Annotated in this window: 48 protein-coding genes and 1 other RNA gene (1 of these 49 cut by a window edge); 30 read left to right on the top strand and 19 right to left on the bottom strand. The window is 71.1% G+C overall.

The genetic code is table 11. The annotated features are described in order from the left end of the window. Positions 1-46: 46 nt before the first annotated feature. Together FOF48_RS08360 and FOF48_RS08355 are read right to left on the bottom strand one after the other, a co-directional pair. A complete protein-coding gene (locus tag FOF48_RS08360; RefSeq protein ID WP_143899685.1) occupies positions 47-811 on the bottom strand; it encodes a Stp1/IreP family PP2C-type Ser/Thr phosphatase in 765 nt (254 codons plus the stop codon). Between the two features lie 146 nt (positions 812-957). Further along, positions 958-1326, bottom strand: a complete 369-nt coding sequence (locus FOF48_RS08355) for a DUF192 domain-containing protein (protein ID WP_143899683.1) — start codon at positions 1324-1326, stop codon at positions 958-960. 17 nt (positions 1327-1343) lie between these two features. On the opposite strand from FOF48_RS08355, the gene FOF48_RS08350 reads away from it, so the two are divergent. From FOF48_RS08350 to rsmA, 5 genes are all read left to right on the top strand, one after another. Next, positions 1344-1847 carry a tRNA (cytidine(34)-2'-O)-methyltransferase gene (locus FOF48_RS08350; RefSeq protein ID WP_143899681.1) on the top strand — a complete coding sequence of 168 codons (504 nt, stop codon included), beginning with the start codon at positions 1344-1346 and terminating at the stop codon, positions 1845-1847. 34 nt (positions 1848-1881) lie between these two features. Then, a complete protein-coding gene (locus FOF48_RS36405) occupies positions 1882-7326 on the top strand; it encodes a J domain-containing protein (protein WP_186001834.1) in 5445 nt (1814 codons plus the stop codon). Between the two features lie 143 nt (positions 7327-7469). Then, positions 7470-10328 carry a response regulator gene (locus FOF48_RS08335; protein WP_143899679.1) on the top strand — a complete coding sequence of 953 codons (2859 nt, stop codon included), beginning with the start codon at positions 7470-7472 and terminating at the stop codon, positions 10326-10328. 41 nt (positions 10329-10369) lie between these two features. Continuing rightward, a complete protein-coding gene (gene tsaD / locus FOF48_RS08330) occupies positions 10370-11368 on the top strand; it encodes a tRNA (adenosine(37)-N6)-threonylcarbamoyltransferase complex transferase subunit TsaD (protein ID WP_143899677.1) in 999 nt (332 codons plus the stop codon). Positions 11369-11377: 9 nt separating this feature from the next. Next, positions 11378-12262 (top strand): 16S rRNA (adenine(1518)-N(6)/adenine(1519)-N(6))-dimethyltransferase RsmA, encoded by an 885-nt coding sequence (gene rsmA / locus FOF48_RS08325; protein ID WP_143899675.1) that lies wholly within the window; start codon positions 11378-11380, stop codon positions 12260-12262. A 6-nt stretch (positions 12263-12268) separates the two neighbouring features. Here the strand turns inward: rsmA and FOF48_RS08320 are convergent, their stop codons facing one another. Next, entirely contained in the window at positions 12269-12556 is a 288-nt protein-coding gene (locus tag FOF48_RS08320; RefSeq protein ID WP_143899673.1) for a hypothetical protein, read from the bottom strand. Positions 12557-12751: 195 nt separating this feature from the next. Between FOF48_RS08320 and FOF48_RS08315 the strand changes: the two genes are divergently transcribed. From FOF48_RS08315 to FOF48_RS08295, 5 genes are all read left to right on the top strand, one after another. Next, positions 12752-13396, top strand: coding sequence for a deoxynucleoside kinase (locus FOF48_RS08315; protein ID WP_143899671.1), 645 nt, complete (start codon positions 12752-12754; stop codon positions 13394-13396). A 171-nt stretch (positions 13397-13567) separates the two neighbouring features. Next, positions 13568-14476, top strand: a complete 909-nt coding sequence (gene panB, locus FOF48_RS08310; RefSeq protein WP_143899669.1) for a 3-methyl-2-oxobutanoate hydroxymethyltransferase — start codon at positions 13568-13570, stop codon at positions 14474-14476. A gap of 2 nt (positions 14477-14478) precedes the next feature. Beyond that, positions 14479-15333: a pantoate--beta-alanine ligase gene (panC, locus tag FOF48_RS08305; protein ID WP_143899667.1), complete on the top strand. Its 855-nt coding sequence runs from the start codon at positions 14479-14481 to the stop codon at positions 15331-15333. A gap of 17 nt (positions 15334-15350) precedes the next feature. Beyond that, positions 15351-15836: an SsrA-binding protein SmpB gene (gene smpB / locus FOF48_RS08300; protein WP_014398822.1), complete on the top strand. Its 486-nt coding sequence runs from the start codon at positions 15351-15353 to the stop codon at positions 15834-15836. Positions 15837-15871: 35 nt separating this feature from the next. After that, a complete protein-coding gene (locus FOF48_RS08295; protein ID WP_143899665.1) occupies positions 15872-16414 on the top strand; it encodes a ClpXP protease specificity-enhancing factor SspB in 543 nt (180 codons plus the stop codon). 34 nt (positions 16415-16448) lie between these two features. On the opposite strand, the gene FOF48_RS08290 is transcribed toward FOF48_RS08295, so the two are convergent. The 6 genes from FOF48_RS08290 to FOF48_RS08265 all read right to left on the bottom strand — a co-directional run bounded on the left by FOF48_RS08290 (position 16449) and on the right by FOF48_RS08265 (position 22788). Continuing rightward, positions 16449-18389 (bottom strand): serine/threonine-protein kinase, encoded by a 1941-nt coding sequence (locus tag FOF48_RS08290; protein WP_143899663.1) that lies wholly within the window; start codon positions 18387-18389, stop codon positions 16449-16451. A gap of 33 nt (positions 18390-18422) precedes the next feature. Then, complete coding sequence (locus FOF48_RS08285; protein ID WP_143899661.1) at positions 18423-18764, bottom strand: DUF971 domain-containing protein; 342 nt, start codon at positions 18762-18764, stop codon at positions 18423-18425. Between the two features lie 100 nt (positions 18765-18864). After that, positions 18865-20574 (bottom strand): HD domain-containing phosphohydrolase, encoded by a 1710-nt coding sequence (locus FOF48_RS08280; protein WP_143899660.1) that lies wholly within the window; start codon positions 20572-20574, stop codon positions 18865-18867. A gap of 26 nt (positions 20575-20600) precedes the next feature. Continuing rightward, a complete protein-coding gene (locus tag FOF48_RS36400) occupies positions 20601-21449 on the bottom strand; it encodes a peptidoglycan-binding protein LysM (protein WP_161664443.1) in 849 nt (282 codons plus the stop codon). Further along, a complete protein-coding gene (locus FOF48_RS08270; RefSeq protein WP_186001833.1) occupies positions 21446-21856 on the bottom strand; it encodes a FecR family protein in 411 nt (136 codons plus the stop codon). The genes FOF48_RS36400 and FOF48_RS08270 overlap by 4 nt, the downstream gene beginning before the upstream one ends. A 128-nt stretch (positions 21857-21984) precedes the next feature. After that, entirely contained in the window at positions 21985-22788 is an 804-nt protein-coding gene (locus FOF48_RS08265) for a carbon-nitrogen hydrolase family protein (RefSeq protein ID WP_143899655.1), read from the bottom strand. Between the two features lie 207 nt (positions 22789-22995). Between FOF48_RS08265 and rimP the strand changes: the two genes are divergently transcribed. From rimP to purB, 16 genes are all read left to right on the top strand, one after another. Further along, on the top strand, positions 22996-23481 hold the full coding sequence (gene rimP / locus FOF48_RS08260) for a ribosome maturation factor RimP (protein ID WP_143899653.1): 486 nt from the start codon (positions 22996-22998) through the stop codon (positions 23479-23481). A gap of 70 nt (positions 23482-23551) precedes the next feature. After that, positions 23552-25252 carry a transcription termination factor NusA gene (nusA, locus tag FOF48_RS08255; RefSeq protein WP_143899651.1) on the top strand — a complete coding sequence of 567 codons (1701 nt, stop codon included), beginning with the start codon at positions 23552-23554 and terminating at the stop codon, positions 25250-25252. Between the two features lie 18 nt (positions 25253-25270). Then, a complete protein-coding gene (locus FOF48_RS08250) occupies positions 25271-25567 on the top strand; it encodes a YlxR family RNase P modulator (RefSeq protein WP_143899649.1) in 297 nt (98 codons plus the stop codon). Positions 25568-25687: 120 nt separating this feature from the next. Then, positions 25688-28894 carry a translation initiation factor IF-2 gene (infB, locus tag FOF48_RS08245; RefSeq protein WP_143899647.1) on the top strand — a complete coding sequence of 1069 codons (3207 nt, stop codon included), beginning with the start codon at positions 25688-25690 and terminating at the stop codon, positions 28892-28894. A 122-nt stretch (positions 28895-29016) separates the two neighbouring features. Then, entirely contained in the window at positions 29017-29622 is a 606-nt protein-coding gene (locus FOF48_RS08240; RefSeq protein ID WP_143899645.1) for a DUF503 domain-containing protein, read from the top strand. Next, positions 29619-29978 carry a 30S ribosome-binding factor RbfA gene (gene rbfA / locus FOF48_RS08235; RefSeq protein ID WP_014398810.1) on the top strand — a complete coding sequence of 120 codons (360 nt, stop codon included), beginning with the start codon at positions 29619-29621 and terminating at the stop codon, positions 29976-29978. Before FOF48_RS08240 ends, rbfA begins: the two co-directional genes overlap by 4 nt. Before the next feature lie 10 nt (positions 29979-29988). Then, complete coding sequence (truB, locus tag FOF48_RS08230) at positions 29989-30852, top strand: tRNA pseudouridine(55) synthase TruB (protein ID WP_143899642.1); 864 nt, start codon at positions 29989-29991, stop codon at positions 30850-30852. Continuing rightward, on the top strand, positions 30853-31182 hold the full coding sequence (locus FOF48_RS08225; RefSeq protein WP_143899640.1) for a hypothetical protein: 330 nt from the start codon (positions 30853-30855) through the stop codon (positions 31180-31182). Positions 31183-31303: 121 nt separating this feature from the next. Then, complete coding sequence (gene rpsO, locus FOF48_RS08220; RefSeq protein WP_014398807.1) at positions 31304-31573, top strand: 30S ribosomal protein S15; 270 nt, start codon at positions 31304-31306, stop codon at positions 31571-31573. A 405-nt stretch (positions 31574-31978) separates the two neighbouring features. Next, on the top strand, positions 31979-34135 hold the full coding sequence (gene pnp / locus FOF48_RS08215; protein WP_143899638.1) for a polyribonucleotide nucleotidyltransferase: 2157 nt from the start codon (positions 31979-31981) through the stop codon (positions 34133-34135). A gap of 798 nt (positions 34136-34933) precedes the next feature. Next, positions 34934-35728, top strand: a complete 795-nt coding sequence (locus FOF48_RS08210) for a hypothetical protein (protein WP_143899636.1) — start codon at positions 34934-34936, stop codon at positions 35726-35728. Positions 35729-35739: 11 nt separating this feature from the next. Beyond that, complete coding sequence (locus FOF48_RS08205) at positions 35740-36750, top strand: M23 family metallopeptidase (RefSeq protein WP_143899635.1); 1011 nt, start codon at positions 35740-35742, stop codon at positions 36748-36750. 75 nt (positions 36751-36825) lie between these two features. Beyond that, the gene (gene dut / locus FOF48_RS08200) at positions 36826-37281 is read left to right on the top strand and encodes a dUTP diphosphatase (protein ID WP_143899633.1); all 456 of its coding nucleotides are present in this window, start codon (positions 36826-36828) and stop codon (positions 37279-37281) included. 110 nt (positions 37282-37391) lie between these two features. After that, positions 37392-40562 carry an SUMF1/EgtB/PvdO family nonheme iron enzyme gene (locus tag FOF48_RS08195; protein ID WP_143899631.1) on the top strand — a complete coding sequence of 1057 codons (3171 nt, stop codon included), beginning with the start codon at positions 37392-37394 and terminating at the stop codon, positions 40560-40562. Next, positions 40559-41518: an ABC transporter substrate-binding protein gene (locus FOF48_RS08190; RefSeq protein ID WP_143899629.1), complete on the top strand. Its 960-nt coding sequence runs from the start codon at positions 40559-40561 to the stop codon at positions 41516-41518. Before FOF48_RS08195 ends, FOF48_RS08190 begins: the two co-directional genes overlap by 4 nt. After that, positions 41515-42828, top strand: coding sequence for an adenylosuccinate lyase (purB, locus tag FOF48_RS08185; protein ID WP_143899627.1), 1314 nt, complete (start codon positions 41515-41517; stop codon positions 42826-42828). Before FOF48_RS08190 ends, purB begins: the two co-directional genes overlap by 4 nt. Before the next feature lie 30 nt (positions 42829-42858). On the opposite strand, the gene FOF48_RS08180 is transcribed toward purB, so the two are convergent. Further along, on the bottom strand, positions 42859-43815 hold the full coding sequence (locus tag FOF48_RS08180; protein WP_143899625.1) for a phosphoribosylaminoimidazolesuccinocarboxamide synthase: 957 nt from the start codon (positions 43813-43815) through the stop codon (positions 42859-42861). Between the two features lie 78 nt (positions 43816-43893). Beyond that, on the bottom strand, positions 43894-44484 hold the full coding sequence (locus tag FOF48_RS08175; protein ID WP_143899623.1) for a hypothetical protein: 591 nt from the start codon (positions 44482-44484) through the stop codon (positions 43894-43896). Positions 44485-44535: 51 nt separating this feature from the next. Between FOF48_RS08175 and FOF48_RS08170 the strand changes: the two genes are divergently transcribed. Then, on the top strand, positions 44536-45276 hold the full coding sequence (locus FOF48_RS08170) for an RNA methyltransferase (RefSeq protein WP_143899621.1): 741 nt from the start codon (positions 44536-44538) through the stop codon (positions 45274-45276). Positions 45277-45313: 37 nt separating this feature from the next. Here FOF48_RS08170 and FOF48_RS08165 read toward each other — a convergent pair whose 3' ends face one another. The 3 genes from FOF48_RS08165 to FOF48_RS08155 form a co-directional block, all read right to left on the bottom strand. Then, positions 45314-45583 carry a vegetative protein gene (locus FOF48_RS08165; protein WP_143899620.1) on the bottom strand — a complete coding sequence of 90 codons (270 nt, stop codon included), beginning with the start codon at positions 45581-45583 and terminating at the stop codon, positions 45314-45316. A gap of 150 nt (positions 45584-45733) precedes the next feature. Continuing rightward, the gene (locus FOF48_RS08160) at positions 45734-46969 is read right to left on the bottom strand and encodes a S1C family serine protease (RefSeq protein WP_143899618.1); all 1236 of its coding nucleotides are present in this window, start codon (positions 46967-46969) and stop codon (positions 45734-45736) included. A gap of 119 nt (positions 46970-47088) precedes the next feature. After that, on the bottom strand, positions 47089-47376 hold the full coding sequence (locus FOF48_RS08155) for a hypothetical protein (RefSeq protein ID WP_143899616.1): 288 nt from the start codon (positions 47374-47376) through the stop codon (positions 47089-47091). Positions 47377-47489: 113 nt separating this feature from the next. Here FOF48_RS08155 and FOF48_RS08150 point away from each other — a divergent pair, with 113 nt between their 5' ends. Then, positions 47490-48554, top strand: a complete 1065-nt coding sequence (locus tag FOF48_RS08150; protein WP_143899614.1) for a CFI-box-CTERM domain-containing protein — start codon at positions 47490-47492, stop codon at positions 48552-48554. Next, the gene (locus FOF48_RS08145) at positions 48551-49129 is read left to right on the top strand and encodes a TlpA disulfide reductase family protein (RefSeq protein WP_143899611.1); all 579 of its coding nucleotides are present in this window, start codon (positions 48551-48553) and stop codon (positions 49127-49129) included. Before FOF48_RS08150 ends, FOF48_RS08145 begins: the two co-directional genes overlap by 4 nt. Positions 49130-49237: 108 nt before the next feature. On the opposite strand, the gene FOF48_RS08140 is transcribed toward FOF48_RS08145, so the two are convergent. The 4 genes from FOF48_RS08140 to FOF48_RS08125 all read right to left on the bottom strand — a co-directional run bounded on the left by FOF48_RS08140 (position 49238) and on the right by FOF48_RS08125 (position 55652). Then, a complete protein-coding gene (locus tag FOF48_RS08140; RefSeq protein WP_143899609.1) occupies positions 49238-51259 on the bottom strand; it encodes an OmpA family protein in 2022 nt (673 codons plus the stop codon). Positions 51260-51545: 286 nt separating this feature from the next. Then, positions 51546-53141, bottom strand: a complete 1596-nt coding sequence (locus FOF48_RS08135; protein ID WP_143899818.1) for a pitrilysin family protein — start codon at positions 53139-53141, stop codon at positions 51546-51548. Beyond that, positions 53141-54502, bottom strand: a complete 1362-nt coding sequence (locus FOF48_RS08130) for a pitrilysin family protein (RefSeq protein WP_143899607.1) — start codon at positions 54500-54502, stop codon at positions 53141-53143. The genes FOF48_RS08135 and FOF48_RS08130 overlap by 1 nt, the downstream gene beginning before the upstream one ends. A gap of 142 nt (positions 54503-54644) precedes the next feature. Beyond that, the gene (locus FOF48_RS08125; RefSeq protein ID WP_143899605.1) at positions 54645-55652 is read right to left on the bottom strand and encodes an NAD(P)-dependent alcohol dehydrogenase; all 1008 of its coding nucleotides are present in this window, start codon (positions 55650-55652) and stop codon (positions 54645-54647) included. A gap of 171 nt (positions 55653-55823) precedes the next feature. Between FOF48_RS08125 and ssrA the strand changes: the two genes are divergently transcribed. Next, positions 55824-56187: a transfer-messenger RNA gene (gene ssrA / locus FOF48_RS08120) on the top strand. Positions 56188-56307: 120 nt separating this feature from the next. Here ssrA and FOF48_RS08115 read toward each other — a convergent pair. After that, positions 56308-57149, bottom strand: the final stretch of a protein-coding gene (locus tag FOF48_RS08115; protein WP_143899603.1) for an AAA family ATPase. 1423 nt of this gene lie beyond the right edge of the window; the window shows 842 of its 2265 coding nt (coding positions 1424-2265); its start codon lies beyond the right edge, outside the window; its stop codon occupies positions 56308-56310.

The raw sequence follows: 57149 nt of genomic DNA, 5'->3' as shown, positions 1-57149 counted from the left end.
CCTTGGCGGAGCACGGGCCTCGCGGGTCATGGGGGCCGAGGCGGCGTCAGGCGTTGTGCCAGCGCGCCAGCACGCAGGTGACGTTGTCGTTGCCACCCGCCGCGTTGGCCAGGTCGATGAGCTGGCCGCAGGCCTTCTCCAGCTCCGGCGTGCGCGAGAGGATGTCCTGCATCTGCGCGTCGGTGACCATGCCGCTCAGGCCGTCCGAGCACAGCAGGAAGACGTCGTTCTCCAGTGGATCCACGCGGGTGACGTCCACCTGCACCTGCTCCTTCATCCCCAGCGCGCGGACAATCACGTTCTTGTGGGGGAAGTTCTCGATCTCCTCCGGCGAGAGCTTCTTCGCCTTGAGGTAGTCGTTGAGCAGCGAGTGGTCCTCCGTCACCTGCTGGAGCAGGCCGCCGCGGAAGAAGTACACGCGGCTGTCACCGACGTGGCCCACGTAGACCGCGCTGTCGGCGAAGTGCGCGGACACGATGGTGGTGCCCATGCCCTTGTACTTGGAGTCGGCGGTGGCTCGCTCGAAGATGCGCGCGTTGGCCAGCTTGATGCCGGTGGCCAGGCGGTTCTCATCGTAGTTGCGCTGCTTGTCCATCTTGAAGGGCCAGGTGGCTTCCTGGTCCTTGGACGTGAGGCGGAAGAACTCACCCAGCTCATCCACCGCGATGCGGCTGGCGATCTCCCCGGACGAGTGACCGCCCATGCCATCCGCCACGCACACGAGGTTCTCCTCGGTGAGCACGAGGTAGTTGTCCTCGTTGTGGTTCCGCTTCATCCCGACGTGGGTGCTGCCGGCGACCTCGATGCGCATGCGAAGGGACTCTTCCGGGGGAGAGGCGTGAAAATCGGGCCGCGACGTTAACAAAGCGTTCCAAAAGGGGTCAAAAAGCTCGTGTCCGTCAAGATGTCCCCACCCTCCGGGTGCGGGTGGGCGGGGAAGCGCCGGGGGCCTGCCCCTCAGGCGCCGGGGTCCTCCGCGGGGGCGAAGACCAGGCGGTCGCCCTCCTGGGTGCCGCTGGCCAGGAGGACGCCCGCGGGCAGCTCCAGGACGGAGCGGGCCTTGCGGTAGAGCGCCGTGGCGCGCCAGGGCGGCAGGGCGGAAAGCTGCTTGACGATGTGCCCCTTCGCGTCCAGGAAGGCGACGTCGATGGGGATGCGCATGAAGAAGGTGTGGATGGAGTCACAGGGTTCGATGTGCATCCCGCCCCCCATGGGCAGCGAGGCGCGGCCCATGAGGCCCTGGAAGCGCTGGACGAAGGACTCGGCGCGTTCGGCCCGGTCCGCGAGCAGCCGCTGCCGCGTTTCGTTGGTCACCCTCCAGTGCATGTCCGGTGTTCTATCCCATGCTTGAGCCGCTGGCGTCCCCCCTGCATCTGGTCCTCGTGTCGCCCCAGATTCCGCCCAACACCGGCAATGTGGCCCGGCTGTGCGCGGTGACGGGGTGCCGGCTCATCCTGGTGGAGCCCCTGGGGTTCTCCATTGACGACCGGAACCTGAAGCGGGCGGGGCTGGACTACTGGGACAAGGTGTTCCTGAAGCTCTACCCGACCTATGGCGCGTACGTGGCGGACTATCCGGCGGCCCGGCGGTGGCTGTTCTCCGCCCGGGCGGAGACGTCGCTGTACGCGGCGCGGTTCGAGGCGGGGGACCACCTGGTGTTCGGCTCGGAGGTCACGGGGCTGTTGCCGGAGGTGATGGAGGGGGGGACGGGGACGGCGGTGACGATTCCGATGCTCCCGGAGCGCCGGAGCTTGAATCTTTCGACGTCGGTGGGGATTGGCGCCTACGAGGCGCTGCGTCAGGTGCAGTTGGGTGCGGCGGGCAGGCAGGCGCCGCCGTCGAATTGAGGGGCGGGCGGGACGGGCTAGACTCCGGGGCCGAATGTCCGCCTCGCAGGTCGCCGAAGCGCTGTACGCCGCCCACAAGTCCCGAGCCACCGGCCGGCTGACGCTGCACGCCGGAGGGCGGGAGTCCGCGCTGTGGCTGCGCGAGGGGGACCTCGTGGGCGCGCGGCTGGGCTTCGGGTACCAGAGTCCGGCGCAGGCGCTCTTCCAGACCGGGCTGTTGGGCGTGGATGCCCTGGACGCGCTGTGGGCGCGGGGGGGGGCGGCGGCGCCGGACGAGGAGCTGCTGGAGGACAGCGGGCTGAAGCCGGCGGTGGTGCACGAGCAGCAGGTGCTGGCGCAGGTGCGGCGGCTGAGCGTGCTGGCGGAGCGAGCGGACTTCGCGGTGGAGGCGGTGTCGCCCGCGGGAGGGTTCGCGCCGATCGCAGGTGTGCGGGTGGTGCGGGCGGCCCTGGAGCCGGCCCCGAGCGAGCCCGTGCCCGCGAGGGTGTACCGCTGTCCCGAGGTGGCCGCGTGCGAGCCGTGGCTGACGGACGCGTCCGAGCGGCAGCTCCTGGAGACGCTGGGGGCGTTCCGGCGGCCGGAGGCGCTGACGGGGGCGCAGCAGGCGCTGTTGCGTGTGCTGGAGCGCGAGGGCCGCATCGAAGCGCTGTCGGTGGAGGACTGGGAGGAGCGCGAGCGGCTGCGGCGCGAGGAGGAGCTGCGGCAGGCGGAGGAGGAGGCCTGGAGCATCGAGGAGGCGCGCCGGCGCGAGGAGGCGGAGCGGCGCGCGGAAGAGGCTCGGCTGGCGGAGCTGGCGCGCATCGAGGCGGAGCGGCTGGCGGAGGAGGCACGGCTGGCGGAAGTGGCTCGGCTGGCGGAGCTGGCGCGCATCGAGGCGGAGCGACTGGCGGAGGAGGCTCGGCTTCGGGCGATTGAAGAGGCACGACTGGCGGAGGAGGCACGGCTTCGCGCGATTGAAGAGGCTCGGCTGGCGGAAGAGGCCCGGTTGGCCGAAGAGGCTCGGCTGGCGGAGGAGGCTCGGCTCCGGGCGATTGAAGAGGCTCGGCTGGCGGAAGAGGCCCGGCTCGCGGAAGAGGCTCGGCAGGCCGAAGAGGCTCGGCTGGCGGAAGAGGCTCGGCAGGCCGAAGAGGCTCGGCTGGCCGAAGAGGCTCGGCTGGCTGAAGAGGCCCGGCAGGCCGAAGAGGCTCGGCTCGCGGAAGAGGCTCGGCTCGCGGAAGAGGCTCGGCTGGCTGAAGAGGCCCGGCAGGCCGAAGAGGCTCGGCTCGCGGAGGAGGCTCGGCTGGCTGAAGAGGCCCGGCAGGCCGAAGAGGCTCGGCTCGCGGAGGAGGCTCGGCTCGCGGAGGAGGCCCGGCTCGCGGAGGAGGCCCGGCAGGCCGAAGAGGCCCGGCAGGCCGAAGAGGCTCGGCAGGCCGAAGAGGCTCGGCTGGCTGAAGAGGCTCGACTCGCGGAAGAGGCTCGACTCGCAGAAGAGGCTCGGCAGGCCGAAGAGGCTCGGCAGGCCGAAGAGGCTCGACTCGCGGAAGAGGCTCGACTCGCAGAAGAGGCTCGGCAGGCCGAAGAGGCTCGGCTCGCGGAAGAGGCTCGGCTGGCTGAAGAGGCTCGGCTGGCTGAAGAGGCTCGACTCGCGGAAGAGGCTCGACTCGCGGAAGAGGCCCGGCTGGCTGAAGAGGCTCGGCTCGCGGAGGAGGCTCGACAGGCCGAAGAGGCTCGGCTCGCGGAGGAGGCTCGACAGGCCGAAGAGGCTCGGCTCGCGGAGGAGGCTCGGCTGGCTGAAGAGGCCCGGCTGGCTGAAGAGGCTCGGCTCGCGGAGGAGGCTCGGCAGGCTGAAGAGGCTCGGCAGGCCGAAGAGGCTCGGCTCGCGGAAGAGGCTCGGCTCGCGGAGGAGGCCCGGCTGGCTGAAGAGGCTCGGCTCGCGGAGGAGGCTCGGCAGGCTGAAGAGGCTCGGCAGGCTGAAGAGGCTCGGCTCGCGGAGGAGGCTCGGCAGGCCGAAGAGGCTCGGCTCGCGGAAGAGGCTCGACTGGCCGAAGAAGCCCGACTCCACGCGGAGGAGGAAGAGCGGATCGCAGAGGAGGCTCGTCTTCAGGAGGCGCTCGAAGAGGCTCGCTTGGCGGAGGAGGCCCGCCTCGCCGAAGAAGCCCGTCTCCGTGCGGAGGAGGCCGCGCGACTCGCCGAAGAAGCTCGACTGGCCGAGGAAGCACAGCTGAGGGCTATCGAGGAGGCCCGCCTCGCTGAAGAGGCGCGACTCGCCGAGGAGGCACGGCTCGCGGAAGAGGCGAGACTTGAGGCCATTGAAGCGGCGCGACTGGCCGAGGAGGCACGGCTCGCCGAAGTGGCCAGGCTGGCTGAAGAGGCCCGCCTTCGTGCTGAAGAAGACGCGCGCTTGGCCGAAGTGGCTCGGCTGGAAGAAGAAGCCCGTCTTCGTGAGATCGAGGAGGCGCGCCTCGCCGAGGAGGCCCGGCTGGCCGAAGTGGCCCGCCTTCTTGCGGAGGAAGAGGCTCGGCTGGCGGAGGAGGCCCGGCTTCGCGCGCTCGAAGAGGCTCGTCTCGCGGAAGAAGCCCGACTGCGTGCTGAAGAAGAGGCCCGGCTTCGCGCGCTCGAAGAGGCTCGTCTCGCGGAAGAAGCTCGACTGCGTGCTGAAGAAGAGGCCCGGCTCGCTGAACAGGCTCGGCTCGTAGAAGAGGCTCGGCTTGCGGAGGAGGCACGGCTTCGCGCGGAAGAAGAGGCCCGACTCGCCGAAGAGGCCCGTCTTGCTGAAGAAGCTCGTCTGGCCGAACAGGCTCGACTGCAAGCGGTCGAAGAAGCGCGGCTCGCGGAGGAGGCCCGGCTCGTTGAGGAAGCGCGACTCCGTGCCGAAGAGGAAGCCCGGCTCGCCGAGGAGGTTCGGGTTCGTGCGGAGGAAGAGGCCCGCCTCGCCGAAGTGTCTCGGCTCGCTGAGGAAGCACGGCTCCGTGAAGAAGAAGCCCGGCTCGCTGAGGAGGCTCGGGTTCGTGCAGAGGAAGAGGCCCGCCTCGTCGAAGAGGCCCGATTGGCTGAAGAGGCGCGGGTCGCTGAGGAATCCCGCCTTCGAGCGGAAGAAGAAGCTCGTCTCGCCGAGGAGGCCCGCCTTGCCGAAGAGGCTCGGCTGCGTGCGGAAGAAGCGGCTCGGATCGCAAAGGAACAGCGCCTTGCGGAGGAGATTCGGCTTCGTGCGGAAGAGAAGTCCCGCCTCGCTGAAGAGGCCCGGCTTCAGGCTGCCGAGGAGGCTCGGCTCGTAGAAGAGGCGCGGCTTGCTGAAGAGGCTCGTCTCGCTGAAGAGGCCCGGCTTGTTGAAGAGGCGCGTCTCGCTGAATCGGCGCGACTTCAGGCGCTCGAAGAGGCACGTCTCGCTGAAGAGGCCCGTCTCCGTGCAGAAGAAGAGGCCCGCCTTGCCGCGGAAGCCGCCGCTCGCATCGAAGCCGCCCGCCTCGCCGAGGAGGCTCGACAGGCCGAGGCCGCGCGCGCTCACGCCGAGGCAGCTGAAGCCCAACGCCAGGCCGAAGCCACCCGGCAGGCCGAACTCCACCGCCTCGCCGAAGAAGCCCGTCGCGCGGAGCAGGCCCGCGCCGCCGAAGCCGCCCGCCTCGCCGAAGAGGCCCGCGCCGCGGAGGCCCAGCGCCGGTCCGAACTGGGCAAGCCCGCCCATCCTCCCTCCCTGCCCCGGCGCACCCGTCCGGTCGTCCCCCCCACGCCGCCCCCCGTCCTCATCCCCGTCGCCGCCGCCACGGAAGAGCCCGAACCCCTGTCGCTCGGGCCCGAGGACATCATCCTCACCGCGGAGCCCGAACCTGCCGCCGTGGCGAACTCGTGGGCGGACTCCATCCCCACGTCCCCCCGTGACGCCCTGGAGCTGCCCACCGGCGACGACACCGCCGCCCTCGGCGACGCCCGCAAGCGCGCCCAGGCCGCCCTGCTCCAGGACATGGCCGAGGCCCTGCGCCGCTCGGCCTCCGTCCCCCTGGACCCTTGGCTCACCGAGGAGTCCTCGCGCTTCCCCGTCGCCCCGCCCCCGGAACCCGACCTGCCCCTCCTGGAGGTCGAGCCGGAGAGCTGGGGCGACATCGTCCCGGCCGCCGCGCCCCTCCCCGACACCCGCGCACCCGCCCCGGTCGCCCCGGTCGTCCCCGTCCAGGCTCCCCCCCAGCCCGACCTCTGGGCCGTCCAGCCCCCGAAGTTCCCCGCCGCCGCCTCCCCGCCCGTGCGCCCCGCCCGCGCCAGCGAGGACGACCTCTGGCGCATCGTCTCCTTCGACGAGTCCAACGACCCCGCCCAGAACCTCACCGCCTCCTTCGAGGCCGCCCTCCAACAGGTGGACGCCCACCTGGAAGCCCTCATCCGCTCGGACGTCCGGTCGGCGGGGGATGCCAACGAATTCCTCGTCGAAGCCATCGTCGAGGCGACATTCGAGCCGCTGCCTTCTCTGGGCTCCTCCGCCTTCCCCGGTGACAACGGGGGGGCTTCTGGCCAGACTGAGGACGGGTTGTCCGGCGATCTGGACGACTGGGATTTTGACGAGGACGACGTGGCGGCCGAAGACCCTTCCAACCCCGACGAAGCCTCCAAGCTCCGGCGCCAGCGCCTCCTGCGCCGCGCCATGGAGAACATGGGCACGCTCGGCGCCCGTCCGGTCCCGCCCACCCCCGCGGCCCCGCCGGCCTCGCCCGAGGGCGCCGCGCCCCCGCCCGCCGCCGTCGCCGCCCCGCCCGAACCCCCCAAGCCCGACGAGGGCCGGCTCGCGCAGCAGATCGAGCAGCGCTACGCGGACATCCAGGCGAAGAAGGACCACTTCGTCACCCTGGGCGTGCCGCACGACGCGTCGCGCGATCAGGTGAAGGCCGCCTTCCTGAGCCTCGCCAAGCTCTACCACCCGGACCGGCTGCCCCCGTCGCTGCCCCACCTGGCGCAGAAGATGACCTCCGTCTTCGAGTCCATCCGCGAGGCCTACGAGGTCCTCCACGACGACACGCGCCGCAAGAACTACGTCCTGGCGCAGCAGGGCGCGCAGGCCGCCCCCAAGCCCCCGCCCGCGCAGGCCCGCCCCGGGAGCCCGGGCACCGCCCGCCCCAACACCAACGCGGACGACCTCTTCCGCATGGGCGAGGTCTTCTTCCGCAAGCGCGACTTCGTCGCCGCCAGCGAGCACTACGAGCGCGCCAACGCCCTGGACCCCAGGCCCGTGTACCTGGCCGCGCACGCCTGGTCCGTCTACATGGATCCCGCGCGCAAGGCCGACATGCCCCGCGCCAAGCAGTGGATGGCGGACGCGGTGCGCACGGATCCCAACTGCGATCGCGCCCACTACCAGCTGGGGGTCATCGCCCGAGTGGAAGGGGACATGGATCGCGCCGAGCGCCACTTCCGGGAAGCGGTGCGCGCGAACCCCAAGCACCTGGAGGCGAACCAGGAGCTGCGGCTCATCGACATGCGCAAGAAGAACCCGCCCAAGAAGGGTCTCTTCCGCTGACCTGCCTGTCCTCCGGGGAGGGAACCGGTCGGTTTTCCGGACAGTCCCGCCCATTGACACACCTGGAAACCGGACCCGATGCTTGCCCCCACGGGGCGCGTCCGATGGATCCGCCGCCCCGCCCGTCTTGAAAGGCATGCCACGTGGCCAAGCAGCACCTGCTCCTCGTCGATGGTGACGCGAAGAGTCTGCGCGTGATGGAGGTCAGCCTGAAGAAGGCGGGCTTCTCCGTCACGACGGCGATTCATGGCAAGGATGCGCTGGAAAAGGTCCAGATCAGCCCGCCGGACCTCGTGCTCGCCGACACCAAGATGCCGGAGATGGACGGCTTCGAGCTCTGCAAGACGCTCAAGTCCGACGAGCGCTTCAAGTTCATCCCCTTCGTCTTCCTGACGAACCAGAAGTCGGTCGAGTTCAAGGTGCGCGGCCTGGAACTCGGGGGCGACGACTACCTGACGAAGCCCATCTACATCAAAGAGATCGTCACCCGCGTGAAGATGATCCTTCAGAAGGCCGAGAAGGAACGCATCGAGAAGCGGGAGACGACCAAGGGCGGCTTCGCGGGAAGCCTGGCCGACATGGGCGTCGTGGACCTGGTCCAGACCTTCGAGATCGGCCGCAAGACGGGCGTCATCTCCATCCAGGGCGAGCGCACCGGCACCGTCTACTTCAAGGAAGGCCGCGTCATCGACGCGGAGCTGGGGCGCCTCAAGGGCGAGAACGCCTTCTACCGCCTGTTGAACACGTTCGAAGGTCAGTTCGACGTGCAGTTCACCACGCTCGACCGGACCGAGCGCATCGAGGTCTCCACCCAGGGCCTGCTCATGGAGGGCATGCGCCGGCTGGACGAGTGGGGCCGGATGCTCGAGCAGCTTCCGCCGCTGGAGACGGTCTTCGAGATCGACTACCACCAGCTGGCGGACCGCCTGTCGGAGATCCCCGATGAGGTGAACGGCCTGCTGCGCCTGTTCGATGGCAAGCGGGCGCTGTCGCGCGTGGTGGAGGACTCGGACTTCGAGGACCTGGCCGCGCTGGGCATCATCAGCAAGCTGTACTTCGAAGGGCTCATCCGCGAGCTGGGCAACGCCCCGCTGGAGCCCGTGCAGAGCAGCAAGCCGGGCATCGAGCAGTGGCTGAACACCGCCCCGCCCATCCCGGTGGAGGTCGCGCCCGCGCCCGTGGTGGAGGCCCCGGCGCCCGTGGCGGAGGCCGCGCTCACCGAAGAGCCCGCGCACGCCGAAGAGCCCGCGCCGGTCGAGCCCGTGGAAGAGGTCACGCCCGTGGCGGAGGTGGCGCCCGCGCCGCTCTCCGCGCAGCCCGCGCAGGTGATCGTCTTCCCGCCGCGCCCCCGTCCTGGCGACGGGGGGCCTCCCGCGTTCGGGGAGGACTCCTCGGAGCCCGTCGTCCCGCCGCTGTCGCAGGAGGGCTCGGCGTTCCTGGTGGAGCCGCCCCCGGCGCACCGCGCGGTGGACCATGCGCGGCGCAGCCTGCTGCTCGACTGGAGCCGGGTGGACACGGAGGGCCTGAGCTCGTCCAGCACCTGGGGGCCCGGTTCCCCGTGGTCGTCCGGGTCCCGCGCCCCCGCGCCGAGCCCGTTCACCGCCGCGCCCGCGCCCGCGCCCGTGGAGCCGCTGCCGTCGCGCCCGCCCATCTTCGGGGGAGCCGCCATCGCGCCCAGTCCGCTGGCGCCGGTGCCGCCGCCGACGCCGGCCCCGCCCTCGTCCGAGGTGACGCTGGTCAGTGGCACGGAGCCCCACCAGGACGTGGAGCCGCAAGCCCTGGAGCCGATGGAGGAGTCCGCGCCGCAGCAGCTGGCGCTGCCGCCCTACCCGGGCCACGGCATCGTGCCGCCCCAGGTGGCCCCCGCGACCCTCAACGTCGAGTTCTCCGAGGCAGCGCGCTCGGCCTGGGCCTCGTCCTCTCCCGAACAGGAGCCTGCCGCCGCGCAGGAGCTGCCCGCGTCGGAGGCATACTTCACGGAGCCCGTGGTCGAGCCGCCCTCGTCCAGCGCGAACGCCTCGGTGGCGGGCGCGAACGGCCCGGCCCAAGGCTCGAATGCCTCGGTGTCCAGCGCGAACGGCCCGGCCCACGGCACCCCGGTTTCCGGCGCGAATGGTCCAGCCCATGGCACGAATGCCCCTGCTCATGGCGCGAGCACCGCGACCGCTGCCTCGGCGACCCCGAAGCCCACGCATGACGAGGACGACGCGGCGCTGATCGCCGCGATGAAGCCCAAGCGCACGGGCCTCTACGTCGCGGCCGGGCTGCTCCTCGTGGCGGCCGTGGCCGCGGTGGTCATCTCCCGGGGTTCGGGCACCACGGAAACGCCCCCGCCTCCGGAGCCGAAGGTGACGCAGCCCGCGCCGCCCGCGGAGGCGCGCAACCCTCCGGAGGTCCAGCCCCCGCCGGACGTCGCGCCGCCGCCGGTGAAGACCGTGGTGGAAGCCCCCCCGGCCGACGCGGGGGCTCCCCCGGTGAAGACGGCCACCCCCAGCGCCGTGGAGGACGCCGGCGCCGCGCCCGTGAAGACGGCCACGGCCGAGCCCGCGGCCATTCCCGACGCGGGAGTCGCGGTCGTCGCGCCCCCGACGGCCCCCGAGACCGCTCCGCCCGCCCAGCCAAAGGCGACCACCTACGCGGACTTCATCAAGGATGCCCGCGCGGCGCTGGCCCGCAGGAGCTTCAAGGCGGCGGTGGGGGCCTACCGCAAGGCGCTCGCGCTCGACGGTGACTCCATCGAGGCCAAGTCCGGCCTGGGCATCTCGCTCGCCAACAACAGCGGGACCAGCGAGTCCGGCTACCGCGAAGCGGCCAAGCTGCTCCAGGACGTGGTCCGCGCGGAGCCCAAGAACGCGAAGGCCTGGTTCTGGCTTGGCAGCTCGCTCCAGTTCTCCGGTGAGCAAACCCGAGCAGCCGAGGCCTACAAGCGGTATCTGTTCCTGGAACCGACGGGAAGCTCGGCGGACGAGGTGCGCGCACTGCTCAAGGGGATGGGCACCTAGGCGGCCGGTCCTTCCGCCTTCCCGTCCTTCTTGGAGTCGCCGTGCTCGTCCTGGGACTTGAAACCTCGTGCGATGAAACCGCCGCCGCCGTCGTGGAGGACGGGCGGCGCGTCCTGTCGGACGTCGTCTCCACGCAGGTGGACATCCATCGCCGCTGGGGCGGCGTCGTGCCGGAGCTGGCCAGCCGCAATCACATCGTCCAGGTGATGCCGGTGGTCCACGAAGCCCTCACCCGCGCGGGCAAGACGCTGGACGACATCGACCTGCTGGCCGTCACGTCCGGCCCCGGCCTCATCGGCGCGCTGCTCGTGGGGCTCCAGGTGGCCAAGGGCCTGAGCCTCGCCACCGGAAAGCCCTTCGTCGGCGCCAACCACCTGGAAGGGCACCTGCTCGCCATCCGGCTGCTGGAGGACGCGCCCGCGCCGCCGTTCCTGGGGCTCGTCGTCTCCGGCGGCCACACCAGCCTCTACGAGGTGCGCGACTACGGGAACTACCGCCTCATCGGCCGCACGCGCGACGACGCCGCCGGGGAGGCCTACGACAAGACCGCGCGCATCCTCGGCCTGCCGTACCCGGGCGGACAGCCCATCGACGAGCTGGCCCAGAAGGGCGACCCGGAGGCCATCCGCTTCCCTCGCGCGCTGCCGGGCGACAACTTCGACGTGTCCTTCTCCGGCCTGAAGACGGCGGTGCTCCACCACGTCCAGAAGCACGGCGTGCCGGAGGGGCAGGCCCTTCACGACCTGTGCGCGTCCTTCCAGGAGGCGGTGGCGGACGTGCTGTCGAAGAAGCTGGTCGCGGCGGCGCGGAGGCTGGGCCACACGCAGCTCGTGCTGTGCGGCGGCGTGGCGGCGAACTCGCGGCTGAGGGCCCTGTGCAAGGCCCGCGCGGAGGAGCGCGGCCTGCGCATGTTCCTGCCCCCGGTGCGCCTGTGCACGGACAATGGCGCGATGATCGCCGTCGCGGGGTATGAAGCATGGCGCCGCGGCTTGCGCGGTGACTTCCGCCTCGCGGCCGACCCCGCCTGGCGCATGGAGTAGGGGCTTCAAGTGGAATCGCCGCGCGACATCCTCAAGCGCCACGGACTGCGCGCCAAGCACAGCTGGGGCCAGAACTTCCTCGGAGACCCGGACGCGCTCCAGTCCATCGCGGACGCGCTCGCGCTGCGCGAGGGCGAGCCCGTGGTGGAGCTGGGCCCGGGCCTGGGCCACCTCACGCGCTTCCTGGCCGCCACCGGCGCGCGCGTCACCGCCGTGGAGCGCGACCGCGACATGGTGGCCGTGCTGGAGAAGGAGGCCATCCCCGGCGTGCGCGTGGTGCCCGGCAACGCCGCCACGGTCGACTTCGCGCAGGTGGCCGGCGCGCCCGACATCGCCCTGGTGGGCAACCTGCCGTACCACCTCACCAGCCCCATCCTCTTCCAGGTGCTCGCGCAGCGCGCCCACATCTCGCGCGCCGTCTTCACCCTCCAGAAGGAGGTGGTGGTGCGGCTGGCCGCCGAGCCCGGCAACCGCGACTACGGGTTGCTCACGGTGCTGCTCGGCCTGCACTTCGACGTGGAGCAGGTGCTCACGCTGGAGGCGTGGCGCTTCCACCCGCCCCCGAAGGTGGACTCCGCAGTGCTGCGCCTGACGCGGCTCTCGAAGCCCCGCGCGCCGCTGGTGGACGAGGCCCGCTTCACCCGGCTGGTGAAGGCCGGCTTCGCCCAGCGCCGCAAGACGCTCATCAACTCGCTCAAGTCCGACAAGGGGCTCGCGCCGCCAGACGTGCTGCTCGCCGCGCTCCAGACGGCGGGCGTCGATCCAGGCCGCCGCGCGGAGACGCTGGCCCCCGAGGAGTTCGCCGCCATCGAGCGCGCCCTGGGGCCCGTCGCCGCCACGACGCCTCCGCCTCCCGACGCGCCGGAAGACGCCGAAGGGGACGGCGCGGAGTAGGGGACTTCAGCGCTTCTGGCCCAGCACGGCCAGGAGCCCCCCCTGCTGGGAGAGGAAGGCGCGGAACTCGTCCTCGTCGATGCGCAGGCGCGCGAGCACCGCGCTCAGCACCTCTTCGACGGAGCCCTCCGGCCGGCGCTTCAGCTCGAAGGCCGTCTTGAGCAGGGCCACTCCATAGAGTGGGTCCACGTCCACCGGAGGCGCGGGCGGGGCCGTGGCTGGACGGGCGGCGGGCGCCGCTTCCGTGGGCTCCACCAGGTCCACCACCGTCTTCACCCGCTGCCTGCCGCGCATCTGGCCGCTGACTCCCGCTGTCCCGCGTTTTACGTGAAGCGTGTTCGCGGGCACCGTAGGGGATGGCTCCGGACGGTGCAAGAGCGGGATGGTCCGGCGAAAATTGCCGGATGCACGGGGGCATGGTTGTGTTATCCGCCCCCCGCGCGCGCATGTGGCGCATGTGTTGATTCCGGGGGCGGAGGCCTCGGGCCGATGGACCACCGCTACATCGTCGTCGAAGGCCCCATCGGCGTGGGCAAGACGAGCCTCACCAACCTCCTCACGGAGCGCCTGGGCAGCCGCCGCATCCTGGAGGTCGTGGAGGAGAACCCCTTCCTCTCCAGCTTCTACGCGGACCGGCAGAAGTTCGCGTTCCAGACGCAGGTGTTCTTCCTGTTGTCGCGCTTCCGCCAGCAGCAGGAGCTCTTCCAGCAGGACCTGTTCCGCGCCGTCACGGTGAGCGACTACCTGTTCGCCAAGGACCGCATCTTCGCCAACCTCACGCTGGCGTCGGACGAGCTGGCCCTCTACGACCGCGTCTTCGAGGCCCTGGGGCCCCGCGTCCCCCAGCCCGACCTGGTCATCTACCTCCAGGCCCAGCTGGACGTGCTGCTGCATCGCATCAAGAAGCGCGGCCGCGAATTCGAGCGCAAGTTCGACGCGGGCTACCTGGAGTCGCTCACGCACGCCTACAACGACTTCTTCGCGCACTACGCGGACACGCCGCTCCTGGTGGTGAACACGTCGGACATCGACTTCGTGCACAACGAGGCGGACCGCGAGGACCTGATGGAGGCCATCCAGTCCGCGAAGTCCGGTGTGCAGCACTACGTCCCCCGGTCTTCCCGGCGGGGCTGACGGGCGACGCCCGCCTGGCCGGTCGGCGTGCGGTGATCCCCCCACGCGGCCCCGACGGCGTTAGAGTGCATCCGCGTGGAACCCCTGGCCTCCGGCGATCCCCTTGGGGACGGTGAGGGGCCCGAGGTGCCACGCGGCTGTCCCACCCGTCTCACACACAGGAGGTGAACCGTGAAGGACAAGGTCACCATCCACACGCTGAAGCGCCTGAAGCAGTCCGGTCAGAAGATCTGCATGGTCACCGCGTACGACGCGACGTTCGCGCGCATCCTCGATGAAGGGGGAGCGGACGTGCTGCTGGTCGGTGACTCGCTCGGCATGGTCATCCAGGGCCAGGAGTCCACGCTGCCCGTCACCATGGACCAGATGGTCTACCACTCGGCGGCGGTGAGCCGCGGCGCGAAGCGGGCGCACGTGGTGGGCGACCTGCCGTTCATGAGCTACCAGGTCTCGACGCAGGAGGCGGTGCGCAACGCCGGGCGGCTCGTCGCCGAAGGCAACGTCGGCAGCGTGAAGCTGGAGGGCGGCGCGGAGTTCGCCGACACGGTGCGCGCCATCGTGCGCGCCAGCATCCCCGTCATGGGCCACCTGGGGCTGACGCCTCAGTCGGTGCACAAGATGGGGGGCTACGTGGTGCAGGGCCGCGACGAGGACGCCGCGCGCCGCATGCTGGACGACGCGCTCGCGCTGGAGGCCGCCGGCGCCTACGCGCTGGTGCTGGAGGGCGTGCCGCTGGAGTTGGCGCGCACCATCACGCAGAGCCTGAAGATCCCCACCATCGGCATCGGCGCGGGCAAGCACTGCGATGGACAGGTGCTGGTCTGCTACGACCTGTTGGGCATGAACCCGGACTTCAAGCCGAAGTTCGTCAAGCGCTTCGCCAACCTGCACGGGAACATCACGGAGGCCGCGGGTACGTTCTTCTCCGAAGTGCGCGGGGGCTCGTTCCCGGACGAGGAGCACAGCTTCAAGGCGACCAAGGGCATCCGGCTGGTGACGCCCACGCCGGTGACGCCGGACGCGGAAGCGCCGGGTGAGCCGGTGGAGAAGGTCGGCGGCATCTACGGGGCGCCGGTCTAGCCATGGCCCCTCACGTCCTGCGCACGGTGCCGGAAGTGAAGGCCTGGGTGTCCACCCTCCAGCAGGAGGGCCGGAGCCTGGCGCTCGTGCCCACCATGGGCTTCCTTCATGAGGGCCATGTCTCGCTCATGAGGGAGGGCGGCCGTCGCGCGGACGTGGTGGCCGCCTCCATCTTCGTGAACCCCACGCAGTTCGGTCCCCGCGAGGACCTGGCGCGCTACCCGCGCGACTTCGAGGGGGACCTGGGCAAGTGCGCGAGCGCGGGCGTCACCGCCGTGTTCGCGCCCGAGCCCGCGGCGATGTACCCCCCTGGCTACCAGACCTACGTGGACGTCACGGAGGTCAGCCAGGGGCTGTGCGGCGAGCGGCGTCCCGGACACTTCCGGGGCGTCGCCACCATCGTCACGCAGCTCCTGTCGCTCTTCCGCCCGAAGGTGGCGCTCTTCGGGGAGAAGGACTACCAGCAGCTCCAGGTCATCCGCGCGCTCAACCGCGACCTGCACCTGGGGGCGGACATCGTGGGCATGCCCACGGTGCGCGAAGCGGACGGGCTCGCGATGAGCAGCCGCAACGCCTACCTGTCCGCCGAGGAGCGGCAGCGGGCCCTGGCCCTGTCGAAGGGCATCCGGGCGGCGCAGGCCCTGCTCGCCGCTGGCACCCGGGACACGGGGGCCCTGGTGGAGGCCGCCCGCCGCGAATTGAAGGCGGCGGACCTGCGCGAGGACTACGTCGAGGTACGGGACGCGGGGACGCTCTCGCCCCTGGGGACGGTGACGCCCGGGCAGACGGCGCGCATGTTGGTGGCGGCCTTCTCGGGGGCCACGCGGCTCATCGACAACATGCCCCTGGCCGGTTAGGAGACTCGGGACACGTTATGGCCGCTGGAAAGTCGAAGGGTGTGGGTGCCGAGCCGGGGGTGAAGCTCATTGCCGAGAACCGGCGTGCGCGCTTCGACTACACGGTGGATGAGAAGATCGAAGCGGGGCTGGAGCTCACCGGCAGCGAGGTGAAATCGCTGCGGGAAGGAACGGCCAACCTGTCGGACGCCTATGCGCTGCAGAAGGGCACGGAGCTGTTCCTGCTCAATGCCCACATCGGCTCCTACAAGGCGGCGAGTGTGTTCGACCACCTTCCCACCCGGGGCCGGAAGCTGCTGATGCACCGGGCGGAGATCGACCGGTGGACGGCGAAGGTGCGCGAGCGCGGTTACTCCATCATCCCGCTCGTGCTGTACTTCAGGAAGGGGCGGGCCAAGGTGGAGCTGGGCCTGTGCCGCGGCAAGACGCACGAAGATCGCCGCCACGACATCAAGGAACGGGAGACGAAGCGGGAGATGGACCGGGAAGTGCGCCGTCGTTGAGGGCGCGCCCGCAATTCCCCGCCGGACAGGCTGGAATGGACAAGAAGGTTTCCGACAAGAAGGAGCGGCTGTTGGCCGCGCTGGATCAGGGGATGGTGATGATCCACCTGGACGCGCGCCGCCCCGGCGTGCTCGTCCCCGCCAGCCTCCGTGGCGAAGCACACCTGCGCCTCAACCTCTCCTACCGTTTCGAGCCCCCCGACCTCACGGTGAGCGAGTGGGGCGTGCGCTCCACGCTGAGCTTCTCCGGTTCGCGCTTCACCGTGGCGGTGCCCTGGTCGGCGCTGTTCGCCATCGCCAGCCACGTGACGAAGGAGTTCTGGATGTACCCGGAGGAGATGCCGCCGGAGCTGCTCCAGCAGCCCCCGGTGGGCTCGGCCTCCGTCGCGCGCCCTCCGCCGCCCACGCCCGTGCCCGTCGCCGCCGAGCGCCCCCGCGCCTTCCTGCGCGAGGTGCAGAGCGAGCACCGGGACGAGCCGGAGACGCGCCCGGAGGTGGCACCGCCGCCCACGCCCGAAGGGGGCCCGCCGGAGGAGCCGCAGCCTCCGCGCCGCGGTCACCTGCGGCTGGTGAAGTAGGGCGGTCCTCGCGACACCGGCGGCGCGTGGACGCTCAGCGCTTGAGCTCCGCGTCCACGTCCGCCTTCTTGCCGCCCATGAATGAGCCCGTCCAGGGACGGTAGCCCCGGAGCTTCAGCTGCACCGGGACCGCACGCACCGGGTAGATGTTGTCCATCACGAGCGGCGTCACGCCCACCTGCACGCCATCCACGAAGACGGTGGCCCCGGAGGGCTCGCTGCGAATGGACACGAGGGCCGTGGGGACGCCGAGCGCCTGCAGCACCTGTCTCTCGTAGCGAGGCCACGCGAACAGCGCGCCCGCCGCGAGCACCGCAGCGACGCCGAACAGCGCCACCGCCACGCCCCAGCGCCTGCGAGGGCGGGGGGACACCGGCGGCTCCAGCTCCCACGACGTGCCCTCTGGACGGGGCGCGCGTGCCTCCAGCTCCAGGTCGCCCGCGCCCGCCTCGCGGATGCTGGGCCGGTTCATCCGCTCCGACTCGTCGACGTCGGAGAGCGCCTGCGTGGCCATCGCCGGAGCATCCTCTGGGAGCGCCGCCCGTGCCGCCGCGGGCCCCCCGCCGCCAGAGACACGTCCCGTCTGGGCTCCTGCAGGGGGCGCACCGGGGGACCGCCCACTGCCGCCGTCCCGTCCGGTGGTGGCCATGCGAGCACCGCCCTCGCCCGGGCGGGCCGGGGCCCTGTCTCCTGGGGGGGCCGCCCGCCCCGAGCCGGCGGCGGAAGGCCGCTGGGTGCAGGACTCGCAGGGGGACTCGGGCGACTCCAGGGCCGCCCCACACAAGGTGCAGGCGTGGAGCACTTCCCCTGAGGCCGACAGCGAAGCCCCACCGGGGCTGGGGCTCCATGGTGCCTCTTCCTCCCCGCTGACGGGGACGGCCGCCGGGGAGGGCTTCCACGGCGCGGAGTGCTTCGCGGTCGGGGCACTCTCCGGGGTCCCGTAGGCTCTCGTGGAGGCACGGGTGGCAGGCTCCAGCGCTTGAGGGCCCGGGCCTTCTCCCGATGGGACGGACATCACGAACGACGCGGACGTCGACGCCGGCGCCTCCGCCTGGGCGGCCCGGGCGCGCTCTCCCACGGACGCGGGCAGCTTCACGCCGCGCAGGAACATGGCCAGCGCGTGCGACGACGCGGGCTCGCCCGCCTGCGCGAGCCACCGCGCGAGCGCCTCGGACACATCCTCCGGCTCCGGAAAGCGGCCCCCCGGGTCGCGTGACAGCATGCGCAGCACCAGCGTGGCCAGTGACGCCGGCACGTCCGGCAGCGACGCGGGCGCGCGGTTGAGGATGGAGTGCGCCACCGCCATCGGCTCCGCCGACGAGCCGAACGGGTGCTGCCCCGCGAGCAGCTCCGCCAGGATGATGCCCAGGGAGAACTGGTCGCTCAGCGCGGTGGCCGGCTCGCCCCGGAGGAGCTCCGGCGCGGCGTACGGCAGCTTGCCCTTGAACGCCCCGGGTTCGGTGCGCGACAGGCCCGCCAGCCGCGCGATGCCGAAGTCGGTGACCTTCACCTCGCCCTCGCGCGACACCAGCACGTTGGACGGGGACACGTCCCGGTGCGCGGTCACCAGCGGCTGCCCCGCGCTCTGCTTGCGGTACGCGTGCTGCAAACCCGCCTGGGCCTGGCTCGCGATGAACACGGCCAGGTGCGGCGGGACGCGCAGCCCCTGGCGCGTCACCGCCCGCAGCAGCGCGCCCAGGTCCCATCCATCCACCAGCTCCATCACCAGGAAGAGCCCTTCGGTGCTCTCCCCCACGTCATGCACGGTGACGATGTTCTGGTGCTGGAGGAGCATGGACAGCCGCGCCTCCGACACGAACATGCTCGCGATGTCCGGCTCGCGCGCCAGGTGCGGCAGCACGCGCTTGATGGCCACGGTGCGCTCGAAGCCCTCCGCCCCCTTCGCCACCCCCAGGAACAGCTCCGCCATGCCTCCCGTGGCCAGCGGTTGCAGCAGCCGATAGCGCGACGTCACGAGGTCATCCTCCGGAAGGGCGCGGATGGTACCTCACCCTTGCGACTGGGTGATTTCGCGCAGGTGCTTCCACGGGTAGATGCCCGTGTTGTGTTGGTCGCTGAAGACGAACGCGAGCGCGTAGTTGCCCACCGGTTGCATCTGCAACACGCGCAGGTTCGCGGGCACCTGCGAGGGGTCCAGCGTGCGCTTCGCGGTCCATTCGTCCACGCACGCGGCGCACGGGCACTGCTGCCGCAGCACCTGCGCGGTGGCGGTCGTCGTCGCGCCGTCATCCCACGTCAGCGTCAGCGACTCACCGTCCGCGGACAGCTTCGCGTCCGTCGCGCTGACGGGCTTGGGCGCGGGCTTGATGCGATCCCAGAAATTGCTCACCGGTCCACCATCCAGAGGCTAGGGGCAGGAGGCCCCTCCCTACCATCCTTCCGGTGGAGTGGGGGACCCGCCGCGAGCGCGGGGCCAGGGGCGCCGCGCTTCAGGAGGCCAGCTTGACGGGCTGCCGGTGGCCTTCCAGCCGCACGCCCCGCTGGGCGAGCACCGCGCGCAGGGCCTGCACCACGCGAGGGTCCAACTGCGCGCCGCTCAGGTTGTCCAATATCTCCATCGCCTTCTCCAGCGGCATGGCCTTCTGGTAGGGGCGCGTGGAGGTGCACGCATCGAACGTGTCCGCGCACGCCACGATGCGGGCGAGCAGCGGGATGGCGTCCCCCTTGAGCTTGTCCGGGTAGCCGGTGCCGTCCCAGCGCTCGTGGTGGTGGCGCACGCACGCGCGCACCGGTCCCAGGAACGTCACCGGCCCGATGATGGCGTCGCCAATGGCCGGGTGCTCGCGCATCGTGGCCATCTCCTGGTCGGTCAACCGGGACTGCTTGCAGAGGATGCTCTCCACGATGCCAATCTTCCCGATGTCGTGGAGGATGCCGCCGTACTGCAGCTGCCGCAGCTCGCGCTCGGTGAGCTTCAGCTCCTTGCCAATCTCCACCGCCACGTCGCCCACCCGCTGGCTGTGGCCGCGCGTGTACGCGTCCTTGGAGTCGATGGAGTTCGCCAGCGCGACGATGGTCTCCAGGTAGCCCTTCTCCAGGCTCTCGTAGAGGCCGCGCGTCTCCATGTCGTACGCGAGCAACTGCTTGCTCATGTAGTTGAACGTCTGGGCCAGCTCCCCCAGCTCGTTCTTCTGCTTCAGGTTCACCTCCACGCCGAACTTGCCGCGCGCCAGCTCCAGCGACGTCGCGATGAAGGTCTTCAGCGGCTGCGTGAGGTTGCGGGAGAAGATGGACGCCAGCACCAGCGCCACCAGGATGGCGCCGCCCAGGCCCAGCAGGATGCGCCGCTCCATCGTCTCTACTTGCCGGTAGGCGTGCTCCACCGGCTGCTCGGACACGATGGCCCAGCCTGCTTCCGGCAGCACCGAGTACGCGGACACCACCGCGTCGCGGCCCTCGCCGAAGTTGCCCACGTGGAACAGCTCCGTGTCCGGCGAGCCCTCGCGCTGCTTGAGCAGGTGCGCCAGCGGAAGCCGCTTCGACACGTCGTCGCCCACCGCGCCCAGGTCCCCGCCGCCGGTGATGAGCCGGCCGTGCCGGTCCGCCAGGTACGCGAACCCCGTGCTGCCCACGCGCTCCTGCGCCAGCATCTGCCGCAGGCCCGCGAGCGTCAGGTCCGCCGCGATGTAGCCCTGCACCGGGTCGCCCACCGGAAACGCGAGCGTCACCACCGGCACGCCGCCCTGGGACGCCACCACGTCCGAGTAGCGCACCCCCGTGAGCCCCTCGCGCAGCAGGGCCCGCGCGCGCTCCTCGTGTTCGGCCACCGCGCTGGGCGCCATGTCGTGCACCGCGAAGGCCTGCAGGCCCGGCAGCCGCTGCTGCGCCTCGTCGAACACGGTGAGCGCCAACACCTCCGGGCGCTGGTTGAGCACCGCGGAGATGTGCAGCCGCTGCGTGTCGCGCGGCAGGCTGAAGAAGCCGCCCGGCACGCTGGACAGCCCCACCACCATCTCCGTGGGGTCCTCCAGGAAGCTCTCCGCCTTGAGCCGCAGCTGCTTCACGCGCTCCTGGGCCAGCTCCTGCGCGTCGCGGATGAGCAGCTCGCGCGTATGGGACACCGACAACCAGCCCACCATCAGCGTGGGGATGATGCTCACCACCAGCATCAACATCAGGATGGCTTTGAAAAGTCGCACGGGCGGTGGCTCCTCGCGGGCGGTGGCTACTTCTGCCAGCCGTCCTTCACCTTGACGTTGAGTTCGAGCGATTCCGCGGCCAGCTCGAAGCGCCGTGTCGGGGAGGGCAGGGACCGTCCCTGCTCCGGGCTCAGGGCCGTCACCGTCCAGCGATAACGGCCCGGCGGCAACGCGGGCAGGACCCACTGCCGCGCGGCCAGCACCGAGCGCACCGGCGCCCGGGCCGGGACTCCGTCCCCCGCCTCATCGAAGATGACCTCCACTTCGTAGCTCGTGGCGCCCGCCACCGCCGCCCACGCCAGCGTCACCGGGCCCAGCAGCCCGCTCGCCGTCGGCTTCAGGGTGAAGCGGGACTTGTCCGCGGGCTGCGCCGGCTGCGGCGCGGCGGGCGGCTCCGGCAGCACGGTGCCCTGCTGCACCCGCACGGACTCCCCCTTGGCCAGGACGCGGGTCGCGTGCTGGGCCTCCACGGTGACGGGGGGGCCCTGGCGGTGGGTGACGGTGGTGGTGCCGCCGTCGTGGTCCACCTCCACGGTGAAGTTGGACGGCTGGGGCGGGTTGAGCAGCGCCCAGGCTTCATCCGCCTTGTGCAGCGCGTCCGCGTACTGCGCCTGCTGGAAGTGCGTCTCCGCCTCCTTCAGCCGGGCCTCGGCCTCACGACGGCGCGCATCCTCCGGCGCGGCCTTCACCGCCGCGCGCGACATCTCCAGCGCCTTGAGCGCCGTCTGCGGCTCCGTCCCGGAGCCCTTGCGGGGCGGGGCCACCGTTCCCCCGGAGGACGGGCGGGCCTCCGCGGCCTCGCGTCCCACCGCCGTCGGGGCGGTCGGCACCGCGGACAGTCCCATCCACGCGCTGAGCCACAGGGCGGCCTTCATTGGAATTCAATCTTCCTGCCCGCCCGAACCGTGGCGGATGGGGTGGTGACGGACAGCGACTGGGTGGCGGGCTTCTCCAGCGTGGCGTCCACCCTTCCCCGGAGGACGGTGACATCCGTTCGCAGCTTGCTTTCCGCGATGCCCACCAGGGAATCACCCCCCAGGTGCACCGTGCTGCCGTTCGCGAACACCACCTGGGCGCTGGCCCCGGACTCGGTGCGGACCTTGTCGTTCTCGTACAGGGGCAGGTCGTCGCGGGCCGCGCTCCATTCGTCGGCCACCGCGCGTTTGATCTGCACGTCCCCCGTCAGCTCCCGCAGGTGCGCGCGGGGGACAGGGGGAGGCAGGGGGGCCTCCGCGGGCCCATGGGGCTTCTCGTCCGGGGTGCAGCCGGGGTGAAGGGCCATGAGCGCGACCGCGAAGAGCAGGGGAGTCCAGCGTCGTCCATTCACCAGAGGGGTCTTCCTGCGGCCGAGTCTAACCGCAAAGCAACGCCAGAAGGGCCACGCCCCTCATCCCGTGCCCGGGCGCTCGCCTAGTCCAGCCGCCGGTGCGTCAGGCACGGCAAATTCCGCCGGATGCGCGCCAGGAGCTCGGGGTCCACCGGCGCCACGGCCAGCCCCTCGCCCTCGGAGGCGCGCGCCGTCACCAGCCCCCAGGGGTCCACCACCATCGCGTGCCCGTACGTCAGCCGCTGCGCCGAGTGCCGCCCGCCCTGGGCCGGCGCCAGCACATACGCCTGGTTCTCGATGGCCCGGGCGCGCAGCAGCACCTCCCAGTGGTCCTTGCCGGTCATCATCGTGAACGCGGCCGGCACCGCCAGCAGCGTCGCCCCGTCCTTCGACAGCCGCCGGTACAGCTCCGGGAAGCGCAGGTCGTAGCAGACGCTCAGCCCCAGCCGCCCCACCTCCGTGTCCGCCGCCACCACCTCCGTCCCTGGCGCCACCGCCGCGGACTCCTGATAGGTGGCACCATCCCCCACATCCACGTCGAACAGGTGCATCTTCCGGTACACGGCCAGCCGCGCGCCGTCCGGGCCGAAGAGGACGCTGGTGTTGTAGAGCCGGTCGCCCGGCGCCCCGGTCTCCAGGATGGAGCCGGACAGCACGGTCGTCTTCGTCTCCCGGGCCAGCTGCGCCATCCGGCTGAGCGTGGGGCCGTCCAGGCCTTCCGCGGCGGAGGGGCGCTCGGGCTCCGGGCCCATCCAGGAGAAGTTCTCCGGCAGACCCACCAGGCGGGCTCCCAGGGAGGCGGCCTGGCGCACGAGGCGGGTGGCCACCTCCAGGTTGTGGGCCTTGTCGGCGGTGGACACCATCTGGGCGGCGGCGATGAGGTGCATGGGGGCGTTATAGCGCCACCCGCGTCGCGCGAACCCCTGGGAATCCTTCAGTCCGGGGGGGCGTTGAGCTGGCGCCTCGGGGTGTGTCCTTCCTTTACACCCCGAGGGGGCGTGTGTTACGGACGCCCCGACATTTTTCGACGCATCACATCGAAAAGTGGGCCGCCGTGCCCGCTTTTCGTGTTTTTGGAGACCTGCTTCCCGGTTATGGAGTCGAAGAACATCAAAATGACGGTGGAGGAGAAGGCGGCGGCGCTGCTGGATCCCATCGTGGCGAACGAAGGCCTGGAGCTGGTGGACCTGGAGTACGTCCGCGAGCGTGAGGGCTGGGTGTTGCGGCTGTTCATCGACAAGCCAGGCGGCCGGGTGGGTCTGGACGAGTGCTCCCAGGTGTCGCGCGCCGTGGATCCGGTGCTCGACGTGGAGGACTTCATCCCCCAGGAGTACAACCTGGAGGTGTCCAGCCCCGGAGTGAACCGGCCGTTGAGGAAGCCGGCGCACTTCGAACGGGTGAAGGGGCAGAAGGTCAAGGTGAAGACCTTCGGCCCGCTGGGCGAGCCTCCGCGGAAGAACTTCAGCGGCACGCTCACCGAAGTGGCGGCCGACGCCATCTCCGTGGACGTGGAGGGGGGCGGCGTCTTCGTCATCCCCTTCAAGGACATCGCCAAGGCCCATCTGGAGTTCGAGTTCTAGACGTCGACATACAGGGGACCCTGTTCGCGCCAGGGCCGCCCGTGGACCCATTTTCGGAGAAGAGAAAGCCATGCCCACGCCCGCCAACCCGGCCGTCAACCTCAACCTCGTCCTGGATCAGGTCGCCAAGGACAAGGGCATTGAACGGGCCGTGCTCATCTCGACCCTCGAGGACGCGATGAACACCGCGGCCAAGAAGCACTTTGGCCAGGATCGCAACCTGGAGGCCAAGTACGACCCGGAGAAGGGCGTGGTGGAGCTCTTCCAGGCCATCACCGTGGTCGCGGAGATCACCGACCCCGTCCAGGCCGTGAACCAGATCACGATGGACGAAGCCCACAAGAAGGGCATGGAAGTGGAGCCCGGTGACGAGCTCGTCTTCCAGATCTTCTACCGTGACGAGGACGCCGCGGAGGCCAAGGCCCAGGACGACCAGTACGGCGACATCCTCCGGCTGAAGACCTTCCGCCGCGGCTTCGGCCGCATCGCGGCCCAGACGGCCAAGCAGGTCATCCTCCAGCGCACCCGCGACGCCGAGCGCGAGAACGTCTTCAACGAGTACCGCGACCGCAAGAACGAGATCGTCACCGGCATCGCCCGCCGGTTCGAGCGCGGCAACATCGTGGTGGACCTGGGCCGCGCCGAGGCCGTCCTGCCCGTCCGCGAGCAGGTCCCGCGCGAGACCTACCGCCCGGGCGACCGCGTCCAGGCGTACGTGCTGGACGTGCTGCGCGAGTCCAAGGGCCCGCAGATCGTCCTGTCGCGCGCGTCCGTGAACCTGCTCACCAAGCTGTTCGAGATGGAGGTGCCGGAGATCGCCGAAGGCATCGTCGTCATCGAGGCGGCGGCGCGCGAGCCCGGTGGCCGCGCGAAGATCGCCGTGTCCAGCCGCGACTCGGACGTGGATCCGGTGGGCGCGTGCGTGGGCATGAAGGGCAGCCGCGTGCAGGCGGTGGTGCAGGAGCTGCGCGGTGAGAAGATCGACATCGTGCCCTACGACGAGGACCCGGCCCGCTTCGTGTGCTCGGCCCTGGCCCCCGCGGAGGTCAGCCGCGTCATCATCGACGAGGCGAACCACGCCATGGAGCTCATCGTCCCGGACGACCAGCTCTCCCTGGCCATTGGCCGCCGCGGGCAGAACGTGCGCCTGGCCGCGCAGCTGACCGGCTGGAAGCTGGACATCAACAGCGAGAGCCGCGTGCGGGAGATGCGCGAGTTCGCCAGCCGCTCGCTGGGCGCGCTGCCCGGCGTCAACGAGATGCTGGTGGAGACGCTCTACGCGCACGGCTTCCGTCAGGCGCGCGACGTGGCGGATGCGAACGCGGAGGTGCTGGCGCAGATCCCCGGCATCGACCCCACCCGCATCGCCTCCATGCAGGAGGAGGCCAAGAAGCGCATGGTGGAGGACCAGCAGGAGCTGTCGCGCATGGACTACGAGCGCGAGCAGGCCCGGCTGGCCGAGGCCCGCCGCCACCCGGACGAGCTGTCCCAGCCGGAGCGCATGGCGCGCGTGCGCGGCGTCGGGGAGAAGACCATCGAGCAGCTCATCCTCGCCGGCTACCGCACGGTGGAGGACATCGCGAACGAGAAGGACCTCACCCGCCTGGGCGACGTGCCAGGGGTGGGTATCAAGAAGGCCCGCCAGCTGAAGAGCGCGGCGGAGAACTACCTGGTGGAGGAGGCGAAGCTCCGCGCCGAACTGAACGCGGAGCGGGGGGCGCTGGCGTCGGCCGGCGCCACGGAGGGCGCGGAAGCGGCCAAGGCACCGTAGGCACCGAGGAACGGGGAGATGCGCCGCGCAACGAAACGGCCTGGGACACATCCCACTGAAATCACGACGTCAGGTCCGGTCAGGACCTGCGTCGGGTGCGGTTCGCGCAAGGCACAGGCGGAACTCACCCGGTTCGTGGTAGGTCCCCAGGGCAGCGTGGTGGCGGACAGGCGGCGGAGGCTGCCGGGGCGGGGGGCGTACCTGTGCGGTGCCGGTTGTCTGACGGCAGCGCTCAAGCGTAAGGCGCTGGGCAGGGCCTTCCGGGGCAAGGCGGGGCAGGTCGACCCGTCCCAGCTCGGGCAGGCTTGGGAGTGAGGGCGGGAGGGTGGAGAGGTTGCGGGGGGAGGTGGCTGTTAAGCACCACTCGCACACAATTTCGGCTTTGGACTAGGGTGCTCGGCCTCGTCGTCGGCGGAGCAGAAGGCCAATCAAGGTATGTCGAAGAAGCGCGTTCACGAAATCGCCAAGGAGCTCAAGAGCCACGGGATTGAGCTCGACAACAAGGAGGTCGTGACCGAGCTCGCTGGGCTGGGTTACGACGTCAAGAGCCACTCGTCCTCCCTGGACGATGACCAGGCCACGGCCGCGGTCCAGAAGATCCTGGACAAGCGCAAGCCGAAGCAGGCCGCCCCGCCCGTCGCCGCCAAGGGCTTCGTGGTGCGCCGCAAGGTCGGTCCTCCGGCGGGCATGTCCGCCCCGGACAACCCGGACGCCTACGCGCAGTCGAACGAGTCGTCCTACGACGCCTCGGAGCCCACGCACGAGCCGCAGGGCTTCGTGGAGCCGGAGCAGCCGTCGGCGCCCGCCGCCGTGGAGGCCGCGCCCACCCCGGTGGAGCAGGCCCCCGTGGCCCATGCTCCGGAGGCCCCGGCCGTGACGGCCGCGCCCTCCGAGACCACCGTCGCCTCCATCGCCGCTGCCCCGGAGGCGCCGTCCGCGCCCGAGGCCCCGGCCACCCCGCCTGTTGCCGCAACCGCCACCCCGCCCGTGACGCCGCCGTCCACCCCGCCTCCCGCGGCCGTGGTGGAGACGCCCCGGGCCGCCGAGCCGACCCCGGCCACGGCGACACCGCGCAGTCCTTCGCAGGAGAGTCCCCGCTTGCCCAACCCCCCTCCGCGCTCGCCGGTCCCGCCCACCGCACGGACGCCTTCCTCCACGTCGACGTCCGCGACGGTCATCTCCCGAGGTCCCGGTTACGTGCAGCGTCCGGGTTCCACGGGTGGGCGCCCTGGTGGGCCTCCGGGCAGTCGCCCGGGCGGACCCGGTGGTCCCGGCAGCCGTCCGGGGGGGCCCGGTGGTCCCGGCAGCCGTCCTGGCGCGCCCATGCAAGGGCGTCCGGGCGGTCCGCCGGTGCAGAACCGTCCGGGAGCGCCCATGCAGGCGCGTCCGGGCCAGACCGGGCCGGTGCGTCCGTCCTCGCCGCCCCAGGCGGCCGGCGGCGGCGCCCCGGTGCAGCCGAACGGCCCCACCATCATGGTGGGCGGCGTCCCGCACGCCCAGGTCGCGCCCACGCCGGGCGCCCAGGCGCGCCCCACGGCCACCCAGGCCGTGGTCATCTCGCGCCCGCTCATCCAGGTCCGCCGCGTCACGCCCACCACGACCCAGGCCAAGCAGTACCCCATGGCCCCGGGCCGCACGGCGCTCGGCACGGAGAAGCGCGAGTACAAGGTCGTCCCGGATCACCTGGGCCGCGGCCGCGAGCTCGTGGACGTCTCCAAGAACAAGGAGCGTGGCCAGCGCAAGCGCACGGGTCCTGAGACGACCAGCGTTTCGAAGCAGGAGCTGTCGGACATGGTCTGGGGCCGCATCCAGATCCCCATCCGCGGCAAGAAGCGCAAGCCCACGAAGAAGGGCGCCAAGACGCAGATCACCCAGATGGCCGAGGACAAGAAGGTCATCAAGCTCCAGGAGGGCATCAGCGTCTCCGACCTGGGTCAGCGCATGGGTGTGCGCACCGCGGAGCTCATCAAGAAGCTGATGGGCATGCAGAAGATGGCCACGGCGAACCAGATCCTGGACGCCGACACCGCGGAGCTCATCGCCACCGACTACCACTGGAAGGTCGAGCGCGTCGGCTTCGAGGTGGAGGACTACCTGCCGGAGGTCACCGCCCGGGCCGAGGACGAGCGTCCCCGTCCGCCGGTGGTCACCATCATGGGCCACGTCGACCACGGCAAGACGAGCCTGCTCGACGCCATCCGCCAGGCCAGCGTGGCCTCGGGCGAGGCGGGCGGCATCACCCAGCACATCGGCGCGTACAGCGTGTCCACCGCGCGCGGCGACGTCACGTTCCTGGACACCCCGGGTCACGAGGCCTTCACGTCCATGCGCGCCCGTGGCGCCAACGTGACGGACATCGTGGTGTTGGTGGTGGCCGCGGACGACGGCGTGATGCCCCAGACCGTGGAGGCCATCAAGCACGCCAAGCAGGCGGAAGTGCCCATCGTCGTCGCCATCAACAAGATGGACGTCCCGGGCGCCAACCCCGACCGCGTGAAGAAGGACCTCGCGAGCCAGGAGCTGGTGCCGGAAGAGTGGGGCGGCGACACCATCATGGTGCCCGTCTCCGCGAAGACGAAGATGAACCTGGATCTCCTCCTGGAGAACCTGGCGCTGCAGGCCGAGGTCCTGGAGCTGACGGCGAACCCCACCCGTCCGTCGGTGGGCGCCATCGTGGAAGCGAAGCTGGAGCGTGGCCGCGGTCCCGTGGCCACGGTGCTGGTGCAGGAGGGCACGCTCAAGCTGGGCGACGCCATCGTCACCGGCACGCACTACGGCCGCGTCCGCGCCATGAACAACAGCCGCGGCGAGCAGGTGAAGGAAGTGAAGCCGGGCTACTGCGCGGAGGTCGTCGGTCTGTCCGGCGTGCCCACCGCGGGTGACGCCATCAACGTGGTGTCCGACGAGAAGGCGGCCAAGCAGATCGCCGACCACCGCGGGATGAAGGAGCGGCAGGCGGAGCTCAGCAAGGTCAGCCGCGAGTCCCTGGAGCAGCTCTTCGCCAAGACGAAGGCGGGCGGCGGTCCCAAGGAGCTGCGCGTCGTCATCAAGGCGGACGTGCAGGGCTCCGCGGAGGCGGTGCGCCAGGCGGTCGAGAAGCTCACCACGCACAAGGTGCGGGTGGTCATCATCGACGCGGGCGTGGGCGCCATCACGGAGACCGACGTCATGCGCGCCGCCGCTTCCAAGGGCGTCGTGCTGGGCTTCAACGTGAAGCCGGAGTCGGGCGCGGAGGCCGCGGCCAAGGCGCAGGAAGTGTCGCTGCAGAGCTACTCCATCATCTACGAGCTCATCGACGGGGTTCGCACGGAGATGGAGGGCCTCCTGGAGCCCATCCGCACCGAGCGCAAGCTGGGCCGTGCGGAAGTGCGCAACACCTTCAACGTGCCCAAGCTGGGCACCATCGCTGGCGCGGCCGTCCTGGACGGCGTGATGAAGCGCGGCTCGTTCGTGCGCCTGATGCGCGAGAACAAGCAGCTCTTCTCCGGCAAGATGGCGTCGCTGCGCCGCTTCAAGGACGACGTGAAGGAGGTCGCGCAGGGCTTCGAGTGCGGTATCGGCATCGAGAACTTCAACGACCTCAAGGCCGGCGACATCATCGAGGCCTACGAGATCGAGGAGACCCGCCAGAGCCTCTCCTGAGTCCAGGAGGCGCACTCGACGGACCCCGGGGAAGGCCCCACCTTCTCCGGGGGAAGGACGACGTGTCGGCGGGGGCTCGGCGCGGATGATGCGGCGCGCCGCCGTCGGCCTGGGGGACCTCTATGTTCGTGGGTGTCGCACGCCTCACCCTCCAGATTCCGGAGAGCGCCTCGCTGAAGTCCAAGCGTCAGGTGCTCCGCCGGGTGACGGACCGGGTGAAGGCCCGTTTCAACGTGGCCGTCGCGGAAGTGGACGACCAAGACCTCTGGCAGAAGGCGTCCGTCGCGCTGGCGGTGGTCGGCAACGAGCGCCGCCATGTGGATGAGCAGCTGGAGAAGATCATCCACTTCATCGAAGAGATGTACGTCGCGCCGCTGATGGCCCGGGAGACGGAGATCCTCGCCTTCGGGGAGAAGCTCTACTCCGAGCCCGTCACGGGCGCGTTCCGTGCCCCGGCGAAGGTGCCGGAGGACGAGCTGGACGCGGAGGCCGGCCTGTCACCCGAGGACGCGCACGCGCACTCGGAGGCCGCCATCGCCCGCTTCCTGCGCAGCGACCGTTCGCTGGCGGAGGCGGAGGGGCTGGGCTCCTGGGAGCAGCGGCACGAGGGGGCGGGTCCCGGGACGGGGACTTCCCGGCCCCTGGTTGAGGGTGGAAATCTGTCGCTGGACGACGCTCGGGCCAAGGCCCGGGCGCTGCGCAACCCGCGAGACTGGGAGAAGAAATGACGACGCATGCACGACCCGAGCGCGTGGGGCAGGAAATCCAGGCGGCGATTGGCGCCCTGCTGACGCGGGGGGAATTGCGCGACCCGCGCATCGGCTTCATCACCATCACCGGCGTGAAGGTGTCGCCGGACCTGCGGGTGGCGAAGGTCTTCTATTCGATGTTGGGCACGGACCAGGAGAAGGCGGACACCCAGAAGGGCCTGGACGCGGCCAAGGGCTTCGTCCGCCGCGAGGTGACGTCCGCGGTGAACCTGCGCGTGTCGCCCGAAATCTTCTTCGCCTTCGACGCGTCCGTGGGCGAGGGCGATAAGATCGACCGGCTCCTGCGCGAGGTGCGCGGCAAGGAAGGTTGGTAGAACCCGCGTCATGGACGGCGTCCTCGTCATCGACAAGCCCCTGGGCCCCACCTCCTTCGACGTGGTGCGCCAGGTGCGCGGCCTGCTGAAGGTGAAGAAGGCGGGCCACACGGGCACGCTCGACCCGATGGCCACCGGTGTGCTGCCGGTGTGCCTGGGAGAGGCCACCAAGGTCGCGGGTTACATCACGGAAGGTGACAAGGCCTACGACGCCGTGGTGCGGCTGGGCGTGGAGACGGACACCCAGGACGCCCAGGGCAAGCCGACGGCGGAGGCCCCGGTGCCCCCGCTGACGGCGCCGCTGCTGGAGTCGGTGCTCGGCCGCTTCCGGGGCACCTTCGAACAGGTGCCGCCCATGTACTCGGCGGTGAAGGTGGCCGGGAAGCGCCTGTACGAGCTGGCCCGGGCGGGCGAGGAAGTGGAGCGGGCCAGCCGCACCGTCACGGTGCACGAGCTGGTGCTGCGCGACTTCTCCGCGGACCGGCTGACGCTGTCGGTGCGCTGCTCGAAGGGCTTCTATGTGCGCACGCTCGCGTTCGACCTGGGCCGCGCGCTGGGCTGCGGGGCGCACCTGGAGGCGCTGCGGCGCACGATGAGCGGCCCCTTCACCCTGGCGCGCTCGCTGCCCCTGGGGGACCTGGCGTCCCTTTCGCGCGAGGACGTGGCCGGGCGGCTGGTGTCCCTGGCGGACGCGCTGACGGACCTGCCCGCGGTGCGGGTGGGCGCGGAGGACGCGCGGCGGGTGACGCACGGCGTCCCCGTGGAGGTCGCGCCCGTGCCGGGCCGGGTGCGTGTGCTGGGCCCGGAGGACGCCCTGCTCGCCATGGCGGAGGTGGTGGGCGGGCGGCTGCGCTACCTGCGGGTGTTCGTCTGAGTGGCCACCCGGACCCATGACATCGCGGTGAGCGTGGCCCCCAGCCTGCGCGGCGCCTTCGACGGGCGGCGCGAGCTGTCGCTGGGCGTGCCGGCGGCGGCGGGCATCGGCGACGTGGTGGAGGCCCTGCTGCGGCTCTACCCGCGCACGCGGCAGCTCCTGGCGGGCGACAGCGGCGAGCCGGGCAGCCTGTACCTGCACGTGGCCATGGACGAGGCGACCGCCCGGGAGCTCTCCCCGGGGGCCGGCGGAATGCCCAGCGGCTGCCGGTTGTACGTCTTCGCACTGTCCCGACCCCCGAGGGGCGGACGGACAGGCGGCGAAGGTTGACCCCCCCGGGGGTGAAGCTTATAAGCGGCCCGCTCGTTAGAAGGACATGGCCTGGTCTGTACCCCTCCGCGGACCCAGGCGGCACGAGCGGTCACCCCGGAGCGGGATTCAGGAAGAAGCCATGTCGTTGCATCAGGAGCGCAAGAGCGAGCTGGTCACGAAGTTCCGCACCCACGAGTCCGACACCGGCTCGCCCGAGGTGCAGGTGGCGCTGCTGTCCGAGCGCATCAACATGCTCACCGAGCACTTCAAGACCCACAAGAAGGACCACCACTCCCGCCGCGGTCTGCTGAAGCTGGTCGGTCAGCGCCGCCGCATGCTGGACTACCTCAAGTCCAAGGACGTGGCCCGTTACAAGAAGCTCATCGAGGGCCTCGGCATCCGCAAGTAGGCACTGGAGAGCACCCGGGGCGCTGGCACAACACCAGCGCCCCGCGCGTTTAGGCAGCACGGTTTCGCAGCACCGGTTCAAACAGAAGCGCGGACGTGGGCGAAGGAGTGGGCGAGGGCGTGGTGGAGGCAGGCTCTTTTGGTTTCCGTTCAGACCGGCCGACCTGAGGTTCCAGGTGGGCGGGTGTGATCAGGGATCAAGAGGTCTGGTCCATCCCTCCGGCGCTCCGCAACGGAGCCCGTTTCCGCAGTACAGGCAGCGTTCGTCTGGCATGTGCCTGCTTCAAGGCCCTGGCGACCGCTCATTCCCAGAAGGCCCCTTCCAGGCGGCCCGGCCCCATGCACGTGGGCCGGCCGTGGCTGGCGCGGGTCTTCGCACGCGAAGCAGGCACAGAGGCCACACGACATGTTGAAGAAGAGCGTCAAGATTGGTGAGAACGAGCTGAGCATCGAGACGGGCCGCCTGGCCAAGCAGGCTGACGGCGCGGTGGTGGTCCGCTACGGCGACACCATGCTGCTCATCACGGCGGTGAGCGCGCGGGAGAAGAAGGACGTCGACTTCCTGCCCCTCACGGTGGAGTACCAGGAGAAGCTGTACTCGGCGGGCCGCATCCCGGGCAGCTACTTCAAGCGCGAGGGCCGTCTGACGGAGAAGGAGACGCTGGCCTCCCGTCTGGTGGACCGCTCCTGCCGCCCGCTGTTCCCGGAAGGCTACGCCTACGAGACGCAGGTCATCGCGTCCGTCATCTCCGCGGACCCGGAGAACGAGGGTGACATCCACGGCATCACCGGCGCCTCCGCGGCGCTGTGGGTGTCGGACATCCCGTTCAACGGCCCCATCGCGGGCATCCGCGTGGGCCGCGTGGGCGGCCAGCTGGTGGCCAACCCCACCGCGAAGCAGCGCGAGCAGAGCGACCTGGACCTCGTCATGGCGGTGAGCCGCGAGGCCATCGTGATGGTGGAGGGTGGCGCGGAGGAGGTCAGCGAGGCGGACATGGTGGCGGCGCTGGAGTTCGGCCGTCAGCAGGCCCAGCCCGCCCTGGACATCCAGGACCAGCTGCGCGCCGAGCTGAAGAAGCAGGTCCGCTCCTACGACAAGCTGGCCACCATCGACGAGGGCCTGCGCGCGCAGGTCCGCGCCCTGGCGATGGACGGCGTGAAGGCCGGCTACGCCATCAAGGAGAAGGCGGCCCGCTACGACGCGCTCTCCAAGGCGAAGAAGGCGGCGGTGGCCGCGCTCAAGGAGAAGATGGGCGCGGAGTTCACCCCGCAGGTGGAGAAGCACGCCAAGCAGGTCATCGAGGACCTGAAGTACGACCACATGCGTGAGCTCACCGTGAACGGTGGCCGCATCGGTGACCGCGGCCACGACGTGGTGCGCTCCATCACCAACGAGGTCGGCGTGCTGCCCCGCACGCACGGCAGCGCGGTGTTCACCCGCGGCGAGACGCAGGCGCTCGTGGTCGCCACGCTGGGCACCAGCGAGGACGAGCAGCGGCTGGAGCTCTTGAGCGGCCAGGCCTTCAAGCGCTTCATGCTGCACTACAACTTCCCGCCCTTCAGCGTGAACGAGACCAAGCCCCTGCGCGGCCCCGGCCGTCGCGAGGTCGGTCACGGCGCCCTGGCGGAGCGCGCGCTGCGCAACATGATTCCGGCCAGCGACTCGTTCCCCTACACGGTGCGCCTGGTGTCGGAGATCCTGGAGTCCAACGGCTCCTCGTCCATGGCCTCCGTGTGCGGTGGCACGCTGGCGCTGATGGACGCGGGCGTCCCCATCAAGGCGCCGGTGGCGGGCATCGCCATGGGCCTGGTGAAGGAGGGTGAGAAGATCGCCATCCTGTCCGACATCCTGGGGGATGAGGACCACCTGGGCGACATGGACTTCAAGGTCTGCGGCACGTCCAACGGCATCACGTCCATCCAGATGGACATCAAGATCACCGGCCTCACCACGGAGATCATGAGCCGCGCGCTGGAGCAGGCGCGTCAGGGCCGCATCCACATCCTGGCGGAGATGGCGAAGACGCTGAACGCTCCCCGCAAGGAGATCAGCCAGTTCGCGCCGCGCATCACCACCATCCAGATCCGTCCGGAGTTCATCAAGAACGTCATCGGGCCGGGCGGCAAGGTGATCAAGGACATCATCGCCCGCACGGGTGCCGCGATTAACATCGAGGACACCGGCCGCGTGGACATCGCCAGCGCGAACGGCGAGGCGGTGAAGGCGGCCATCGCGATGATCCAGGCGCTCACGCGCGAGGCGGAGATCGGGAAGATCTACACGGGCACGGTGCGGAAGATCGCCGAGTTCGGCGCCTTCGTGGAGCTGTTCCCGGGCACCGACGGCCTCATCCACATCTCCGAGCTGTCCGACAAGCGCGTGAAGAGCGTGTCGGACGTGCTGAGCGAGGGTGACGAGGTGCTGGTGAAGGTCGTCAGCATCGACAAGACGGGCAAGATCCGCCTGTCTCGCAAGGAGGCCATGGCCGAGCGCGCCACCGCGCAGGGCACGCCCCCTCCGGCCGCCGCCCCCGCGGCCCCGACGCCGGACGCGAAGGCCTGAGTCTGGCCTTCCGGTAGAGGCCTTCCTCCCGCGAGGAAGGCCGCTTCCCGACGCCCCGTCTCCTCCCGCCTCCGGGCGCGAAGGGGCGGGGCGTTGTCGTGGGTGGGGCCGCGGACCAGGCGCCGGATGGATGCCGGGTTCCTCCCGTCCGCGTGTCGAGCCGGGAGTGGGGGCGGGCGCCGGGCTCGTCCTATCCGGGTGTCGAGCGGAGGGGAGCGAATGCCGGGCTCGTCCCATCCGTGTGTCGAGCCCGGGGGCGGATATGGGGCTCCTCCCGTCCGCGTGTCGAGCTGCGGGCGGGGGCGGATGCCGGGCTCGTCCCATCCGTGTGTCGAGCCGAGGGGAGCGAATGCCGGGCTCGTCCCGTCCGTGTGTCGAGCCCAGGGGGCGGATATGGGGCTCCTCCCGTTCGCGTGTTGAGCCCGGGGGCGAGGGGCGGAGGCCGGGCGCTTCCCGTCCGCGTGTCGAGCCCGGGGGCGAGGGGCGGAGGCCGGGCGCCTCCCGTCCGCGTGTCGAGCCCGGGGGCGAGGGGCGGAGGCCGGGCGCTTCCCGTCCGCGTGTCGAGCCAGGGGCGGGGGGGGCGGAGGCCGGGCGCCTCCCGTTCGCGTGTCGAGCCGGGGGCGAGGGGCGGAGGCCGGGCGCCTCCGGTCCGCGTGTCGAGCCCGGGGCGGGTGTCGCGGGCCCGGGGATCTGCCGGGCGCGCTCCGGGCCGCCTGGGTTTTCGTGCTCCGGCCCTGGCGGTTTAAATCCCCAGCGGGGCTTGCCTCGTTGATGGGGGACCGCTCCGGAGGCGTCGCCATGCCGTCCCAGCCATCCAGCTCCCCGGAGCCCTCGAGCAGCTTCCTCACGGATGTGTCCCGCTTCCTGGGCGCGTTCCGCTGGGCGTTCATGCCGCTGGGCCTGCTGGCGCTGGTGGCGGTGGGCGTACACGCGGCGGCGGACACGCTGGATGACCGGCTGCTCACGGGGGTGGACCGGCTGGACTCGGCGTTCGACGCGTGGGTCGGACAGTCGTCCTCGACGGCGTTCCTGGTGGACTGGGTGTCCCTGGAGACGCGCACCCGGCTGGCGCGGGCCCTGGCCCTGGTGTGGGAGCTGGCGGCGGACCTGCTCCTGGCGCTGCCGGCGCTCGGCTATCGCGAGGTGGCGGCGCCCCGGCCGGCGGAGGCCTGGCGGCGGCTGGAGGTGTCCTCGGAGGCTTCCTCGTGGAAGGCGCTGCTGCGGCGCTGTCTTCGCCGTCCCACGCCGATGCGGTGGGTGCGGCCCCTGGCCACGGCGGGCGTGGTGGTGGCGGGCGCGTGCACGGTGGCGCGGCTGGTCCAGGGCACGGTGTACCTGTCGTGGCGGCCGTTGTTCGGCGACACCGCCGCGGACCTGTCCGCCCGGGGGCTGGCGGTGGCGGCGCTGTGCGGCGTGAGCGTGTCGCTGGGCTGGCGCGCGGTGCTGCGAAACCTCCAGCACGCGGACGCGGCCTGCGAGGCGGTGGGCCCCCGGCGGGCGTGGACGCGAGGCCTCGTGGGTTGCCTGCTGGTGGCGCCCCTGGGCTTCGCGGCGGCGTGGGACGCGGCTCCGGTGCTGTCCTTCCTTCGCTGAGGCCCTGACGCATGTTCGCTCGACGCGCCCGGGGACTGCTGGACTTCACCTTCGCGCTGCTGTGCGTGTGGTGCGCGTACCACCACACGCCCGCGGGCGCGCTGCTGCGGCGCGCGGGAGCCTGGGCGTTCCACACGCGCACCACGGCCCGGCCGCTGCTGGCGTACTACGACGGGGTGAGCGGCACGGCGGTGCCCATGCCGGACGCACTGCCCGCCGTGATGCTCACGCGCGTGCCCACGAGCGCGGAGGCGCTGGCGTGGGGGGCGCACTCGGCGCTGAAGGCCCTGGACCCGAAGGCGCGCGAGCCCGCCCTGGCCCTGGCGCGCGAGCTGGGCATCGCGCCGGAGACGCTGGTGGACCCGACGCGTGGGCCCGTGGCGACGCGGCGGCTGCTGGATGCGCTCGCCGGGGACTTCCCGTCGGAGGAGGCGCGGCTGACGGCGGTGTTCGCCGGGCGGGTGCCCGCGCGGTTCGCGCTGGCGCGGGTGGACGCGGAGGGCGGCGCGCTCAGCCTGGAGCGGCTGGCGAAGCAGTTGCCGCCGGGCTTCGAGGGCTCCTCGGTGGGCGCGGCGCAGGCGCTGGCGCTGTCGACGGCGCTGATGCTCGGGTGGCCGGTGGCGGAGAGCGCGCCGGTGACGAGCCCGTTCGGCTACCGCGTCCACCCGACCCTGCGCACGCGGCGGATGCACACGGGGGTGGACCTGGCGGTGCGCTCGGGCACGACGGTGAGCGCGGTGGCGGCGGGCGTGGTGCGCCGCGCGAGCGAGGACTCCGTCAACGGCCGCGTGCTGGTGCTGGACCACGGCCGGGGCGTGACGACGGCGTACTGCCACAACTCCGAGCTGCTGGTGACGGCGGGCACGCGCGTGGAGAGGGGCCAGGCCATCGCGCTGTCGGGGAGCACCGGCCGCTCCACCGGGCCGCACCTGCACTACCAGCTGGAGCTGGCCGCCCGGCCCGTGGATCCGTTGGGGTTCCGCACCGCCCTGCGCATGGCGGACGGCGCGACCGAGCTGTGAGCGCGCTGGCCGGACGACCCGTGACGTCGGGGCCAGGAAGTAGAGGCGGGTATGGGTGCGTGTTACGGCAGGCGCATGGACCCCTCGCTGACCGTCCCCGTGCGCCGGGTGCGCTCGCATCCGGACCCCCTGCCGCTGCCCCGCTATGAGACGGCGCAAGCCGCGGGCCTGGACCTGCGGGCCGACATCGACGAAGAGCGGGTGCTCCAACCCCTGGAGCGGATGGCGGTGCCCACGGGGCTGGCCTTCGCGCTCCCCCCCGGCTTCGAGGGGCAGGTGCGGCCCCGCTCGGGGCTGGCGCTGCGCCACGGGGTGACGTGCCTCAACTCCCCCGGGACGGTGGACGCGGACTACCGGGGGGAGGTGCAGGTGCTGCTCATCAACCTGTCCAACGCGCCCTTCACGCTGCGTCGGGGGGACCGGGTGGCCCAGCTGGTGGTGGCGCCAGTGACCTCCGCGGCCCTGCTCGAGGTGGCCGTCCTGGAGGTGACTTCCCGGGGTGACGGCGGTTTCGGGTCCACGGGCCGCTGAGGCCCGGCGCGCAACGTCGTTCCTCAACGGCTCCGGAGCGGGCAGAATGGAGTTCCCGGCCGTCCGCCGGGAGGCCGCCCCCCGCGACCTCGTTCCGGAGTTTCACTGCTTTGCTCTGCTACCGCTGCGGCAGCCACGTCCCCGATACGAGTGAAACCTGCGCCACGTGTGGCCAGAAGTTCGACGCGGCCGCGCGCCAGGCGGCGGGGGCTGCGCGCAAGCGGGGAGCGGAGGGGGCGCCGTACAAGCCGGGCGACGTCGTCGCGGACCGCTACGCCATCCAGGAGGTGGTGGGCGCGGGGCCGCTGGGCTTCGTCTTCCGGGCGCAGGACCAGGCCATCGACGTGGAGGTGGCGCTGAAGGTCATCCAGCCCCGGCTGGTGCAGCAGCCCGAGGAGCGCACGCAGTTCGCGCTGTCCATGCGGGTGGGCAAGAAGCTCAACCACCCGAACCTGGTGCGCGTGTACGAAGAGGGGGTGGACGGGGACCGGCCCTTCTTCACGATGCAGCTGTTGGAGGGCCTGCCGCTGCGCCGGATGATGGAGCAGCGCACGGCGAAGGGGCAGCTGTTCTCGTTGAAGGAAGTGGAGCCGCTGCTGGCGCAGATGGCGGCGGCGCTGGACGGGGCGCACCGTTTCGGGCCGCACGCGGACCTGAAGCCGGAGAACGTCTTCGTCCTGCCGGACCTGTTGAAGGTGACGGACTGCGGGCTGGGGCTCGCGGTGCCGCACCTGCCCTTCGTGCAGGCGCAGAAGGGGCACCGGGCGGCGGCGTACATCGCCCCGGAGTACGTCAATGGCGCGGAGCTGGACACGCGCATGGACGTGTACTCGCTGGGCGTGTTGATGGGGGAGATGGTGACGGGCCTGCTGCCGGAGGACGGCGGCGTGCCCGAGGTGACGGTGCGGCATCCGGACCTGCCTCCCGCGTTCGAGTCGCTGTACCGGCGCGCGCTCAACCAGAACCCGCTGGCCCGTCCGAAGTCGGGCGGTGAGCTGCACGCGGAGTTCGCGGCGCTGGTGCAGCGTCACCCGGCCGCGGCGTCCCGGCAGCGCGCGGTGCCGACGACGGGCGCGCTGCCCCCGGCGGCGGTGGCCGCGCGGGCGGCGAACAAGCCGTTGCCACCGGTGCCCACCGGCATGCTCCCCATCGCCAGCGCACCGACGCCGGCCGCGCCCACCCCGGCGCAGGACGAAGAGCCCCCACCGGACGCGACGCAGCCGCTGGACGCGGCGACGCTGGCGGCCATCCTGGGCTCGAACGCGCAGGCGCTCGACTACATCACGGGGCCCGAGGCGCGCTCCGTGTCCGATGCGGCGACGCAGCAGGAGATGCGCGCGGTGGCGGAGCGCCCGGCGGGGCGGCGGGGCGCGGAGGCGGATCCGCGCGCGCTGGGGCAGGCCCCCGACGCGGCGACACAGCTGGAGCCCCGGGCGGCCTCTCGCGCGGCGGAGGAGCCGAAGGCCAAGGCTGCCGAGCCGGTGATGCGCATCTTCGCGAAGGCGGAGGAGCCGTCATTCCCCGCGGATCCCCGCGGGGCCCGTTCCGGAGAGCGTGGCGGCGAGGCGTCCTCCGGGGATGCGCGCTCGGGTCGGGATTCCGCGTCCAGCGAAGGGCGCTCGGGAGGGCGTGGCGAGTCCTCCAGCGGCCGTGGCGGCGAGGCGTCCTCCGGGGATGCGCGCTCGAATGGCCGTGGCGAAGCCTCGTCTGGAGATGCGCGCTCGAACGGTCGTGGCGAGGCCTCGTCCGGGGACGTGCGCTCCAATGGCCGTGGCGAAGCTTCGTCCGGGGACGTGCGCTCCAACGGTCGTGGCGAAGCTTCGTCTGGGGACGCGCGCTCCAATGGCCGTGGTGAAGCCTCGTCCGGAGATGCGCGCTCGAACGGCCGTGGCGAGGCTTCGTCCGGGGACGCGCGCTCGAACGGTCGCGGCGAAGCCTCGTCCGGAGACGCTCGCTCGAATGGTCGCGGTGACGCTTCGGCCAGTGATGCACGCTCCGGTGGTCGCGGTGACGCCGCGTCGAGCGACGGACGGTCCGGCGGTCGCGGCGATGACGGGCGCGCGAGCGGTCGCGGTGGCGAGTCCTCCAGCGATGGACGGGCCGGTGGGCGCGGTGACGGCGGGCGCAACGCGGATGCATCCGCCACGGAGTCTCGCTCCGGGCGCGGCGCGGACCCGGCGAGCGACGGCCGCTCTGGCGGTCGTGGCTCCGACGACGACGAACCCTCCGAGTCCCGCTCCTCGGGCCGGAACGGCCGCAACTCGCGGGCTTCGGGCATGGCGTCGTCGGCGAACCCGCGCGGCTCGGAGCCGTCCGGCCCTCGCGGCTCGCGAGCCTCCGCGGCCCAGGGATCGGCTCGGGGCGCCAACGAGAACTCGACGGGTGGACGCTCGCGCAAAGGGGAACCCCCGCCTGACGTGTCGGGCGCTCGCGCCGCCACGCGCCGGCTGTCGCCCGCGACCTCCGGCCTGCACACGCTGCCCGTGACGCGGGCGACGCAGGCGAAGCCGGCCCGCTCGGCGGGGTCCAGCTCGATGATGTGGATGGTGGTCCTCGCGGTGATGGGCATCGTCCTGGGCGCGGGCGGCGGCTATCTCTGGCTGCGCCTGCGTCAGGCCCAGGCCGGTAGGAACGGCACCGGGCCCGCCACGCCTGGGTCGTCCACCGCCGCGGGTGGCATCCTGGCCACGGACCGCTGTCCCCCCGACATGCGCCTGGTGAGCGGCGGCAGCTTCAAGAAGGGCTCCCCTCCGGAAGACCTCCAGGCCGCTGGCTCCAGCGACGAGATGCGCATGGACAGCGTCATGGTGGAGAGCTTCTGCGTGGACGAGTTCGAGTTCCCCAACCAGCAGGGCCACAAGCCGCGCCTCGCGGCGAGCTGGCTCGAGGCGAAGACCGCCTGCGAGGACCTGGGCAAGCACCTGTGCTCCGAGGAGGAGTGGGAGAAGGCCTGCAAGGGGCCCGGCAACGCGCGCTTCTCCTCGGGGGATGAGCAGGTCCAGAAGGTCTGCAACACCGGCGCCGCGGACGGGGCCGCGCGGAAGATCGCGACCTCTGGCTCCTTCAGCGCCTGCCGCTCCGCCTACGGCCCGGCCGACCTGTCCGGGAACGCGGCCGAGTGGACCTCCTCCCACTACCTGAACACCGAGGACTGGCTCATCAAGGGCGGCTCCTTCGACAAGCCCAGCGACGCCGCCCGGTGCTCCGCGCGCCGCAGGGGCGCCCCGTCGCTGAAGGCCCCGGACGTGGGCTTCCGCTGCTGCCAGCAAGTGGCGCGATGACGAACCTCCGGCGGCTCGCGCTCCTGACGCTCCTGCTGCCCGCCGTCGCCTTCGCGCAGGCCGCGCAGCGAGGTCCGGGCCGTCCCCGCGTCGTGGCCGTGAAGTCCGCGAGCCTCGCGCCGTACGCTTCCTTCCTCGCTGGCTTCGCGTCGGAGGCCCGCGCGGACGTCACCGAGCTGACGCTGGAGGAGAGCCCCACGGAGGCGGCGCGCGTCTTCAAGTCGCTGGCCGCGCAGAAGCCCGCGCTGGTCCTGGCCCTGGGCCCCCTGGCCGCCAACGCCGCGCGCCGCTCGCTGGGCGAGGACGTGCCCGTGCTGTTCGCCATGGTGCCGTACCACGAGAAGTACGGCCTGGAGGCGCCGCACGTCACCGGCATCGCGCTCACCAGCGACTTCGGTCCGGAGCTGGCCGCGCTCAAGGCCGTGGCGCCAGGGGCGAAGCGCGTGGGCATCCTGCACGACCCGCGCTCCTCGGCGGGGGCGGTGGCGCAGGCCCGCTCCGCTGGCGCGGCCCTTGGGCTCACCATCGTGCCGCTGGCCGTGGAAGCGCAGGAGCGGGTGGGCGAGGTGCTGGAGGGCGCGGCGGGGAAGGTGGACGGCCTGCTGATGGTTGCGGACAAGACCGTGGGCAACGCCTCCGTCGTCCAGGCCCTCATCGCCTTCAGTGCCTCCCGCAAGGTGCCGCTGGTGGCGCTCACGGCCAGCCAGGTGAAGGAGGGCGCGACGCTGGCCCTCTCGCCAGCCCCGCTGGCGCTCGGTCAGCAGGCGGGGCGGCTGGCCAACCGCATCATCCACGAGAAGGTCGACCCCGGCGCGCTGGCGGTGGCGCGGCCCGAAGGACTGGACCTTTCGTTCAACCTCACCGCCGCGAAGAAGTCAGGTCCGTCCTGTGACGTCGTGCTGGAAGTGCTCCGGTTCGCGGCGCGCCGGGACTTTGCCGTGAAGGTCTACGAGTGATTCCACGTTACAGCCGTCAGGAAATGGCCTCCCTCTGGTCCGACGTCGCCCGCTACCGCCGCTGGCGCGACGTGGAGCTCGCCGCGCTGGAGGGCATGGTCGCGCAGGGGCTCGCGCCCAGGGACGCGCTGGCCGACTGCCTCGCCCGCGCCGGTGACTTCACCGAAGCGGACGCCGCGCGCATCGAGGAGATCGAGCGCACCACCAAGCACGACGTCATCGCCTTCCTCACCTTCGTGGAGGAGCGCGTGGGGCCCAGCGCGCGCTGGCTGCACCTGGGCATGACGTCCTCGGACGTGCTGGACACGTCGCTGGGGCTCACCCTGCGCGACGCGGTGGACCTGCTCCTCAAGGGCATGGACCGCGTGATGGCCGCGGTGGAGAAGCGCGCCTTCGAGCACAAGCACACGCTGCAGATGGGCCGCAGCCACGGCATCCACGCGGAGCCCATCACCTTCGGGCACAAGCTGGCCATCTGGTACGACGAGCTGCGCCGGGGCCGCACGCGCCTCCTGCACGCGCGCGACACCATCGCGGTGGGGAAGATCTCCGGCGCGGTGGGCACCTTCGCGCACCTGCCGCCGTCGGTGGAGGAGCACGTCTGCCAGAAGCTGGGCCTGACGCCCGCGCCCGCCTCCAGCCAGGTGGTGCAGCGCGACCGGCACGCGGAGTTCTTCACCGCCATCGCCCTGGTGGGCGCCAGCCTGGAGAAGTTCGCCGTGGAGATCCGCCACCTCCAGCGCACGGAGGTGCGCGAGGCGGAGGAGCCCTTCACGCCCGGCCAGAAGGGCAGCAGCGCCATGCCGCACAAGCGCAACCCCATCCTGTCGGAGAACCTCACGGGCCTGGCGCGCCTGCTGCGCGGCTACGCGGTGAGCGCGATGGAGGACGTGGCGCTGTGGCACGAGCGGGACATCTCGCACTCGTCCGTGGAGCGCGTGATTGGTCCGGACGCCACCGTGCTCCTGGACTTCATGCTCCACCGCTTCGCCGGGCTCATCGAGAACATGCGCGTCTACCCGGAGCAGATGAAGAAGAACCTGGACCTGCTGGGCGGCGTGGTGAACTCGCAGCGGCTCCTGCTGGAGCTGGCGCGCAAGGGCATGGACCGGCAGGCCGCGTACGTCGTCGTCCAGCGCAACGCGATGAAGATGTTCGAGGAGGGCGTGGACTTCCGGCAGGCGCTGCTGGCGGACGCGGATCTGCTCAAGATGATGACGCCCGAGGAGATCTCCGACTGCTTCTCCCCGGGCTACCACACGCGCCAGATGGACGCGGTGTTCCAGCGCGTGTTCGGCCGCGCCAGCTAGCGCGGCCCGCACCGGGCGACGGGGCTGCCGCTACAGGTATCCCTTCGCCCGCAGGTTGGACTCGATGCGCGCGTGCACGTCCCCGGGGGTGAGCGTCAGCGGCATGCCGGTGATGCGCTCGTAGGCGGCCACGTACTTGGTGGCCAGGTCCACGCGCACGTCGTCGGGGATGGCGGGCAGCGCGCCGTGGCCGGAGAAGTTCCGCTCGCGGATGAGCCACTGGCGGATGTTCTCCTTGTCCAGCATCCGCTGGTCCTCGCCCTTGGCGAAGCGCGCCTCGTACTCGTCCGCCACCCAGTAGCGGCTGGAGTCCGGGGTGTGCATCTCGTCGATGACGAAGAGCTCGTCGCCCACCTTGCCGAACTCGTACTTGGTATCCACCAGGATGAGGCCGCGCGTGCGCGCCCACGTCTGGCCTTCCAGGAACAGGCCCCGGGCGGCCTCCGTGATGCGGGCCCAGTCACGCGGCGTGGCCAGCCCGCGCGCCAGGATCTCGGCCTCGGAGATGGGCTCGTCGTGCTGGCCGTACTCCGCCTTGGTGGACGGCGTGAGGATGGGCGTGGGGAACGCGCTGTCCTTGCGCAGCCCTTCGGGGAACGGAACCCCGTAGGCGGTGTGCGTGCCCTTCTCGTAGTCGCGCCACAGGCTGCCGGTGAGGTAGCCGCGCACCACCACTTCCACGGAGAACGGCTGGCAGGCGCGCGCCACGGTGACGTTCGCGTCGGGCACGTCCAGCACGTGGTTGGGGCAGATGTGCTTCGTGCGGTCGAACCAGAAGGCCGCCAGGCGGTTGAGCACCTCGCCCTTGAAGGGGATGGTGGTGAGCACGTGGTCGAACGCGGAGAGGCGGTCGCTCGTCACCAGGACCAGCGTGTCGCCCTTGCGGTACGTGTCGCGGACCTTGCCCTTGTAGGGGGTTCCCAGGGCGGGCAGGTCCGTCTGGCGGAGCGTGTGGGTGAGTTGCGCGTGGAGGGCGGAGGTGTTCACGTCGGGGGCGCCTCGCGGCCCCGGACACTGACCGCCGGGAAGGGGCGGGAGCGGGGCCAGCTCATGAGGCGCGCGACTCTACTGGAGGCCCGCCGCCATGGAAGCAGGACCGTAGGCCGATGCCAGGTAGAGGAACGCCGGGTTGATGCGCAGGATGCCGTCCACGTAGGCGACCGCGTACGGCGCGCCCGCGGCCCGGTCCACCCGCACCGCGCCCTCCGGCTGGATGTCCCAGAGCGCCAGCAGCGTGCGCCCCACCAGCTCCGCGGCCTCGCGCTCCGACAGGCCCTGCAGGCTCTCCCGCCGGTCCTCCGGCCAACGGTCCCCCGCGCGCGCGTCGAAGGCGAACTGGATGCCGCTGCCCGCGTCCGGCGGCTGGAGCAGGTCCGCGCGGGAGTCGAAGCCCGGCGCCGCGACGAACTCGTTGCCCTGGATGATGGGGAAGAGCGCCACGCCCTGCGCGGACTGGCCGGCCTGCTGCTCGGACTGGCGGGCGATGTCCCGGAACAGCTCCAGCCGGACGGCCGGGGACTCGAACTCCACCACCTCTGGCGAGCTGCTCAGCGCCTGCCGCGCCGTGATGGACGAGCGCACGGTCGCGCCCGTGCCGTCGCACGCGGTGGTGAGCAGGGACAGCGACAGGAGCAAGCCAGGGACCCAGCGACGCATCAGCGGGAATATACCGATCAGCCGGACGCGCCACCAGCTAAACTCCGGGGCATGCGTCCAGGAGCGGAGCTGACCGTCGTCCTTCATCAGACCCGTTCACCCGACAACCTGGGGGCTGTCTGCCGGGTCATGGCGAACTTCGGGTTTGAACGTCTCATCCTCTCGGAACCCATCACGAAGGACTTCGGTGCCGCGGAGCGGATGGCCGTGAAGAGCGGCCACATCCTTTCGGGCATGCGCGTCGCGCCCACGTTGGCGGAGGCCCTGGAGGACTGTGTGTACGTGGTGGGCACCACGTCGCGCACCCAGGTGGTGAAGCGGTCCCCGCTGACCCCGGAGGAGGCGGCGCGGCGGCTGGCGGAGGAGAGCACCCGGGGGCGGGTGGCGCTCCTGTTCGGCGGTGAGCAGCGCGGGCTGTCCGACGAGGACCTGACCCACTGCCAGGATCTGCTCGTCATCCCCACGTCGGACGTGCAGCCCTCCATGAACCTGGCGCAGTCGTCCGCGGTGCTCCTGTACCTGTGCCACCGGCAGGGGCTGGGGGAGACGGCCGCGGTGCCCGCGGAGGCGGAGCCCGGCGCGAAGCTGGGGACGCTCGGGGCCCTGAGCGCGCGCATGCGCGCGGCGATGCTGGCGGCGGACTTCCTCAACCCGCAGGCGCCGGAGCACGTGCTGCACGAGCTGGAGCGGACGTTGATGCGTTCGCGGCTGACCCAGCGGGAGGCGGAGCTGTGGCTCAACGCCTTCAAGCACCTGGGCCGCGCGGTGGCGCCGGGCTCCTCCCGCGAGTGAGGGCGGGAGGCCGGCGCCACGAAACAGCCGGGACGGCTTAGGCCGCCGCTTCCTTCTTGTAGGTCTCGGCGTAGTGCTTCTCGCACAGGCCGGCCTTGCTCGTCTTGATGCGGCACTCCGGCTTGGAGCACACGCGGTAGCGCGAGTGGGGCAGGTCGCCCTGGCGCCACTTCTTGAAGTGGAAGAAGCAGTAGCTCTTGGCGCGGTAGGGGCGCTTGCAGCCCTCCACGGTGCACGCCTTCTTGCCGTTGCCCTTGGCCGTGCGCGGCCAATGGGTGGGCTTCGTCGTCTGGGTGGCCTCGGCCATGGTGCGGACTCTCCTGCGAATCGATGCGCGAAAACCCGCGGCGCCACCTCTGGGTGGATCCGCCGCAGTGTGAAGGCGCACGGTGTATCGCCCGGTTTCAAGGAACGCAAGGAGGCTGGCGGCCCGGAAGGGCCCCGGGGGCAAGGCCCATCAGGGAACGGGCAAGCCCTCCCCGCCCTCCGAGTCCCCGCCCGCCCGTCCGGACGGGGAGCGCGGCACGGGCGACAGCAGGTCCTCCAGCGCCGAGCGGGCCCCGGCGGTGCGCTCCGCCGGAGCGGCGCCCGAGGCGAGCGTCGCGGGAGGCGCCTCCACCCGGGGCGCGTCCTCCAGCTTCACCCGCAGCGTCATGGGGTGCCCCAGCCTGCGCAGCTGGAGCTGGATGTGCTGGCCCACGCCGCGCGCGGCCACCTGCCAGCGCAGCGTGTGGGCCCGCTCCACCGACAGGCGGTCCAGGTTCAGGATGACGTCCCCGGTGCGCAGGCCCGCGCGCTCCGCGGGGCTGTCCTCCACCACGTCCGTCACCACCACGCCCCGGCCGCGCGGGTTCAGGTTGAAGGCCTGGGCCACCTCCGGAGAGAAGTCCTGCACGCTGATGCCCATCCACCCGCGGCGCATGCGCCCGTGCGCCTTCAACTGGGGAATCACCGTCTTCGCGATGTCGATGGGGATGGCGAACCCGATGCCCTGCCCGGACACGTTGACGGCGTTGGCCACCGCCACCACGTCGCCGTGGAGGTCCAGCACCGGCCCGCCGGAGTTGCCCGGGTTGATGGAGGCGTCCAACTGCAGATAGTCGAAGTCGCCGTCGCGCCCGTTGGGCGTCACGTCGGTGCGGCCCAGGTAGCTCACCACGCCCACCGTCACGGAGTGCGCCAGGCCGAACGGGTTGCCGATGACGACCACCCAGTCCGCGATGTCCACATGGGACGCGGACGCCAGCTTCAGCACCGGCAGCTTCCGGGGCGAGTCCACCTTGAGGAGCGCGCAGTCGGTGCGCTCGTCCTCGCCCACCACCGTGGCGGGGAACTCCTCCACGTAGCCGCTGGCGCTGCGGATGGAGATGCTGACCTCCGAGGCCCCGTCCACCACGTGCGCGCTGGTGAGGATGTAGCCGTCCGGGTGGATGATGAACCCGGAGCCAATCCCCCGCTGCGGCTCCTCGCCGGGGGGCACGTCCGCGCTGTCCTGGCGCGTGGTGATGGACACCACGGCCGGCATCGCCTTGCGGGCCACTTCACTGATGTTGGAGTGTTGCCGGGAAGCGGCGCGGTTGCGCGCCTCCAGCCACAGCTTCTTGGGGGGGCGTGACTCGGCGCGTCCGGCTGTTCCCAGCGCGCATGCCAGCACCGCCACCCTGATGACGCCCCCGACCTGCGTCCAGCCCATGGGCCCGCCTCTCCACCACCGTCCAACCCAACGCCCCGGCGCAACCTAGGCACGGGGCGGGGTAGGCGGAAGGGGAGGGTCGGCGATCAGCCACGGCCCTCGCGTCCGGGGGCGGGGGGCTACTTCTTCCGGGCGATGATGTCGTTGATGGCCGCCCGGTCCTCGGGGGTGATGCGCTCACGCGGACCCGGGGCGTTGGCGGACTTCTGGGTCACCGCCTCCCTCGCGTCCTCCAGCGCGTCCTCCACGCTGCCCTTCATCCGGTCCATCGCGGAGGGATTCACCGAGCGCTTCCAGGTGCGCTCCATGTGCTCCAGCGGTGAACGGCCGTCCACGTTGCCCCGCGCCAGGAAGACGCCGATCCCCACCGCGCATGCCGTCCAGACCAGGAACTTCAACACGCCCATGATTCACATCCTCCTACGTCGTCTTACATTGGTCCGGGGACGTTGGCGAGTTTCCGGACCGGGGACGCGGGAGTCGCTGACAGGGGGCTTGCGGGCCCTTAAGGTCCCGGGGCTTGCAGCCCGAAGAACTCATCAGGGCCGCCCAGACGCGGGCGGCGGGATTGGACGTGGGGCGGGGGGACGCGGCGCTGGAGCGCGTGCGGGCCCAGGCCTCGGCATTGTTCGCGAAGCTGCCGGAGCCCCCGGTGTACCGGCGAGCGGAGGACCCGTCGCGCAAGGCGGCCCAGGCGCTGCTCCCCGAAATGGAGCGGGTGCTGGCGGAGGCGTTCGCGGTGGCGCGGGCGCCGGCGGTGTCGCCGCTGGTGGACCGGCTGGTGGCGGCCCTGAGCGCGCACGCGGAGGCGCTGGTGCACACGGCGGATGGCCGGCTGGAAGCAGCCGAGCTGGCGTGGCGCCGGGCGCAGGAGCTGGAGCGGGCCGCGCACCCCACCCGCCAGATGGTGGGGCAGCCGGCGCGGCCTCCGCCCGTGTTCGACAAGGGCACGGGCCTGTCGCGCTACGACCCTCGCAACGCGCCCCAGGCGGGCGTGAAGCTGGTGTGCCCCAATACGGGCTGCAAGCGCATGGGGGATTACGCCTTCGTGCCGACGCACGCGTACCACCGGTTCGTGTGTCCGGCGTGCCGGGTGCCGTTCCTGGCCTACTTCGGGGAGCTGAAGGGGCTGGAGGTGGAGCACCGGCGCAGCTCCAAGCGCTACCGCTTCACGGTGGATGAAGTGGGCAGCGCCGTGACGACGCGCATCGACTTCGAGGAGGCGGGGGGGCAGGAGTTCCCGGCGGCGCGCAGGGACCTGCTGGCCTTCCTCTACACGGAGCAGCGCGAGCTGAAGGTGGTGGTGAACCTCACCAACGGGAAGATGATGTGGGTGAGTCCCGCGTCGTCGTGCTTCGTGGTGACCGCGGCCTTTGGCGAGGGCGCCCCGGAGCTGGTGGCGTTCCGGGCGTTCCGGGACGACGTGCTGCGGAAGAGCCGGCTCGGCCAGGGGTTCATCGACGGGTACTATCACTGGGGCCCTCCGCTGGCGGCGTGGGTGGTGCGCCGGCCGCGGGTCCGGGCTGGGGTGCGCTGGGCGTTGAAGCGGGTGCACGGCGGCCTGACACGAAGGGAACGCGGATGACACAGCAGGCTGGATCCGAGAATTCGAAGCCGCCGCGTGCGCGCGGGGATGGCGCCAAGACGGTGCTGGCGGTGGTGGCGGTGCTGGGCCTGGCGGCGCTGGCGTTCCTGGGCGTGCGGGAGGCGCAGCGCGCGCGACTGGTGCCGGATGGGGTCTCGCCGCCGTCCTTCCAACTGGCCAAGCATGGTGGCGGTTCGCTGACCCTGTCGGACCTGAAGGGCCATGTGGTGATGCTCGACTTCTGGGCCACCTGGTGTCCGCCGTGCCGCGAGGAGATGCCCTCGCTGGTGAAGCTGGCCAAGGAGTACGAGTCCCAGGGGCTCGTCTTCGTGGCGGCCAGCCGGGACGACGGGGATACGGCGCCGCAGCAGGTGGACTACTTCCTCCAGCGCTTTCAGCCGGAGCTGCGGCCCTACGTCGTCTACGCCGACGACAACATGGCGCGGGCCTTCGAGGTGAACGCGCTGCCGACGCTCTACTTCCTGGACCGCGACGGCAAGGTGATGGACGCGCAGCGCGGCATGCTGTCCGAAGACGGCTTGCGCCGCCGCATCGAGCGCGCGCTGAAGCGGTAGCGTCTCCCCCCTTCGACTCACCGAGCGGAGGGGGGCGTCGGCCCGTGCTCCTGGCTTGAGCCCCCGAAGGGGCTCGCGGGACGGCCCGTGCTCCGAACCGTCCCCGCGCTACTTCTTGCCCGCTGGCGTGCCCGCGTCCGGCGCCGTCGTGGCCTTGGGCGGAGTGCCTGGGCCCGGCGCGGTCGTGGCCTTGGGAGACGTGCTCGCGTCCGGCGTGGTCGCTGACTTGGGCGGCGTACTCGCGCCGGCCGCGGGCATGGACTTGGGCGGGGCGGCCGTGTCGCTCGCGGGAGGCGCACCCGGTCCGGGGACGGGCTCGGTGCCGGGCGGAGGCGGCTGGCCGTTGGGCACCACCGTCTCCTTCGGGCCGGTCTCGATCTCCGACTTGACCAGCTTGAAGTCCACGCGCCGGTTCCTCGCGCGGCCCAGCGCCGTGTCGTTGGTGTCGATGGGCCGGTCGAACCCGAAGCCCTGCGACGTCAGGCGCTTGCGGTCGATGCCCTTCTTCACCAGGTAGTCGAGCACCGACTTCGCGCGCCGGTTGGACAGGTCCACGTTGAGCGTGCGCGACCCCTTGTTGTCCGTGTGCCCTTCAATCTGCACCGGCCCCAGCGTGGGGTTCTTCACGAGCACCGACGCCACCTCGTCCAGCAGCGGGTACGACTGCTTCTGGATGATCGCGGAGTTCGTCTCGAAGAGGATGTTGCCCTTGATGCGGATGCGGTCCGACTCCACGACCACGTAGGGCGGGGCGTCGTACGGGCAGCCGTTGTTCTCCGGCGGGCCGGCCACGTCGGGGCAGTCGTCTTCGCCGTCCGGAATCTCGTCGAAGTCCGTGTCCGGGCAGCCGTCGAAGTCCTTCAGGCCGGGCACGTTCGGGCACTTGTCCAGCCGGTCGATGATGCCGTCGCCGTCGGTGTCCTTCTCCGGCTCCACCGGGCAGCCCTTGTTCTCCTTCGGCCCCTTCACGTTGGGGCACGCGTCGTCGCCGTCCTCCACGCCGTCGCCGTCGTTGTCTGGATCCGGGCAGCCGTCGTAATCCTCGAAGCCGTCCTTGTCCTCGGGCTGCGTGGGGCAGCGGTCGCGGATGTCCGGCACGCCGTCGCCGTCCGAGTCCGGCCCGCCGTAGGTCTTGTCGTAGCGCAGCGCCAGCATGACCCGCAGGGCCTCGCGGCCGTAGCCCGTGGTGACGTTGAGTCCGCGGCCCACGTCCAGCTCCAGGCCCCAGTCCCCCCACACCTTCGCGCGGGCGCCCACCAGCAGCTCCCACGGCGACTTGAGCGAATCCGACTGGTCGAAGTTGAACGGGCGCACCAGCGGCGTGCGCAGGTGCATTTCGGCCGTGGCCTTCACCTCGCTCAGCCGGCCGATGTCCGGCAGGTCCACGATGCCGCCCGCGCCCAGCGTCAGCTCGTCGTCCACGCGCAGGTTGAGGTACTGCGCCGCGGGGCGCAGCAGCACGCCCACGTTGCCCAGCAGGCGCACCGGCAGGGGGCCCAGCTTCTTGTCCACGGCCAGGCGCGGGGCGAACACGACGCCGCTCTCACCCGTGAAGCTCCGCGCGCTGCCGGTGGGCAGCCGCACCTCCGCCACCAGCGCGAGCCCCACCGGGAAGCGGTCCGGATTCAGCAAGCTCACGCGCGGCAGCACGCGGAGGTCGCCCAGCGTGGTGCTGCTGACGCCCTCGGCGCCGGGGAAGGTCGGCGAGTTCAGCGCGTCGCCCAGCAGCGAGAAGTTGTCGCCCTGGACGACCGTGAACGGCAGGTCCACGCCCACCTCCAGCCGCTCCAGCAACTGGTAGGCGAACAGCAGGTGCGCGTCCAGCCGGTACGGGAGCAGGTCCCCCAGCTTCTTCTCACCCAGCTTGAGGGCCAGGATGCGCCAGTTGAAGTCCAGCAGCAGCGCGCCCCGGTAGCTGCCCACCGGCTCCACGGTGGCGCCTTCCAGCCCGATGCCGCTGGACTGCGCGGCCGTGGGTTTCACGGGCACCGCGTCGAAGCCGCGGGAGAAAGGATCAGGCTGGGCGTGGGCCGCTGCCGTGGTGAGCAGCAGGCCCAGGAGCGCGAGTCGCAGGGCCGCGCCGCACGCGGACCGGCTCCACGAAACATGTTCGGAGTCGGGGCATTGCATACCGAGGCTCTTACCACCCACCTCCCCCCGCCGGAAGAAAACCCATGCGTCGGAAGGTGAGCTACAGCCTCATGCCATTTATACAAAGCGCGCGTGGTCCCGGACGCCGGGCACGCAGGCGAGCACGCCCTGTTTCCGCGGGGGATGACACATCTTCCACCGGGCTCCTGGGGGCTCGCGGTGGAGGGGCCAGCGCGGTGCGAGCGCCAGGAGGCTCCAGCGCCCAAGTGCTCTCGCGGCGTGTGGACGGCGTCGCCGGAGAGCCCTTGAGCGCCGGACGGGAACGTCAGTGCTCCATGAACCGCGCGGCCGGGAGGACCTGGATGGCGTCCGGGTTCACCGGCAGCTTCTGCTGGATGATGGCTTCATCCTGCTTGAGCAGCTCCGGCGACTTGGGCGACGCGTAGGTGATGGGCGACGGCGCGCCGGACTTCAGCGCCTTCGCCAGTCCGTCGGCGTCCTCCGTGACGAACACGAAGGCCAGCTGATCCGGCTGGAGCCTCCGGCGCACGGCCGCGTTCACGGACTCTGGCGTCATCGTCGCCAGCGCGGCGCGGTACGACGCCAGGAAGTCCGGCGTGCCGTAGTAGAGCGAGTCGATGGCGTAGCCCAACCGGCGCTGGTCCGTCTGCTCCCACAGGCGGGTGTAGCCCTGGAGGAAGCCGCGCACCAGGTCGAAGCGCTCGCGCGGGAGCGGCTGCTTCACCATCTGGTCCAGGAAGTACACCGCGCCGCGCGTGGCGAACACGCCGTTGGCGGGCACCACGGGGCGCAGCCACAGGGACACGTCCTGCTGGGTGCGCACCAGGTTGGTGCGGTTGAAGGTGCCGTTGCCGCGGTCCTCGATGAAGTGCTCGGCGTAGGCGTAGTCGCCGTAGTTGAGGCCGCGCTGTTCACGCAGCTCGTTGAAGAGCACGCCGATGAACTGGCGGTGCTCGCCCAGGTTGGACAGCGCGAACGCCACCGGGAAGAAGTCCGGGTCTCCGCGGCGCAGCGGCGTGACGAAGCCCATGCTCACGGCGGTGGAGAGCGCGGGCTTCTGGAGGATGAGCGTGCGGCCCGCGGACGAGGGCACGGGCGGCAGCGCCACGCGCGGCGCCCCCGTGGCGGGCAGCGCGGACAGGCGCGAGGTGACGGCCTCCTGGAGCTTCGCGTCCACCGGGCCCGCCAGCCCGATGACGAGCCGGTCCTGGGTGAACACGCGGGCCGCCTGCGCCTTCACGTCCTCGAGCGTGAGCGCCTGGAGCCCCTGCACGGTGCCGCCGGTGTAGTGGGCGTACGGGTGGCCCGCGTAGAGCAGCGCGTCCAGGCCCACCTTGCCAAGCGTCTCGTCGTCCTCGCTGCGCAGGCCGTTGCGCACGCCATTGAGCGCGTTGGCGCGCAGGCGTTCGAACTCCGCGGGCTCGAAGCGGGGGGCGAGCAGCGTGTCGGTGAACAGCTCCAGGAAGCGCGGCAGGAAGTCCTGGTGCACGCGGCCGGCGAGGGTGGTCATCTCCTTGTCCGTGGTCACCTTGAGCTCGGCGGCCATGGGGTAGAGCGCTTCCAGCAGCTGGGCGGAGGTGAGCTTCTGCGTGCCGCCCTCCGCCATCAGCTTCGCGGTGAGGGCGGTGAGGCCCTCCTTGCCCTTCGGGTCGTCGATGGAGCCCGTGTGGAAGACGAGCCGCAGGCTGACGATGGGCGTCTCCGGCCGGGCCTGCACGACGAGCTGCATCGGCTTCGGCTGATTCAGGGGCACGGCCGGCACCGCGGCTGGCGCCGGGGTCTCCGGGGCGGCGGTGGCCCGTGGCGGCGCGGCCTCGGGGGCGGGCTTGGGGGTGGAGGCGCAGCCGGCGAGGGACAGCGCGGCGGCGACGGCGAGGGACACGGACGGGTGGGTCTTCATCACGGCGTCCCTCCGGCGGTGGCCTTGGGGGTGAGGGTGAGGACGGTGAGGTTGGTGTCCACGAGGTACTTCTTCGCGAACGCGGTGAGCTGCTGGGGCGTGACGCCGCCCAGCTGCTTCAGGTAGCTGCCCAGGGAGTCCGGCGGGCCCATGACGCCCGCGTAGACGGCCAGGTCGATGGCCACGTCGCGCGGCGTCTCCAGGTCCATCAGCATGCCGTAGCGCAGGTGGTCCTGGATGGCCTTCACGCGGGCCGCGTCCACCTTGCCGCTGGCCAGGGCCTTCGCTTCACGGCGCAGGGTGGTCTCCACGTCGGCGCGGTGCTTCTCGTCCTGGAGCGTGGCGTCGATGGTGAAGAGGTAGGGGTCGCGGTGGGGCGTGTTGGCGACGTTCAGGGACTCGACGAACTGCTTCTCCAGCACCAGCTCCTTGTAGGCGGGGCTGGTGTCGCCCACGAGGTACTCGGCGAGGAGGGACTGGATGGCGGCGTCCGGCGTGTCGGCGCGGGCGGCGGGCGTGTGCCACGCGAGCACGTGGCGGGGCTGCGTGGGCTGGGGCCAGTCCACGTGGACGGCGCGGGCCTTCGTTTGCGCGGGCTCGGTGGGGATGGTGACGGAGGCGGGCTTGCGGTTCCAGGCGCCGTAGGCTTGCGTCACCTGGGCCAGGACCTGGGCGTCGTCGAAGTCCCCGACGATGAAGAGGGTGGTGTTGGCGGGCGTGTACCAGCGCTCGAAGAAGGAGCGGCTGTACGCGTACGCCTTGGGCATGGCCTGGACGTCCTCGTAGAAGCCGAGCGTGGTGTGCTGGTAGGTGTGGTGGGTGAAGGCGGTCTTCGCCAGGGCCTCCTCCAGCTTCAGGTCGGGGCCGGCGGCGTTCTTGTGGTACTCGCCCAGGACGGCGAGCGCCTCGGTCTGGAAGGACGGCTCCGAGTACTCCAGGTTCTGGAAGCGGTCCGCCTCCAGCGCGATGAGCTGGGGCAGGCCGGCGGTGGGGCCGTACACCTGGTAGACGGTGATGTCGTCGGTGGTGAAGGCGTTGTCGTCGAAGCCGTAGCCTCCGAGGATGCGCTCGCGCTGGCCCTCGGGGTTGGACTTCGTCCCCTTGAACATCATGTGCTCGAAGAAGTGGGCGAAGCCGGTGCGGCCTGGCTCCACCTCGTTGCGCGAGCCCACGCGCACGGCGGTGACGTAGGCGATGATGCCGGGCGAGTTGAACGGCACGCGGACGACGGTGAGGCCGTTGGGCAGGCGCGTCGTCTTCAGTGCGTAGGGGAAGAAGCGGGAGGCTTCTGGAGGCGGCTCGGCGGACGCCGGGAGCGCCGGCGTCAGGAGCAGCAGCAGGAGTGGCAACAGGCGGCGCATGCGCGAACCCTTTCGGTGCCGGGACGCGCCCCTCGCAACGGGGGCGCGTCCCGGAAGCTCGCGGCGGACGTTACGCTGGAGGTTGTGCTCCAGGGCGAGGGTTTCTTGGGGCGCGTGTCGTCTTGGCGCCAGACGCCCGGCGTCACACGGCGACGACGATCTTCCCGAAGTGGCCGCCGGACTCCATGTAGCGCAGGGCCTCGCGCGCCTGGGCGAAGGGGAAGACGCGGTCGATGACGGGCCGCGTCTGCTGGCGCGTCATGGCCTGGAGCATGTCCTCGAACATCTCGCGGCTGCCCACGTAGGTGCTCACGACGCGCAGCTGCTTGTTGCCGGTGGCGGTGTTGTCGGGCTTGCCCGGGGCGCCGGTGAGCAGGCCGATGAGCGCGATGTGGCCGCCCTCCTTCGTGGCCGCCACGGAGTGGGGCAGGGTGCCCGCGCCGCCGACCTCCAGCACGTGGTCCACGCCCTGGCCGCCGGTCAGGGACAGGACCTGCTGCTCCCAGTCCGGAGCCCGCCGGTAGTTCACGAGACCCTCCGCGCCCAACTGCTTCGCGCGCTGGAGCTTGTCGTCGTGGCTGGAGGTGATGATGACGCGGGCGCCGAGGATGCGGGCGAACTGGAGGGCGAAGATGGAGACGCCGCCGGTGCCTTGCGCGAGCACCGTCTGTCCGGGCTGGAGGCCGCCCTGGGGGACGAGCGCGTTCCAGGCGGTGACGGCGGCGCAGGGGAGCGTGGCCCCTTCTTCGTAGGTGAGCCAGTCGGGGAGGAGGGCGAGCCCTTCGGCGTCCACGCAGACGTACTGGGCGAGGACGCCGGGGATGGCGCCGCCGAGCGCGCGGGCCACTTTTTCCGGGGTGCGCTCGCCGTCGGTCCAGGTCTGGAAGAAGGTGGGGGCGACGCGGTCCCCGGGTTTGACGCGGGTGACGCCTGGGCCCACGGCGACGACCTCGCCCGCGCCATCGGAGCAGGGGATGACGGGGACGTGGAGGCCCGGGTAGGTGCCTCGGGCGATGATGAGGTCGCGGTAGTTGAGGGAGACGGCGTGGATGCGGACGAGCGCCTGGCCCAGGGCGGGCCGGGGCTCGGGTTTCTCGACGGCGACCCAGCCGTCGCTGCCGGTGGTGTGCTGGAGCTCGTACGCCTGCATGGGAGTGACTCCGGGATGGGAGGGAACGAGGGCCTGGCGGACTGCCCGGGTTGCCAGGGCGGGATGTTGCTGGAGCGCCATCCCGGCGTGCATGAGGATTGACGGGAGGCGTTCAGCGGTTAATGTAGGTCGAGTGCGGAGCGTGAGTGGCCGCACGACGTACATCGAACCGGGGGCGACCTGGCTTCGACGGGGGCAATGACGTTCGAGACGCGTGCCGAGCTTGTTGGGTGCTCGTAAAACCGCCGACAACAACACAAAAGCCAACGACAACGTTGAGCTCGCGCTGGCTGCCTAACTAGCAGTCTCTAGTGCGCGGTCCCCCTGCTCTCGGTCCGTGGGGTAGGGATGGGCCGTCATAATGCGGACTGGCTGCCGAGGGTGCCTGGGCCTGAGGCGGCGAGATCTTTCCAGGACCGGCATCGGGAATCCCGTCCGTGGGAGTCCAGGTGACGTAGCAAATCGCGGACTACGCACGTAGGGTCGAAGAGCCGACGGCTTTCGGACGAGGGTTCGATTCCCTCCGCCTCCACAGGGAGGAGCCTGGCAATCCAGTACGGGTTGCCAGGCTTTTTCTTTGGACGTGTTTCGTCATGTGACCCCAATGTGCCTCCTGTCGACCTGCAGCCCGGCCTTTTCCCACATGCCCGTTCGCTCAATCTTGAGACCGGTTCTCCCCTGTCGCGTCCTGCTGGACAGGTGTGAGCGCGAAGTGAGACTGCAGCTCCGCGATAGGCGAGGTGAGCTTGCGCGGTGCCGTCACCAAGAGATGGCGGGCAGCGCGAGTCAATGCCACGTACGTAGAACGGAGCAACTGATCGTCCGTCATGTTTCGCTTCGCGCGTCCCGGCTCGATGAGCCCGACGCAGTCGAACTCCAAGCCCTTGGTATGGAGTGTCGGAGTGATGTGCACCGTGTCTCGGTTGTGCAGATCCACCGCCTTCGAACGGCGGCACGAAATGTGGTGCTCTCGTAGCAATGGCCTGACGACACTCGAAATGCGCTCACGGAGATCATCGTCATCGCAAATGAGAACGATGGACCACTCAGGGTGTTCCCGTCGCAGTTTGATGACTCGAGACGCAAGCTCCTTGAGCCGGGCGTCCACGTTGCCGCCTTGAATCAGCTCGGGCTTCATTCCGCTCAGGTCTGATCGTGACTCAAAAGGAGCTGGGGCTCCAAAGTGCGCCTGATAGTAGCTCGCCGCAAGCTCCCCGAGTTCTCGTGTCTGCCGGTAGTTCTTCCGGAAGAGTCCCACCTGTCCGTTCCCGCCATCCAGCGAGAAACCACCCGTAGGCCAGGAGGGGAGTCCACCCGGAAATTTCAGGCGCTGCATGAGGTCGCCCACGGCGGTGACACAGCGATACCTGGTGTCGGCAAGCTCCAGCAGCAGGCGTGACTCCACAGGGCTGAAATCCTGAGCTTCGTCCAGTACCAGATGGCTGACGCGCTCCCAGGGTTTCACAAAACGCACCGTTGGCGCGGATGGCACTCCGT

Source organism: Corallococcus sp. Z5C101001 (assembly GCF_007352635.1).
GTDB lineage: Bacteria > Myxococcota > Myxococcia > Myxococcales > Myxococcaceae > Corallococcus > Corallococcus silvisoli.
This window is presented reverse-complemented; position numbering and strand designations above follow the sequence as displayed.

Coding starts and splice junctions, on each gene's coding strand:
- FOF48_RS36405 (WP_186001834.1), top strand. CDS start 1,882: ATGTCCGCCTCGCAGGTCGCCGAAGCGCTGTACGCCGCCCACAAGTCC.
- FOF48_RS08140 (WP_143899609.1), bottom strand. CDS start 51,259: ATGCAATGCCCCGACTCCGAACATGTTTCGTGGAGCCGGTCCGCGTGC.
- FOF48_RS08210 (WP_143899636.1), top strand. CDS start 34,934: ATGCCGTCCCAGCCATCCAGCTCCCCGGAGCCCTCGAGCAGCTTCCTC.
- FOF48_RS08125 (WP_143899605.1), bottom strand. CDS start 55,652: ATGCAGGCGTACGAGCTCCAGCACACCACCGGCAGCGACGGCTGGGTC.
- rimP (WP_143899653.1), top strand. CDS start 22,996: ATGGAGTCGAAGAACATCAAAATGACGGTGGAGGAGAAGGCGGCGGCG.
- FOF48_RS08250 (WP_143899649.1), top strand. CDS start 25,271: ATGCGCCGCGCAACGAAACGGCCTGGGACACATCCCACTGAAATCACG.
- FOF48_RS08315 (WP_143899671.1), top strand. CDS start 12,752: ATGGACCACCGCTACATCGTCGTCGAAGGCCCCATCGGCGTGGGCAAG.
- FOF48_RS08265 (WP_143899655.1), bottom strand. CDS start 22,788: ATGCACCTCATCGCCGCCGCCCAGATGGTGTCCACCGCCGACAAGGCC.
- FOF48_RS08320 (WP_143899673.1), bottom strand. CDS start 12,556: ATGCGCGGCAGGCAGCGGGTGAAGACGGTGGTGGACCTGGTGGAGCCC.
- dut (WP_143899633.1), top strand. CDS start 36,826: ATGGACCCCTCGCTGACCGTCCCCGTGCGCCGGGTGCGCTCGCATCCG.
- truB (WP_143899642.1), top strand. CDS start 29,989: ATGGACGGCGTCCTCGTCATCGACAAGCCCCTGGGCCCCACCTCCTTC.
- FOF48_RS08190 (WP_143899629.1), top strand. CDS start 40,559: ATGACGAACCTCCGGCGGCTCGCGCTCCTGACGCTCCTGCTGCCCGCC.
- FOF48_RS08360 (WP_143899685.1), bottom strand. CDS start 811: ATGCGCATCGAGGTCGCCGGCAGCACCCACGTCGGGATGAAGCGGAAC.
- rpsO (WP_014398807.1), top strand. CDS start 31,304: ATGTCGTTGCATCAGGAGCGCAAGAGCGAGCTGGTCACGAAGTTCCGC.
- FOF48_RS08205 (WP_143899635.1), top strand. CDS start 35,740: ATGTTCGCTCGACGCGCCCGGGGACTGCTGGACTTCACCTTCGCGCTG.
- FOF48_RS08350 (WP_143899681.1), top strand. CDS start 1,344: ATGCTTGAGCCGCTGGCGTCCCCCCTGCATCTGGTCCTCGTGTCGCCC.
- FOF48_RS08355 (WP_143899683.1), bottom strand. CDS start 1,326: ATGCACTGGAGGGTGACCAACGAAACGCGGCAGCGGCTGCTCGCGGAC.
- FOF48_RS08165 (WP_143899620.1), bottom strand. CDS start 45,583: ATGGCCGAGGCCACCCAGACGACGAAGCCCACCCATTGGCCGCGCACG.
- nusA (WP_143899651.1), top strand. CDS start 23,552: ATGCCCACGCCCGCCAACCCGGCCGTCAACCTCAACCTCGTCCTGGAT.
- FOF48_RS08145 (WP_143899611.1), top strand. CDS start 48,551: ATGACACAGCAGGCTGGATCCGAGAATTCGAAGCCGCCGCGTGCGCGC.
- FOF48_RS08170 (WP_143899621.1), top strand. CDS start 44,536: ATGCGTCCAGGAGCGGAGCTGACCGTCGTCCTTCATCAGACCCGTTCA.
- panC (WP_143899667.1), top strand. CDS start 14,479: ATGGCCCCTCACGTCCTGCGCACGGTGCCGGAAGTGAAGGCCTGGGTG.
- FOF48_RS08240 (WP_143899645.1), top strand. CDS start 29,017: ATGTTCGTGGGTGTCGCACGCCTCACCCTCCAGATTCCGGAGAGCGCC.
- FOF48_RS08295 (WP_143899665.1), top strand. CDS start 15,872: ATGGACAAGAAGGTTTCCGACAAGAAGGAGCGGCTGTTGGCCGCGCTG.
- FOF48_RS08155 (WP_143899616.1), bottom strand. CDS start 47,376: ATGGGCGTGTTGAAGTTCCTGGTCTGGACGGCATGCGCGGTGGGGATC.
- infB (WP_143899647.1), top strand. CDS start 25,688: ATGTCGAAGAAGCGCGTTCACGAAATCGCCAAGGAGCTCAAGAGCCAC.
- FOF48_RS08135 (WP_143899818.1), bottom strand. CDS start 53,141: ATGAAGACCCACCCGTCCGTGTCCCTCGCCGTCGCCGCCGCGCTGTCC.
- rbfA (WP_014398810.1), top strand. CDS start 29,619: ATGACGACGCATGCACGACCCGAGCGCGTGGGGCAGGAAATCCAGGCG.
- FOF48_RS08130 (WP_143899607.1), bottom strand. CDS start 54,502: ATGCGCCGCCTGTTGCCACTCCTGCTGCTGCTCCTGACGCCGGCGCTC.
- pnp (WP_143899638.1), top strand. CDS start 31,979: ATGTTGAAGAAGAGCGTCAAGATTGGTGAGAACGAGCTGAGCATCGAG.
- FOF48_RS08160 (WP_143899618.1), bottom strand. CDS start 46,969: ATGGGCTGGACGCAGGTCGGGGGCGTCATCAGGGTGGCGGTGCTGGCA.
- FOF48_RS08270 (WP_186001833.1), bottom strand. CDS start 21,856: ATGGCCCTTCACCCCGGCTGCACCCCGGACGAGAAGCCCCATGGGCCC.
- FOF48_RS36400 (WP_161664443.1), bottom strand. CDS start 21,449: ATGAAGGCCGCCCTGTGGCTCAGCGCGTGGATGGGACTGTCCGCGGTG.
- smpB (WP_014398822.1), top strand. CDS start 15,351: ATGGCCGCTGGAAAGTCGAAGGGTGTGGGTGCCGAGCCGGGGGTGAAG.
- FOF48_RS08175 (WP_143899623.1), bottom strand. CDS start 44,484: ATGCGTCGCTGGGTCCCTGGCTTGCTCCTGTCGCTGTCCCTGCTCACC.